Origin of the sequence: Anaerobiospirillum sp. NML120449, assembly GCF_023051105.1 — a bacterium.
Lineage (GTDB): Bacteria > Pseudomonadota > Gammaproteobacteria > Enterobacterales > Succinivibrionaceae > Anaerobiospirillum.
On sequence record NZ_JALKIL010000008.1, the window covers coordinates 1 to 57,671 of the forward strand.

At 51.9% G+C, this 57,671-nt stretch carries 29 protein-coding genes; 20 read left to right on the forward strand and 9 right to left on the reverse strand.

What is annotated here, in order from left to right; all coding sequences use genetic code 11:
- The 7 genes from MXE41_RS03740 to panF form a co-directional block, all read left to right on the forward strand.
- A partial coding sequence (locus MXE41_RS03740; RefSeq protein WP_281503537.1) for a flagellin occupies positions 1 to 346 on the forward strand: 346 nt, incomplete at its 5' end.
- Between the two features lie 819 nt (positions 347 to 1,165).
- Entirely contained in the window at positions 1,166 to 2,068 is a 903-nt protein-coding gene (locus tag MXE41_RS03745; RefSeq protein WP_247099417.1) for a flagellin, read from the forward strand.
- Between the two features lie 30 nt (positions 2,069 to 2,098).
- Positions 2,099 to 3,001: a flagellin gene (locus MXE41_RS03750; RefSeq protein WP_247099418.1), complete on the forward strand. Its 903-nt coding sequence runs from the start codon at positions 2,099 to 2,101 to the stop codon at positions 2,999 to 3,001.
- 533 nt (positions 3,002 to 3,534) lie between these two features.
- Positions 3,535 to 4,449 carry a UTP--glucose-1-phosphate uridylyltransferase GalU gene (galU, locus tag MXE41_RS03755; protein WP_247099419.1) on the forward strand — a complete coding sequence of 305 codons (915 nt, stop codon included), beginning with the start codon at positions 3,535 to 3,537 and terminating at the stop codon, positions 4,447 to 4,449.
- 750 nt (positions 4,450 to 5,199) lie between these two features.
- The gene (locus tag MXE41_RS03760; protein ID WP_247099420.1) at positions 5,200 to 17,841 is read left to right on the forward strand and encodes a UvrD-helicase domain-containing protein; all 12,642 of its coding nucleotides are present in this window, start codon (positions 5,200 to 5,202) and stop codon (positions 17,839 to 17,841) included.
- A 1,503-nt stretch (positions 17,842 to 19,344) separates the two neighbouring features.
- Complete coding sequence (locus MXE41_RS03765) at positions 19,345 to 19,737, forward strand: YhdT family protein (protein WP_247099421.1); 393 nt, start codon at positions 19,345 to 19,347, stop codon at positions 19,735 to 19,737.
- 5 nt (positions 19,738 to 19,742) lie between these two features.
- Entirely contained in the window at positions 19,743 to 21,302 is a 1,560-nt protein-coding gene (gene panF, locus MXE41_RS03770; RefSeq protein ID WP_247099466.1) for a sodium/pantothenate symporter, read from the forward strand.
- 249 nt (positions 21,303 to 21,551) lie between these two features.
- Here the strand turns inward: panF and MXE41_RS03775 are convergent, their stop codons facing one another.
- Both MXE41_RS03775 and ttcA read right to left on the reverse strand, forming a co-directional pair.
- Entirely contained in the window at positions 21,552 to 25,328 is a 3,777-nt protein-coding gene (locus tag MXE41_RS03775; protein ID WP_247099422.1) for an ATP-dependent helicase, read from the reverse strand.
- A 459-nt stretch (positions 25,329 to 25,787) separates the two neighbouring features.
- Positions 25,788 to 26,660 carry a tRNA 2-thiocytidine(32) synthetase TtcA gene (gene ttcA / locus MXE41_RS03780; RefSeq protein WP_247099423.1) on the reverse strand — a complete coding sequence of 291 codons (873 nt, stop codon included), beginning with the start codon at positions 26,658 to 26,660 and terminating at the stop codon, positions 25,788 to 25,790.
- Between the two features lie 760 nt (positions 26,661 to 27,420).
- Here ttcA and MXE41_RS03785 point away from each other — a divergent pair.
- Positions 27,421 to 28,722 carry a hypothetical protein gene (locus MXE41_RS03785; RefSeq protein ID WP_247099424.1) on the forward strand — a complete coding sequence of 434 codons (1,302 nt, stop codon included), beginning with the start codon at positions 27,421 to 27,423 and terminating at the stop codon, positions 28,720 to 28,722.
- A 237-nt stretch (positions 28,723 to 28,959) separates the two neighbouring features.
- On the opposite strand, the gene uspE is transcribed toward MXE41_RS03785, so the two are convergent.
- The 4 genes from uspE to MXE41_RS03805 form a co-directional block, all read right to left on the reverse strand.
- Positions 28,960 to 29,922 carry a universal stress protein UspE gene (gene uspE / locus MXE41_RS03790; protein ID WP_246977895.1) on the reverse strand — a complete coding sequence of 321 codons (963 nt, stop codon included), beginning with the start codon at positions 29,920 to 29,922 and terminating at the stop codon, positions 28,960 to 28,962.
- 882 nt (positions 29,923 to 30,804) lie between these two features.
- On the reverse strand, positions 30,805 to 31,383 hold the full coding sequence (locus MXE41_RS03795; protein ID WP_247099425.1) for a lytic transglycosylase domain-containing protein: 579 nt from the start codon (positions 31,381 to 31,383) through the stop codon (positions 30,805 to 30,807).
- A 249-nt stretch (positions 31,384 to 31,632) separates the two neighbouring features.
- Positions 31,633 to 31,908, reverse strand: coding sequence for a hypothetical protein (locus MXE41_RS03800; RefSeq protein ID WP_247099426.1), 276 nt, complete (start codon positions 31,906 to 31,908; stop codon positions 31,633 to 31,635).
- 114 nt (positions 31,909 to 32,022) lie between these two features.
- Complete coding sequence (locus MXE41_RS03805) at positions 32,023 to 32,886, reverse strand: hypothetical protein (protein WP_247099427.1); 864 nt, start codon at positions 32,884 to 32,886, stop codon at positions 32,023 to 32,025.
- Between the two features lie 765 nt (positions 32,887 to 33,651).
- Between MXE41_RS03805 and MXE41_RS03810 the strand changes: the two genes are divergently transcribed.
- On the forward strand, positions 33,652 to 34,572 hold the full coding sequence (locus tag MXE41_RS03810) for a manganese-dependent inorganic pyrophosphatase (RefSeq protein ID WP_246977899.1): 921 nt from the start codon (positions 33,652 to 33,654) through the stop codon (positions 34,570 to 34,572).
- Between the two features lie 152 nt (positions 34,573 to 34,724).
- Here the strand turns inward: MXE41_RS03810 and MXE41_RS03815 are convergent, their stop codons facing one another.
- Positions 34,725 to 35,225 (reverse strand): hypothetical protein, encoded by a 501-nt coding sequence (locus tag MXE41_RS03815; RefSeq protein ID WP_247099428.1) that lies wholly within the window; start codon positions 35,223 to 35,225, stop codon positions 34,725 to 34,727.
- Here MXE41_RS03815 and rimO point away from each other — a divergent pair.
- Positions 35,187 to 36,584, forward strand: a complete 1,398-nt coding sequence (rimO, locus tag MXE41_RS03820; RefSeq protein WP_246977900.1) for a 30S ribosomal protein S12 methylthiotransferase RimO — start codon at positions 35,187 to 35,189, stop codon at positions 36,582 to 36,584. The genes MXE41_RS03815 and rimO overlap by 39 nt on opposite strands.
- Before the next feature lie 176 nt (positions 36,585 to 36,760).
- Here the strand turns inward: rimO and nth are convergent, their stop codons facing one another.
- Positions 36,761 to 38,005, reverse strand: a complete 1,245-nt coding sequence (gene nth, locus MXE41_RS03825; RefSeq protein ID WP_247099429.1) for an endonuclease III — start codon at positions 38,003 to 38,005, stop codon at positions 36,761 to 36,763.
- A gap of 595 nt (positions 38,006 to 38,600) precedes the next feature.
- Between nth and rsxA the strand changes: the two genes are divergently transcribed.
- The 10 genes from rsxA (at position 38,601) to MXE41_RS03875 (ending at position 56,269) form a co-directional block, all read left to right on the forward strand.
- The gene (gene rsxA / locus MXE41_RS03830; protein WP_246977902.1) at positions 38,601 to 39,188 is read left to right on the forward strand and encodes an electron transport complex subunit RsxA; all 588 of its coding nucleotides are present in this window, start codon (positions 38,601 to 38,603) and stop codon (positions 39,186 to 39,188) included.
- Between the two features lie 736 nt (positions 39,189 to 39,924).
- Entirely contained in the window at positions 39,925 to 40,494 is a 570-nt protein-coding gene (locus MXE41_RS03835; RefSeq protein ID WP_246977903.1) for an RnfABCDGE type electron transport complex subunit B, read from the forward strand.
- A complete protein-coding gene (rsxC, locus tag MXE41_RS03840; RefSeq protein WP_247099430.1) occupies positions 40,494 to 42,770 on the forward strand; it encodes an electron transport complex subunit RsxC in 2,277 nt (758 codons plus the stop codon). The genes MXE41_RS03835 and rsxC overlap by 1 nt, the downstream gene beginning before the upstream one ends.
- A 255-nt stretch (positions 42,771 to 43,025) precedes the next feature.
- Positions 43,026 to 44,552 (forward strand): RnfABCDGE type electron transport complex subunit D, encoded by a 1,527-nt coding sequence (locus MXE41_RS03845; protein WP_247099431.1) that lies wholly within the window; start codon positions 43,026 to 43,028, stop codon positions 44,550 to 44,552.
- A complete protein-coding gene (locus MXE41_RS03850; protein WP_247099432.1) occupies positions 44,552 to 45,178 on the forward strand; it encodes an RnfABCDGE type electron transport complex subunit G in 627 nt (208 codons plus the stop codon). The genes MXE41_RS03845 and MXE41_RS03850 overlap by 1 nt, the downstream gene beginning before the upstream one ends.
- Before the next feature lie 274 nt (positions 45,179 to 45,452).
- A complete protein-coding gene (locus MXE41_RS03855) occupies positions 45,453 to 46,193 on the forward strand; it encodes an electron transport complex subunit E (protein WP_247099433.1) in 741 nt (246 codons plus the stop codon).
- A 736-nt stretch (positions 46,194 to 46,929) separates the two neighbouring features.
- Positions 46,930 to 48,360: an OFA family MFS transporter gene (locus MXE41_RS03860; protein ID WP_247099434.1), complete on the forward strand. Its 1,431-nt coding sequence runs from the start codon at positions 46,930 to 46,932 to the stop codon at positions 48,358 to 48,360.
- A 612-nt stretch (positions 48,361 to 48,972) separates the two neighbouring features.
- Positions 48,973 to 50,628, forward strand: coding sequence for a flagellar hook protein FlgE (locus tag MXE41_RS03865; RefSeq protein WP_247099435.1), 1,656 nt, complete (start codon positions 48,973 to 48,975; stop codon positions 50,626 to 50,628).
- 2,343 nt (positions 50,629 to 52,971) lie between these two features.
- A complete protein-coding gene (locus tag MXE41_RS03870; protein WP_247099436.1) occupies positions 52,972 to 54,633 on the forward strand; it encodes a flagellar hook protein FlgE in 1,662 nt (553 codons plus the stop codon).
- 730 nt (positions 54,634 to 55,363) lie between these two features.
- Positions 55,364 to 56,269, forward strand: coding sequence for a flagellin (locus tag MXE41_RS03875; protein ID WP_247099437.1), 906 nt, complete (start codon positions 55,364 to 55,366; stop codon positions 56,267 to 56,269).
- Positions 56,270 to 57,184: 915 nt separating this feature from the next.
- Here the strand turns inward: MXE41_RS03875 and MXE41_RS03880 are convergent.
- The gene (locus tag MXE41_RS03880) at positions 57,185 to 57,478 is read right to left on the reverse strand and encodes a helix-turn-helix transcriptional regulator (RefSeq protein ID WP_246977912.1); all 294 of its coding nucleotides are present in this window, start codon (positions 57,476 to 57,478) and stop codon (positions 57,185 to 57,187) included.
- Between the last annotated feature and the right edge of the window lie 193 nt (positions 57,479 to 57,671).

Consider the following 57,671-nt stretch of genomic DNA (forward strand, 5'->3'; position numbering starts at 1 on the left):
TGGCGGTGGTGGTGCCGTCGGTGCCGTCTGGGACAAAGCCAAAGGCTTTACCCTCGCCACTGCCGACGACGCCAGCAATCTTATCGCTGCGGTTGATGCCGCTATTGCCAAGGTAGATGGACAGCGCGCAGGACTAGGTGCAATCCAGAACAGATTGGAGAGTTCCATCCGCAACCAGGCTAACGTTTCTGCCAACCAGGCCGATGCCCGCAGCAGAATTCGTGATGCAGACTTCGCCGAAGAGTCCGCAAACCTGTCTCAGCAGTCCATTATTCAGCAGGCTGCTACATCCATGCTTATGCAGGCCAACACCCGCCCACAGCTGGGTCTGTCCCTGCTGGGCTAATTCCTCCATAAGGAATACGGGCACTGACAGATCAGTTGCCTGATAGCAATACGCAAAATTTAAAGGCCTGAGTGCACAACGCGCTCAGGCCTTTTTCATATGTTTGAGCTCAGACTATCAGCCCTTGCACCTTGCACCTTACACCTTGCACCTGTAAATCATGCCAGAAATTGCGCTAATACCACAAAACACGAACCTGTCCGACATGTATACCTGTTTCATATCACGTGTTCGTAACTTAACTGACAAACTAGACAAGAAAAGAAAGAAAGATATTGTGCTTTATAAAACAAGTACGAGCTTAAACTCTCAGTATCTGACCCCCCAATCAACTTCAAATTCCATACCGCACAATTCCAGAATTTACTCTACAAAACATTATAATGCAGTAAAATTTGGACGGCTATGCCTCAGAATTTTGACGCGCCCGTCATAAATTATGAGTCAAATAGCTGGTATACAAGTAAAGCATATTTTCTTTTAGTTCTTATCAAGAAACAGCTTATTTATCTGAATCTGTCTACAGCAAAATACATTTATATGCCTATATTTGCGCGCATGACGCTGTATCTATTAGATACAATAAATCTTTATTTATAACTAACTTCACGTACAAGCGATTTATGATTGTTGAAAAACCATTCAATGGTGCGTTTCCCTAAGCTGACAGACAAACAATATAACTTTCCCATGCTGTGTAAACGCTATCACTGATAACGTACCAACAAGGCCTGCTGCGTACACCGTGCAGACAAATGTCGCCAGCTGCCTTTGAAAGCCTATTTCAGGGATAAATAAGTAAAGAATACGAGGTTCATCATGGCAGTTTATGTCAATACAAATATAAGTTCACTTAACGGTCGCCGCTATCTCAACAACGTCCAGAATCAGCTTACGACCACATACCAGCGCCTCAGTTCAGGCCTGAGAATTAACAGTGCAAAGGATGACGCAGCAGGTCTGCAGATTTCCTCACGCCTGACTACCCAGATTAATGGCCTCAACCAGGGCAACCGCAACAGCTCCGACGGTATCGCTCTTGCCCAGACCATCGAAGGCGGCATGGACGAGATCAGTGGCATGCTGCAGAAGGTACGCACTCTGGCTGTTCAGGCCAAGAACGGTACCAACACTGCTGAAGATCGTAAGGCTCTGAACAAGGAAGCCACCTCCTTAATGACAGAGATCAACCGTATTGCCTCCCAGACAACTTTCGGTGGCAAGACCGTTCTGGACGGCGGCGGTACCGCTAATGACATCTACAGCACCGGCGGTGCCAAGAATACCGGCAAGATGACACTTCAGGTTGGTGCAAATAAGGGCGATACCATTGAGTTCACTGTAAACTCAATGCGTCTTTCTGCCATGGCTGCTATTGCTAATGTTACTTTTGGTGACATCTGGGATGCTAATAAATCTACTGCTCTGTTAAGCGATGCCACTAAGATTGATGGCATCATTGAGGGTATGGATAAGCTGATTGCAGCTGTTGATGGTCAGCGTGCTGGACTTGGCGCTTTACAAAACAGGCTGGAGAGCTCAATTCGCAACCAGGCCAACGTTTCTGCCAACCAGGCTGATGCCCGCTCACGTATTCGTGACGCAGACTTCGCCGAAGAGTCTGCCAACCTGAGCCAGCAGTCCATCATTCAGCAGGCTGCCACCTCCATGCTCATGCAGGCTAACACCCGTCCACAGCTTGGTCTGTCCCTGCTCGGCTAATACAGTCCAGATTGTAATAAGGATTTCAAAATGGCAGTTTATGTTAATACAAATATAAGTTCACTTAACGGTCGCCGCTATCTTAACAACGTTCAGAATCAGCTTACGACCACCTACCAGCGCCTCAGTTCAGGCCTGAGAATTAACAGTGCCAAGGATGACGCTGCAGGTCTGCAGATTTCCTCACGCCTCACTACCCAGATTAATGGTCTGAACCAGGGCAACCGCAACAGCTCCGACGGTATCGCTCTTGCCCAGACCATCGAAGGCGGCATGGACGAGATCAGCGGCATGCTGCAGAAGGTACGTACCCTGGCTGTTCAGGCCAAGAACGGTACCAACACCGATGAGGATCGTAAGGCTCTGAACAAGGAAGCCACCTCTTTAATAACAGAGATCAACCGTATTGCTTCCCAGACTACTTTCGGTGGCAAGACCGTTCTGGACGGCGGCGGCACCGATAAGGACATTTTCAGTGGCGGTGGTGCAGGTAAGCTTGGCACAATGACCTTACAGGTTGGTGCTAACAAGGGTGATACCATTGATTTCAAGGTTAACTCCATGCGCATTTCCGCAATGGCTGAATTAGCTGGTGTGACCTTAGCAAACGTCTGGAACAAAGATAAGTCTATCGCTCTGTTAAGTGATACTACCAAGATTGATGGCATCATCGAGGGCATGGACAAGCTGATTGCTGCTGTTGATGGTCAGCGTGCCGGACTAGGTGCTATACAGAACAGACTGGAGAGCTCAATTCGCAACCAGGCTAATGTTTCTGCCAACCAGGCTGACGCCCGCTCACGTATTCGTGACGCTGACTTCGCCGAAGAGTCTGCTAATCTGTCCCAGCAGAGCATCATTCAGCAGGCTGCCACCTCCATGCTCATGCAGGCTAATACCCGTCCACAGCTGGGTCTGTCCCTGCTCGGCTAACAGCCGCTATGGATATTCAGGTGCTGACCTGTCGGCTGCCTGAAATTTCCATAATTTTGCAAAAGGCCTGGATACCGCGTGTATTCAGGCCTTTTTCATATCAGTAAGTCTGGTGGATGCGCTGCAGATGCAGTTGCCAGTTCTTTATTTATGGCAGTCACAGCCTATCTGTGATAGTATGTATGCGATCGAAAGGGCGTGTTTAACGCCCAGTCACATATTTATCAGTCAGAACCGCGCTCTGCTGAGCCCGAGACTGACGGACGGACATCAGTAAAACACCGTCCGGGCATCTGTTGATGCCGTTCAAGGTTTGTAAGAACACAATCACTACGGTGCCGTACCTTATGGTCCGGTCTTAATCACTTGAGTACAAACGTTAGTCACCTCAGCTGTCAGATGTGCCGGGGTGAATCACAGGAAAAGCGAGGCGCCAAGGTCTCGCTTTTTTCTTATCTGGTCCTAATAAAACCCAGTGCCTGCATATGGCATAATGAATATGCTGAAATTTTTATCATCTGGTGGAGGCTGCTATGCCTGACATGAATTACGGCAATATCAAGTATGCTATTATCCCGGTTGCTGGACTGGGAACCCGACTGCTCCCTGCAACCAAGGCTATCCCAAAGGAAATGATGCCTCTGGTTGATCGCCCTCTGATCCAGTTTGTCGTAAATGAAGCTGTAGCTGCAGGCATAAAGAATATTGTTCTGGTAACTCACTCCTCCAAAAACGCTATCGAAAACCATTTCGATACCTCTTTCGAGCTTGAAGCCACTCTGGAAAAGCGTGTCAAGCGCCAGCTGCTTTCTGAAGTGCAGAATATCATCCCTAAGGATGTAACCATCATGCACGTCCGTCAGGGTGAAGCCAAAGGCCTTGCTCACGCCATCATGTGCGCCTATCCTATCGTCGGCAAAAATCCTTTTGCCGTACTGCTTCCTGATGTCATCATGGATTCAGTAGCCTCTGATCTGCACAAGGACAATCTGGCCGCCATGGTTAAGCGCTTTGAAGAGACAGGCGTTGCACAGATCATGGTCGAGCCGGTACCTCATGCTGATGTCGTATCCTACGGTATTGTCGACCTGGACGGCGCTGAACTGACCTCAGGCAAGGATGTTTCAATCAAGAGCATTATCGAAAAGCCTTCAGTAGATGAGGCTCCAAGCAACTATGCCGTTGCCGGTCGTTATGTACTACCTGCTGAAATCTGGCCACTGTTCCGTCGTACTCCTCTTGGAGCCGGCGGCGAGTTCCAGCTTACTGATACCATTGATCTTCTTATGAATATCGAAAATGTTCATGCTTATGCAGCTGTAGGTCACAGCCATGACTGTGGCAACAAGGAAGGCTACACCAAAACCTTTATCGAGGTTGCCCTGCGCCATCCTGATATCGGACCTAATATCGCCCGCTATATCAAAGAGCTGGCTGCCACTCTCTAAGAGCCGGCCGCAAGTTGTCAAAGCAGGCTGCGCCCGAGCCGCACACCCCCACTGTGTTAATCATGCCTGAGGCATGATGCCCGAATGTACGTAAGATAAAATCAGACTCTTAAGCTAAGCCACCTTCACGGTGGCTTTGGCGTTTGTGCATTGCAAAAATACCTGTCCTGACTGTCAGCTTATGGGGCAGTGGCTGCAGCCATGATACACTCATTCATACCATGAGCCGCGCTGCACTGACAGCACAGAACAGCCCGCTACTGGCAAATCAAGTCCAGTAATTGCTCAGAGCCCTTGCCAGAACTACATAAAGTTATGACCAGTAATAAGCATAATACCCGTCCTGATGTTTCTCATGCTGCAATTAAGGAAAACAATGCAGGCACTTCCATGCACGGTACTGCAAAGCGTAGTGCAAAGCGTAGTGCAGCTGGTCATCAGGACATGCATAAGCAAGAGAGCAATGGTAATGCAGTAAACGCTGCTCCCGCTCCTGTCGCTTTGCCAGCTGACAGGCAGAGCCAGCCTGCTGTGCAAGGTCGCGTCAGTCGCCTCAATGGGCAGTCGCATGGCCATGGCCAGCTGCAGGGCTCCCCTCAGCAGCAGGCGCCTGGATACCCTCAGGTTATGGGACAGTCCCAGCCTTATGGGAAGGCTCCCCCTTATGGGAAGACTCAGACTTTTGGACGAGATCAGGCTCAAACCGGGTCCCATGTTCAGGGACAAGCTCATATGCAAGGACGCCCTCATATGGCACCAGGCAATGGACAGTATCGCTCCAATGAGCCTGTGCCAGCATCATCTGGCACTATGGGTCCATCTGCTCTGTCAGGACATCCTGGCACTATGGGTCCATCTGCTCTGTCAGGACATCCTGGCACTATGGGCCCATCTGCTCTGTCAGGCCCCCATGGCGCCATGCAGCACCAGGCATTCAATCAGAGCGCCCGCCCATACCAGATGAACAGCGCACCTGACTCCATGCACAGCCAGCGCAGCAATGGCTATGGCCCTGGCAATGCTATGGGTCGTAATCAGGCCTCTGCAGCTCAAGGCTATATGCAGCAGCCGCAGCATCCGCAACAACATCCTCAGCATGCCCACTTCAATGCAGGTTATATGCAGGCACCTCAACAGGCCGGCAGTAAAGTGCAGCGCGTACCTGTAATGGCTCCCCAGTATCCACAGCATGCTAACTACCAGTATCCGGGCCAGAGCTCCCCTCATATCAGTCATCAGGACGTACCTCAGGATCAGGTAAATTATCAATCACAGCTTCAGCCTCCGTATGCACATCAGTCCATGCCTCAGCAGGGCAATGGTCAGAATTTCCATGCCCCTGCAACCTCTTCAGCCGCTCAAAATGCCCGTTCCCAGGGATACATACTCCCGCCTCAGGCACAGGCACAGCAATCCTCCCAGCCGACAGGTTCTCAAAATCATGCCAATGATGGCGCTTATGCATATGTAGCAGCTGGTGTTGAACAGGAACCTGACAGCAACGCCCTTATACCTCTTAGACAGACTGTGCAGGTTATAGACAGACTGCTCAAGCTCAGTGCTTCATCGTCAGCTGATGCGCTGCACAGTGCAGATACTTCAACTGAAGAAAGCTCCTCTAATGCTGATTACGAGTCATCAGGCTCATCTTATGATGACGATGCTTCTTCCATGACTGATGCCCAGGCAGGTGAGGATAATGAAGCTGCTTCACATGATGGTAAGGACTATGACTTAACAGGACCTGATAAGGAAGTTGCTCGAAGCGATGCGGAGCACAAAAGTGTTAACAGGAAGCTTCAGGTTCTCAATGAAGTAGCACTGACAGAAATGCAGCAGTGCCTTGATGAACACGAGCTGTTCCTGAGCCGCTTTGATAAGTCCCAGCAGCGCTACCTCATGGAAATTATGTCTGATGAGCAGCGCAACAGCATTCTTGCGCGCAATGACTGCTGTGGCGATCTGTTCATGGCAGCACTGCTCAATAAACTTAAAACCATAGCCAGCCTGACTCCTGAGGGTGTAGCACTGGTACATGTAACTGCTGCTTGCGATGGCCTCTCATATGCTCAGGCCAGGGCAGATGATGCTGGTGAGGGAGATGCAGATACTCGTGTCCTGCAGGTAAAGCTTGCCCACATCAATGGAGTGGAAAGCTCAGCTGATGAAGGCGGTGACAGTCTGTGCAGTAAGCCCTTTGATATTAAGGAGTTTACTGTTGAAACCGGGGCCTCCCTGCCAGCATCAGCTGCTCAGAAAACAACTGTGCTGGTCGGCTGCGACCTGCATGATTATCCTGAGCTGTGGAGCAACCTGAGCGGCGTTGACCTTATTGATCTCAATGAGCTTGAGTATCTTACTGAGCCTCACGGCAGTGCCCTGCATGCCGGAGTTGATGTTCAAAGTATCGCTGCCCTGGTGGGAGCTGCTCTTAATATCATCACAAGGCTGCCTGCCAGCGTTCAGGCAGTCGAACAAAGAGCTGCTTATGACAGGTCCACTGATGATTTCTCCCATGCTTCCACAGGTAAAGATGCAGGCACAGTTACTGACAGCGTGGTCGAGAGTTCTGATGCTGACGTGAGATTGTTTGCTGCACTGCACACCCGTCTTATAACCAGCATGATTTTCCTTGCCGCCTGCCTTTTTACCGGATCGTCTGCAAGCAAAAGCACAGCATCCAGGGCTGGAGCAGGCACAGCTGCATGTGCAGCTAAACATAGTGATACATGTACATATATTACTGAGCATAACAGGACAGTTAAAAAGCTTAACAGTCTGCGTTTTAATGCCATGACTGAGCTTAAAGAGCACCTTCCTGATGAGCTTGGTGAGTTTACTGATCTCATCTGTGATGGCGACAACCATGCCCTTGCAATGATGCTCTGGCAGCTTGGCTCTGCTCTGAGAGGACTTACACCAGATGGCAGCAGTCGTGGCCCTGCCATTGATGAGTGCATAAGCACCCTGATGACAGAGGGGGCTGCTGTACACGACATTCCTGCCGTGTCTGACGGTATTTCTGTGCCTGCTGAAATATCTGTACCTGTCGGCGCTGCTGCTTTTGCTCTTCCTGCAGTGCCTGGGCCTGAGGCCGTTGTTCCTGACAGCCCGGTACTGAGCTCCCTGCTGCAGTCATTCAAGCTGGCAGAACGCTTTAAGGATAATCCTGAGTCGGCTCTTAATGAGCTGTACAGACAGCTCGAGCACACTCTTGTCATCATGCCAGAGAGCCTCTATGGCAGCATGGGACGCATGGTGCTTATTACTCCTGTTACCGGCTGTGTGCCTGAGCCATACCAGGCCTCTTGCCCGGGAGCATGTGAGCATAACATCCATGGCAATGGCGCCGTGGGCACTGCTGATGTCAGCAGCGCTAAAGGTGCTGTGGGAGCATCTGATGTCAGCAGTGGTAATGGGGCTGTATGGCCTGAGTCAGGCTATATCAACAGTGATGCAGTACTTGAGTGGGGTGAGCATAATGCTCTGATTGCCTGGGCTCTTGCTTTATATGCCTGCAGCCGTGTCAGGAATTACTGCGCCCTTATTCCATCCACAGTGCGCAAGATCGCATCGCGCTTATCGCTTCCGGGAAGCGGCATCAACCTGCCTGAGAGCATTTTCACCACAGAGATGTCAGGCCGCAGCGACTTACTGCTGCCATCGGCTGACCCATGGTCAGACGGTGTAACTGTACTGTGCCGTCATGAGGGCATAAAGACAGCATCTGTCGAGCATCTGAGCGAGCTGCGCCTTGACCATGAAACCCTTGCCTCCAGCGATAATCTCATAGTGGTTGAAAGCTCAGCCATGCTGCTCAGCTCTGCCCTTAAGATTACCCCTCTGGCATCGCATGTCGATGTGTCCCTGTTTGCCCGCCTCTCTCTTGAGACCTCACTGCATCCGTCCAATATCAGTGAGCACTTCACTGTACTCAGCCCGGCTCAAAGTCGCGAGCTTGGCAAGTGGTGCGCAATCCATGGCCTGATACCAGCCTCACGCAAGAGCGAACACCTGATCATTACCCGTGATGATGCTCATCATCTGACCATCAGCTCACTGGAGCGCCCTTTCCCTCTGTCTGAGCTAATCATGATTTTTGAGGGCAAAACCCTCAATTTGCGTGTCGATGAGCGCTGCTTTCCCTCCATGCCACAGCTGCATGACACTGCCCTGGCATGCGCCTCAGCGGCCAGCCCTGCTATTACTGATACAGTTGCCAGCCATGCCTCTAACGGTTCTGATACCAGCACAGACAGCATTGCCGTTGATGACGCTGCCGGTGCCCGTGATGATGCTGCAGGTGGCATTGCTGCCCTGGCTGCAGATGCTGGCGCTGCAGGTGGCGTTGCTGCCCTGACTGCAGATGCTGGAGCTGCAAACACAGCTGCGAAGGGCTGTCAGGCAAACACTCTGGTGCTGGTCCGTTCACGCGCAGCCAATGAGGGCACGATAAGCACTGAGAGCATAATGAATATGCTCCCTGATGATCAGTACCTGCTGCGCGATCAGTACAGCCTGAAAATGCTGCCTTACTACTGGGCCTCCCAGGTAAAGCTGGTAAGCCAGCTTTGTGCCCGTCCTGAGCTTAAGGACGCCGGGCGCATTATCTACCTCATTGCCGCTGACAATGACATAAGTCAGGTTCAGGCCATGACTGATGCCCTGTCCCTTAACGTTCAGGTGCGCTCTCTTACCCGTCTTATCAGCAGTGACCATGAGCTGCTGGCTCTTGCCTGGCAATGCCGCAGGGAGCGCTGCGCCATTATTGTCGACAACCTTGGCTCTTACGAAACCCGTACCCTGCTGGGAATCATACGTGAGCACAACTTCCTGTCATCATCAGATGCTGACATTGATTCCATCAGTTCTGCCATTAACCTGCGTGCCGGCTCATCTGCCGCATCCTGTGCTCCTGCCGGCCAGCCATGCTTTAAGGGACATATTCAGGCAAGCCACTTCTTTCCGGGACTTTACAGTCGCGGACTGCACAGCCTCTGTCTAAAGTACGAAGCCCTTACAGGCAATATGGCCAGAACAGCTCCAGACAGCTCACAGCCGGACTGGAAATGCAGTCATGCTGCATCTTTGGCTTTTTATGGCGGTGATGATGATGTGACCGGCATGCTCCTGGAGGGTCTGATGAGTATGTTCCGTCAGGCCTGCCTTGCTCTTGCAGGCGGCGATGGCTCACTTGCCCGTGCTGATTTTTACTGTATCGACCCTGACCTTTGCGCCGGATATGGCGGCCAGAGCTACGGCGGTGATGCCACTGCAGCCAATATCTTCAATACCGTAAGCCAGGCTGCGCGCACAGTCAGCTCAGTATCTGACGTTCCTGCAGTTGTGCCTGCCAGCCTCAGAATGGACCTTGAGTTCTTCGCAAATGATGCTGACAGAGATGCCATGCTGGCCTTAAGTAGCCGCTACTTCAGCAGCGCCGGTTACGAAATCTCCGATGCTCTTGCCACCCTCAGTCAGCTCGAAGCCATGCACGGATTTATTCAGCAGACTGACCATGCTGCAGCTGCCACAGCATCTGCAGCAGCAACATCAGCCTCCTCAGCTGCAGCTGAAGCTGCTCAGGCTGATGAAGCTTCAGCTGGAGCCATGACATCCTCAAGGGCCGGCCGAGCAGGCGCCCATGACGGCTGGGGATATGGTAAGGGCAGTGGTCATGACTATGGCACGGGCTCTGACCATGGCCAGTGGCAGAACCATAGCCAGAACATGAAGGGGCGTGATGGTCATGAGGTGGAGCTGCTGTCAGAGCGCAAATGGAGAAATCTGCTTGATTTGCTCGACAAAGATACGCCTGATGGCAGGCTCGCCATGAACATTGCCATGCGTGAGATTTCCGAGCGCTTTATTGATGGCAATGAGTGGCGTGATTATCAGAAAACCGCCCTGCCTGCCATTATCAGACATGATCATGACTGCCTGATTTCCATTCCTACAGGCGGTGGCAAGTCTGTACTCTTCCAGGGACCATCCCTGTTCAGATCCCGCTACAGCGGGCGTCTGAGCATTGTTATTTCCCCGCTTAAAGCCCTGATTCTCGATCAGGTGCTCTCTTTGCGCGCCCGAGGCTTTGATAATGTCGATTACATATCCTCAGACCGTATGCAGCATGAAAACATTCAGTGCCTGAATGCTCTGCGCAATGGCCGTCTGCAGCTGCTGTATGTAACTCCCGAGCGCTTTCGCAGCCGCAGCTTTTTCCAGGATCTGTATGAGCGTCTGCGCCGCGATGGCGGTGGTGAGTACATGATTTTTGATGAAGCTCACTGTATTTCCCAGTGGGGTAAGTCATTCCGCCCTGATTATATTTTTGCTGCCTGGGTATGCTCTGAGCTGCGCAAGAAATTCCCTGTTACCAGCATTATGTGCTCTGCCACCATGACCAGACAGGTGGTAAAGGATCTCAAGAACTATCTTACTGACCCGGTAATGCTCGGTGTCGGCAATGAAAGCTACAACCCGATACGCGATCATATTGCTCTGCAGATGGAGCATGTAGCTTGTGACGAAGATTCACGCCTCAATGCTGTACTGCAGTTTATCAGCCGCAACAGGATAGACTTCCGTAAAAGTCGCCTTATTATCTTCTGCCGCACCCGTAATCAGTGCCGAAAACTGGCCCTGGAGCTTAACAAAGCTGCCAATGCTCACCGCTTCATGAAGGCCAATTCGATAACAGCTGCCAGGGCCAGTTCCTTAACTGCAGGCCAGGTCGTCCCTGTAACATCAACAGATCATTTAACAGGCATATCAGCTGAAAATCGAGATAAATATGGTGCCGGCACCGCCTTTACCTCTGTCCATAATGTGGAGAAGACTGGCCCTGACGCTGCCAGCACCGATAAGGGAATTATCTCTGCAGATGAGTTTGCTTCCGAAAGTGCCGACAGTATTGTCCACATCGAGCATGACTACAGCAATCCGCTGAGAGAAAGTCAGGACAGCGATGACAGTTATGACCCCATTGCTCAAATGGCAGGTCACGTTGACTTTTTCCATGCCGGTCTTGATACCAAAGAGCGCAAGGACCGCTTTGAGCGCTTCAAAATAAGCAATGAGGATGCTCAGAAACTCGAAGAAGAGAGTCTGGAGGCCACCCGCGAGAAATTCCTTCTCAAGGAGCTGTCGGGCATGGAAAATATCGACAGCAATGATATCAGGCGCATCAGAGAACTGATTTATATCGAGTCACTGCAAGAGCAGCAGAAGGATTCTGTTACCTGCTCCCAGGGACAGATCTATATTCTGTGCGCCACCAATGCCTTTGGCATGGGCATGGATATCCCTAATATTCACTACGTACTGCATCTGTCTCCGCCATCAGTGTTTGAAAACTACCTGCAGGAGGTTGGCCGTGCCGGTCGTGACCTCAGGATGTATAACTCCACCTTCCCTGATGGCCGTAAGCTGCCTGCCTGCTGTTTCTATGACAGTAAGGACTTTGATAATGATGCAGCATACCTGAGCAAGAGTCTTATTGGCTGGAGTGATCTGGTCCACTCCGAGCTGCTGATTCGCTCCTATATCTGTAAATTCATGACCCTCAGGGAGTCCATTACTCAGCCGGTAGCTGTGCCTGCTGATGTTCTGTCACGCTCTCAGACAGAAATACTTCTGCCTCCGCCAACTCATATTGAAAGCGAACGTGATCAGGTAAAAGAGCGCCTTATCCTGTTTTACCTTGAGCATCTTGGCCGTATCAGGGTCCAGTTCCGCACTATGGTGCCTTTTGCTGTCAGGTTTAACAGCAGCGTGGTTCGTGACTTTATCCGCACCTTTAAGGCTCAGTCTCTCAAAAATACTGTTGTCAGCAGGGTGCAGCTGGTCTATGGCACTGCAGGTGACGACGAGCGCAGCTATGTCCTGACATCATCAGGCCGCGTCATTGACGGCCCCGCAGATACACCATCCAGTGCAGACACTGATACAGAGCTCTCCTGCGATACCGATCATGCCCAAAGCAGCGCCGCGTCCCGTGATATCCATGCTGGCCATGACGGCGGCAAGGGCAGTGCTGGCGATGACATGCCTGACTCAAAGGACAGTAGTGCTTTACATAATGTCAAGGACAGCATTGATTCAGTCATGGCTATGGGCAGTGATTTTGCCCTGGGCACTGCTACCTCAGGAGAATCTGCTCCAGATGAAATGCTTCAGCTTGACAGCGGCAATAAGACCTTAACCTACGCCCTTATGATCTGTGAGGATCTGCTTGCAGATGAGCATAATCAGAAGATCAAAAATCTGCAAAAACAGGAATTGCCTTATTTTGCTGCAGCTTCAGCTGACAGAGACAACAGCCCAGATGGTGAGGAGATCACTGCAGCCCGGCTTGTCATGGCCGGTACTCATGCATTTGATTATGAGCACTTTGCCAGATCCAACCGTATCAGCAATAAAGACGTGATCAATGTTCTGCTTGAGCTGACCAGACGCAACATCATCGAAGTCAGCTCCAGCTTCAGAATGGATGGCCCTGTCTCCGTAAATCCTGAAATCAGCTGGTTTTGCCAGATGGAAAGGGATAAGCAAAGAATACCGGAAAGTGCAGTCGAGCTCGTACGCTTTATGCCAACTCTGGGAGTTACCCTTTTAATTGCCCGTGAGCTGCTTGATGAAGCATGGCGCCATGGCCAGTATGTGCATCATAAAATGTTTATGGAGGGCGGAGATGATACCTTTGATCTCACAGCTCAGTACAGCTCACAGCAGGACAGCTCTGCAAGTGGCAGTGAGCATTCGCCTTCAGCAAGCTCTTCTTTGAGTGAGGCAAAGAACACAGGCCCTGCTGGCACTAATGAGTTTACAGATGAAATTTATGAACGCATCAGCAAAGGTGATGAACGTCGTCGCAACCGTAACAGACGAAAATCTGCCATGTTTTTGCGTATCGGCAGACAAAACATTTCGCAAAGGATCAAACAGATTCTCAAAGAGCAGATCAAGCCTTACTGTCATACGGTTGAAATTACTGAAAAAATCAAAGCTCACAGCGTGGAAACTGTCACCACCCGCAAAGTACTGTTTATGCCATGGTATCAGGGCAATCCGCGCCAGAGCAACATGATGGCCAGCGCCTGGCTTGAAAAGGCCACCCCGCTGATCATAGCCGGCATATTCCGTATCTGTTCCTGGATGCCAGGAGCTGTGATGCGCTATGACACAAGACTGTATGGCTCAATCAATGAAGCTCAGAGCTTCAGCCTGAGTGCCGGCCTGCGCTCCTACCATCTTATCCTTGATGTTCTTGAGGAGGATTTGCCACGCCTGCTCGACTTTGCTTACACCGACTTTAACAGCACCTGTGAAATTCAAATGATGCTTAAGCGAAGGGCAGCCACGATCACATCTCTAAACAGCTCCATGAGCTCCATGAGCTTCATGAGCTCCATGGGCACCAGGGGCATTAATATACTGCCTCCTGACTCAGGCGAAGCTGCCTCTGCTCAGGCCCCTTATGATGAGGCTGCCAAACTGTCTGAATCCTTCAGCTGGTTTAACAACTGGTTCAAGGTTATTGATCGCCTCGGACTAATGCACCCTGATGCAAAGGATATAAGCAACAGATATCAGCTGCATAACAGCCGCAGCGATTTTGAAAATCTCTACGGTCAAAGCGATGGCAGGCTCTATGGCTACGGTTACTTCTACTTTGCTCTTGAGCTGCTGCGCACCATGCGCCTGATAACGTATACAGGTCTTCTCAGTCAGGGCTATGAAATCTTTCTGGGCAAAGATGCTCTGCCGCCTCTTGATAATGCCACTGACAGTAATTCAATTTACTATGAGGTACGTAACGGTTTTGAAGAAACTGCACGTATGGCTACTGCGCGCCTTATGATCATGAGGGTTTTCTGCACTGAGGTAAGGCCTGAGGATCGCAGCTCCTTTATTGAGAACTTCTTCCGCATCAGAAATTACAAGGACTATGTAACCCTGCTGTCCAATTTCTCAGGACCAGACTCAACAGTTCTGCAGTATCTCAATGCTCAGGCCCTTAAAAAAGCCGAGAGCATGATGGAGGACAACGAAGAGCAGTGGGAGGTCTATACCAGCAGTCTTGACCGTCACATCAATGTGCTGGCCGGCCCTGGTTCGGGCAAAACTCATGTGCTGACCATGAAGGTGGCACGTCTGGTAGTGATTGATCATATTGACCCGCACAACATCATGGTGCTGGCCTATAACAGAGCTGTGGTCACCGAACTGAAGACGCGCCTGAACAGCCTTTTTGCCAGCCTGGGCATGGGCCGCATTGCTCACCTCATTGCCATTTATACCTTCCATGGTCTGGCCCGCTACTGCCTGCGCGATCGTCTTAATGATGTTGAGGCCAGATGGTGGGAGCAGGTGCTGCTGCACAGCGTAAGAACTGAGCCTCAGCTCTTTACCTCGCTCTTCCCTAAGCTCGAGTTCATCATGATTGATGAGTTCCAGGACATTACCTTTACGCGTCTTGATTTCCTGCTTAATCTCACGCGCAACTACCCACGCCTGCGCTTTTTCACCATTGGCGATATCAATCAGAGTATCTACGGCTTTGATCGCGTCAATGGCGCCCTGCCTCAGGAGTTTCTGAGCATGGCAAGGGCCGGCTCTGATGGCTCCATTGCAGCCCTGCATCTTAATTTAAAGCCGACCTCAGCCTCTGACCATCAGGACAGCAGCGATCAGGATGACGGGGATAAACTCAATGACAGGTTTGCACGGCGCCATGATCACAGATCAGGCCATGAAACCCGCTATGCCGGCAGCGGCCATGGCTTTGACAGCTATGAGGATGCTGTTGACGATGAATATGAGTCCGATGATGAGGAGCTGCAGCCAGACAGCCCTGCTCAGCACAGCCACGCTGCCGCCTCAGCTGGCGGCGTAGCCGCAGCTGCCGCCGCCGCACCATTTTATGCTGCCGCTGCTGCAGCCAGCTACGCAGTACTGGCACCGGGCCAGGCTTTGACCAGATCCGGTGGTGATGCCCACAACAGCACTATGAGCCCGGCAGAGTATGCTCTGGCAGTCAGTCCCGAGCCATATTACAACTGGATGGGCAGCATCTTAAGACCAAAGACCATGACTCTGTCCAGGAACTACCGCTCATTCCAGAAGATTCTGGACCTGGCAGCGCACTTCCTGTCAGACCGTACTTTCCTGCCTGTCAGCTCTCCTGATTTTGAGCAATATGCCCCTGAGACTGACTATGCACGCATCTTTGACTGCCGTGTAAAAGGCAACGCAGATCTCTCCCCAGCCAGCCAGGACAAAGACACGCAGGACACCCCGGCCAGGACCAGGGCTGCTGCAGACGCCGCCGCCGCACCTGACGCCGCCCCAGGCTCTGACTCTGCCGCCGCCCCTGGCTCTGAATCTTCCCAAGGCTCTGCCTGTGAGCATGCCGCGTCAGATGCCGCGTCAGATGCAGCGCAAAATGCCAATGCCCTCCAGGCAGATCAGGTCAGCGGCACTGACAGCAGCTGCCGCTCAGATAACCCGCTGTCGCTGCTGCGCCAGCATCTGCCTGGTATGCTCAGCTTTGCCCTGGATGAAAACCGCAAAATAATGCAGCTGTTTGAACAGGAGATCAATAAGCATAATAACCAGCTGCAAAACAATATGGACAGTGCCCCGGCAAACAGTGCCGACAGCCGTTCAGACAGCAGTTCTGCCCGTAAGGCTCCTGACCATGCAACCAGAAAGGCTAACGCCCCTGGCAATAGCAAGGGCAAGGGCAAGAGCCAGGGCAAGAGCCAGGGCAAGGGCCAGAGCCTTGCTCAGGACAGGTCCCAGGTATCAGCCACGGACAGTGACGATACTGCAACAGACGGCCGCCTGAATCGCACATCTCTTGAAAAGCTTTTTGCCATGGCCGATGGTGACAGCTTTGAAAGATTTGACAGCTCCAGACTCAATACCATAGTCAAGCGACGCAGCATCAGAACTGTTGCCCTGTTCTTCAGAACCAATAATGAGGTTTATCAGGGCCTTGCCATGCTGCGCAATATGATGAAAGAGCATGGCAGCCTGCTGAGCAACTTTAATATCAGAATTCAGGGCTCCTCAGGCTGTCCTCTTGATCGTGAACGTGAGTTCTATGCTCTTATCAGATACTGTGACAGTCACAAAGGCCGCAACCTGATACTGGTTCCTGAACATGAAAACTTTATTGGCAATGAAATCAAAAAGGTGTGTCTTGACCTTATGTACAGCCATCCGATGTGGGATCACACAAGTATCGATATGGCCTGGTGCGTGGTGCTAAGCTACATTGAAATGGCCAGCAGCTCCTATAACAGCGGTTCACCTGCCACCATGGACAGTATGCGTGATTACATAACCGAGGTGCTCCATCAGGATCAGGGCGCGCAGATTTACCGTATCTACGATACCTACCGTGACGAGCGTCTTATCAGGGATGACAGACTGCAGCTGGTGCTGACCACCATGCACAAGGTCAAGGGCCTTGAGTTTGACATGGTGCTGATAAGTCCATCATCAGCATCACTGCCACTGTTTGAGCACAAAACAGTTGATAATCCTCAGGGATTCAAGCGCCGGAACTGGAGCTGCACCGAAGCTGCCCGTACTGCCTCAGCCATCTTTCCGCTCAGTGAAGATGAAAAGGCTGATCTTGCTGAGGAGCGCCGTCTTTATTACGTTGCCTATACCCGTGCCCGCAAATACCTCTATGCCTACAAGGGCGAACGTGAGTATGCCCTTGATGAGCAGCGCCGCTATATTGCCGATAACGGCGGTCAGATGCGCTTTGTCGACAGCGTCCCTGATCTGTCCAACTACCATCTGAGCTTTACGGCCATGAAGGACAATATAGCCATCAACGACTATCTGGACCGCTTTGTCAGCCGTAATGACGAGGTTACAGTGATTGCCCGCTCGGCACGCGATCCTGCAGCCTTCACAGCAGATCAGATCTACGGCCCTGACCAGGACGCCTGGATACCGGGCATGGCCACGACATTCAGTACTTCAGCTGCTCCAGGCTGCAATTTTGATATTGTTCATCGCAGTCCGGCTAATAACAACCTGCCTGTTGTCATTGGACGCCTGTCACGAAACAATCCTGTCGGCATTGCCATGGCCCGCACCCGCACTGTAGAGCTCCACGGTCTGTTTATCAGTAATATCGCCGCCTGGACCTTTGACGAAACAGTTGAGGGCGATTTGCGCCGCGCTGAAAAAAGCATGGCCCGGGGCATGAGAGCTCCCCGCTATCAGGACAGCTGGTGCCAGCAGGCACGCGATGCCGGCTTTATTTATGTAGTCATGCTCGCCGGCATGGGCACAGCCACAGTGCCACCTCAGCCTCAGCATCAGCCTCAGCTTTATCAGCCATCCAGTCTGCAGCACCGGCCATAGGCCACACACAGAGCCTGGCAGCCAGCAACCTGATTAAGGCCATGGCCATGTCATGCCCTGCACGGCCATGCATGACCTGGCCCGGCCTGGCCCGGAAAAGCAAAACTGGCCGGGACGGCATAACAAGTAAGAGCTTTAGCATGCCTGCAGGATTTGCTGACACTATGTTTCTCAATCAGGAATGACCATATGCCAAATAGCTGCAACAGTCATAATCCCGCTGCCTCCATAAGATGGCAGTGGGGCTCACGGCTGCCGTGATATGAACATTTGCAGTAATAATCCAAGTCTGCCACGAGACATCGCTTCGGCTGCCACCATAAGACGGCATTCAGGTTCCCATCAGCCGTGATTAGAAGTGTCAGTATTCGTCCCTGATTTGGACCTCAGGCTGAATATATGCGGGTGTGTTCTCTGAGGAGCTGTCTGCATGTGCAATGTTTGCAGACATTCGGCCTGAGGCGGGTATGCCTTCAGACCAGAATCACTGCACAATCGTCTCATGGGAGCCTGGCATTAAGGGGCGAATCAGGTCAGATCTCTGTCAGCTCCTGGTCGGTTCAAGGTGATATCCTGGTCGGCATCCGGCCAGATCCTGGTCACAGTCCTGTCAGGTACATGTTGAAGACAGTAGCTTTGGCTAACTTTGCATAAGTTTTACTTATGCCAAAGTGTCAAATCAGGCCTTTTTCAATGCTTTTTACCCGTTTGTTTTTCCTTGCGCTCCGACTGGTACTGCCTTTGTGCTCCTGTAGAATGTGGCGGTATAGCTGACCTTGTCTGGTGGGATAAAAGGGCGTGTTTATCATATTTATCGGTAATAAAAGATTGATAAACCCGTGGTACGGATACAGAGCCATGAGCTGGTTATGTCCGGCCCTGGGGGATTTTTTTGGCTGTTATGGTTAAAATACCCTAAATTTTGTCATATTATTAAAGTGATTTTATTAAGTCATTAAATAAACTGGCAATGTTGTAACATGGCCGCTAAAGCGTTTTTGAGCACTTTTGCTGCCATTTTTCGGGCTTTTTTAGCGTTTTTGGTTACTTTTCAGCCCTTTTTTGACGATTTTTGACATTTTTGCTCCCTTTAATAAACAGCAAAAAGTCACAAATAAATATCCCCGGTGCGCGCCGTGCCTTTTGCGTGCGTTTTTGCTCCATGCCCATGCCGGAACTTCCTGACAGTTTTTTCTTTCACCTCAGTCCCGTCTCTTCCCATACCTGCGGGGATTTTACGCTCCACAAGCCGTGTCCGCACTCCTGATATATCCGTCAATATTACCGGAGAACAAAGCGCCTCATTGCCTCATACTGACATACAAGTTATCCATATGAAATTCTTGTGCTCCCCGCTCCCAAAATGGCTTTTATATGCTCTTTATCAGGCATAACATACAGTTTGCGTTATTTTGACTGCAAGGTTGCTACAATGCCCCCGTGCATTTACCTGAGCATTTTCCGCTGCTCCTTACGGGCAGCCGGAGTAATAAGGATCAAATTATGAGCAATTCCCACTCTTCAGATCAGAGCACTGAGGCGCTGCAAGCCCAGGCTGACCTGTCAGCCCAGGCTGCGCCATCAGCACCAGCTGCCGCCTCAGGCTGTGTCGAGCTGACTCATGAGCAGTATGCAGCCCAGTTCCGTCAGCTTGACTCTGAGGCTCTGTATACCTTCCTTGCCGCCGTACTGGTAACAGTATGTTTCTGGCTGGCCATTTTCCTCACTCACGACAGCACAGTATCCATATGGCATATGCCTCTGTGGTTTGTTCTGAGCTGCCTTGGAGGCTATGTCCTTTCTGTAGGCGTAGTCATTGTGCTGGTCAAATTCTTCATGAAGCCATGCGTGCTTAATGTCACTTCCGTCAAAAACAAAACCGACAGGGGAGAGTGAGATCAATGTTTAATATCCTGCCTCTGGTGCCGGTTGGTATCTTCTTTATCGTCCTTCTGTGCGTGGGCTGGGCCGCCTCATGGCGCTCCAACCGTGCCGCAAACTTCAAAAAGGAATACTTCCTTGGCTCCCAGAGCCTGGGTGGCATTGTGCTGGCCATGACCCTGGTAGCCACCTACGGATCAGTATCCTCCTTTGTGTCAGGTCCGGGTATTGCCTGGAATCTTGGTCTGGGCTGGGTGGTTTTTGCCGCTCCGCAGATTATCACTGCCTTTTTAATTCTGGGCGTTCTGGCCAAGAAGCTGACCCTGCTGTCACACCGTACCGACAGCCTGACCGTTATTGACCTTATCTATGAGCGCTTCAGATCCCGCACCGTATCCTTTGTGCTGGCCATTTTGCTCATCATCTTCTTTATCGCCATGATTGTGGGCCAGTTCATTGGTGGTGCCCAGATCTTTGCCGGCCTTACCGGCATCGACTACAAGCTGGGTCTTATCATCTTTGCCCTGGTTACCGTACTGTATTCATCAGGCGGTTTCCGCGCTGTGGCTGTTACTGATGCTATCTGTGCCCTGCTGATGCTAACCGGCATGTTTGTCCTTGGTTATGTCATCATCACCGAAGGCGGCGGCCTTGGTCAGGTAATGAAGACCATTTCCGAGGTCAATATCAACGAGGCTACCGGCATCAGTCGCAATCTTGAGTACAATGCCGGCGGCGCCCTGCCAATTGGCCTGCTGTTCTCCACCTGGATTCTGGTAGGCTTTGCCACCATTGGTCTGCCTCAGTCTCTGGTACGATGCATGAGCTACAGCTCCAGCCAGGAACTGCACAAGTCCATGATTATCGCCACCGTTGTCTGCGGTGCCCTGATGATTGGTATGACCATGCTGGGCGTGCTGGCCCGTGCCGTAGTAACTCAACTGCCAGCCGGCGGTACTGACACAGTTATCCCTTCACTGATTGCCGCCAAAATGCATCCTCTGCTTGCAGGCGTGACTATTCTGGGCCCTCTGGCAGCTACCATGAGTACTGTCAGCTCCCTGCTCATTGCTGCTGCCTCAGCTGTGGTTCGTGATCTCTTCAAGTCCCTGCACCGCCCTGAGGGCAAGGCAAACGAGCCTGAGCTTATCGAGGACTCCGTAAGCAGCTCCATGAGCTATCACGAGAAGCTGATTGTAAAGGGCACTGCCATGATCATGGGCGTCATTGCCATTATCCTGGCCCTGTTCCCTATGGATGTGGTTGCCTGGATTAACCTCTTTGCCTTTGGCGGTCTGGAAAGCGCCTTTGTCTGGCCGGTACTGCTAGGTCTGTTCTCCCGCCGCTTTAATACCTGCGGTCTGCTGGTGAGCATTGCCAGCTCCATCAGTGTCTATGCCATTGGCATGATCTTCAAGATCTCCATGTTCAGTGCCCACGCCATTGTTCCGGCCCTCATTGCCGGCCTCATTGGCGCCATCATCGGCACCTGGATTGGCAACAACATGCTCCGTCAGGGCATGAGCCGCCAGACCCACGACATCTTCTTCCCGCACAAGCCATATCTGTCCCGTGCCTGATAACACAGCACGTGCCGTCTGCCGGCCCGTCCGATGCTCCGTCTGACGACGGCCCTTCCGTCGTCCGGTCCAACACCGGCCAGGCAGCGGCCACCGCAGGCCGTGGCTGAACTCACGGGGCGCATGCCCTCTGGCTCAGTCCCGGTCCCACAGATATGCAGCAACAGCTGCAGGATGCACAAAAAACAGGAGGCGCTTTTCCTTAGCCGGAAAAGCGCCTCCTGTCATTTATGGCCCTGCCAGACCAGATCAGGTCTGATCATTGCCTTTATCGCCATCATTGCCAGGCATCAGATACTTGAGCTCGCGCATGGATCTGCCACGGCCAAAGCCGTAGCCCTTGCCAAAATCAAGGTCAAAATTGTTAACCCCGAATTTGCCCAGTGCCTCATCTCCATCGGCGCCGCCACCGGCCCCACTGTCCCGGCCGGCACCGCCTGCGGCACCAGCATACGGCGCAGCACCGCTTGCGGCATGAGAGAGCGCCTCTACAGGCACAAACTCATCATCATCGCCATCATTGCTGTCGTTGAAGTCCCCGCCTGCAAACCAGTTGTCATCAGGCTCAGACCACGTCCCGGCTCCAGCTGCAGCTGTGGCCGGTGCCGCCGCTGCCGTGTCGGCTGCTGCGCCGGCAGCAGCCCTGCTGCGCTCCAGAGGCGGCAATGCCGGACCACCAAAAGGCGATGAGCTCACTGCTCCTCCATAAGGCGATGCACCGGCATCAGCATTTGAGCTGGTGCCAGAGCCACATTTATCAGTGGCACTGCCGATCTCCAGTTCATCAGGTGAGACCTGACGGGCATAAGGAGAGCCCTTCGGGCTGCCATAAGGCGACATTCCCTGACCACCAAAAGGTGAAGCACCTGCGACAGCGCCATATGGTGAGGCCGCTGCTCTGGCATTGCTGTCAGCGCCCTGAGCGCCCTTACTGCCCTCAAGGAAGTCAGCAAGTGACATCTTGCGGGCATCGGCGGCACCAGCAGCCGGAGCAGCAGCAGGAGCCGATGGTGTCCCAGCGCTGACCTCAGATGCTGGTGTGGCCACAGGCGAGCCTGCACCCCATGGACTTGCTGCGCCTGCGGCAACAGGACCGGAGGTGCTCTGCTGTCTTAAGCGCTTCTCCCACTGATCAATGCTGATGCTGCTATTGTCCTCATCCTCAACATCGCCCTCAGGATAATTGAAATTATGAGGTCGCGAGGCATAAGGCGATGGTGAGGCTGCAGCCGCACCGGCAGCAGATCCTGCTGTGGCTGTTGCTGCTGCAGGCTGGGCGCCCTTACGGGCATCAAGAAAGTCAGCCAGCGACATGCCGCGTGCCTGAGCTGCCGCTGCCGGTGCCGGAGCGGTCGCTGGCCCGGCCGGGGCCGCAGGAGCTGCAGCCGGGGCGGCAGCCTCAGGCGAGGCAGCCTCGGGTGCGGCTGCGGAGGCTGCGTTGAGACGCTCAAATTTGGCGGTAAAGGCCAGGGTGCGCTCGCGACCGAGCTTCTCGTAAAAGACCAGATACTCACCATCGGCCTCACGCACTTCGCGTACCACGCCATGGCCCAGCAGCTTGTGGAAGAAGCGCTCACCTGCGGTCATGTGGTCGCCGCTGCTGTTGCGGGCAGAGGTCTGATCACGATTGATGCAGTCGGCGCTGCTGCCACCAATCTCGATGACATCCTCACGCTTGACCTCGCTTAAAAAGCGCGATGGCTGGCGCTTAATCCTGGCTGACGGATCAGAGCGGTTCTGCAGCTCACCACCGGCCTCAGACAGAAAGAGCTGCTTGCGGGCACGGGTCATGGCCACATACATCAGGCGGCGCTCTTCCTCTACATTGAGCTCATTAATGGCCTTTTTGCTTGGGAAAACAGCTTCATTGACGCTTACGACAAAGACATAGTCAAACTCAAGGCCTTTGGCATTATGCACTGTCATCAGACGTACCGGGGCATCAGGCCTGTTTTCGTCCATACTGGTCATCAGGGTGATATTGGCAATGAAGTCAGCAAGATTGACCTCATCATCCTGATTTTTCTTGAAGTCATTGAGGTAGGTCTTTAATGAGGCAATGTTCTCAAGACGCTCATCCTCACCTGATTGCTTAATCCACTCCTCATAGCCGCTGTTGTTGATAATGATCTCAAAGTCATCTGCCGGAGCACGAAAATCCATGGCATTCATGGCTGTCATGGTGCTGACAAAGCTCTCCATCCCTGTCCTTTTGTAAAGGAAGTCATCATCAGCGCTGTGGGCAAGGGCATGGAACAGTGAGCATCCCTGTGCTCTGGCAAGAGCCTCAAGATGCTCCATACGCTTTTTGCCAAAGCCACGTGGAGGCACATTGACCACACGACGGAAGGCCACGTCATCATCAAGGTTGACGCGCAGTCTGATGTAGGCAATGACATCCCTGATTTCCTTGCGGTCAAAGAAGCGCTGGTCGCCAATGACGTTGTAAGGAATATGGCTGGTTACCAGAGCATTCTCAAGCTGCATGGCTACATAGTGGGCACGGTAGAGAATGGCAATGGATGACTCAGGGAAGAGCTCTCTGATTTCCTTAATGGTACGGCAGACGTATTCTGCCTCAACATAAATTGAGGAGGTATGGGTAATGACCGGCTTCATGCTCAGAGCACGGCCATTTTTATCCGGGGTCTCACTCAGAGCGCCGCGCAGACCTGCTACCGGCCTGTCGCTGACAGACTGATACTCATAGTGATACTGCCCGTCACCTGCCTGCAGAGTAACCGCCTCACTGTAGGAGGGACGTCCCCCGACACTGCCCTGGCCATACGGGCCGGTCGCGCCAGCCTGGCCATAAGGGCTGCCAGGGCTGCCCAGGCTGCCCTGGCTGCCGTCACCCGGGCGCACTGGCTCAAGGCCGATACGCTCGAGCTTTTGCTGGGCACGATAGCCGGTAACACGGGCCAGTCTGTCCTTGCGCTGTCTGAGTGCAGTGCCCTGACTGTAATAGGAGCTGCTGGCGATTTTGGCAGCCACATCAGGGCTCATCCTGTCTTCTTTGCGGATATTAGGGTCGTGGGTAGATGCCATGTCATCAATGGTGATGTCAGTGCGCATGGCTACCAGAGGCAGACGGTCGGGGTCAGGATTGTTGGAAATAACGGAATAGGCCGCCTGCAGGATATGACTTTGCGATCGGTAGTTATAAGTCAGATTGAGCTTGCGTCCCTGCCCGGCATGCAGGTTACAGAAGTTCTTGAAATATTCGACGCGGGCACCACGGAAAGAGTAAATGGTCTGATCAGGATCGCCTACGATAAAGAGATTATTGTTTTTTCCGGCCAGGATCTCTACCAGTTCATACTGATCACTGTCGATATCCTGGAACTCATCGACCATGATGTACTCAAGGCGCTTCTGCCAGCGCTCTTTGACTTCAGGGAAGTGATTGAGAATATGCAGGGTCAGTAAGATAAGATCATCAAAATCAAGCGAATAGGTGGTGCGCTGGGCAAAAAGATAGCGCCAGAAAAGCTTGAGCTCATCTTCGGCAGCTTCCTGGGAGCGCTTCATAAGCTCCATGCTGTCGGGACCAATCAGGGCCGGCACATAGTCACGGTCGCCCTTTTTGGCATCGATAAACTCCCAGGCCTTTTTAAGGCTGAGTTTCTTGCCGTCCACCTCGCATTCCTGGTACAGGGGGCGGAGCAGATCCTTGACGTCAGAGACGTCACTGACAGTAAAGGTCTTAGGCCAGCCTACGGCCATGATTTCCTCACGCAAAAAGAGCGCGCAGAAAGCATGGAAGGTGGTGACAAAAGGATTGCCCACAGCATTGCCACACAGCTGCTGGACACGCTGTTTCATCTCAATGGCGGCCTTGTTGGTAAAGGTCACACACCATACCGAGCGCGGCGAAATACCATACTCATTGATTAGATAGGCATAGCGGTATGTCAGGGTGCGGGTCTTGCCCGTGCCGGCACCGGCATGCAGACAGATATAGCCCTCAGTGGCCTCAACGGCCTCACGCTGTTCATCATTGAGCACATCAAGCCAGTCAGACATTACGCCTCCCTGAAAAATCCACCAGACATCCAGCTCACCAACCCCTGCTACGCCCTGTCCTGCCACGCCCTGCCCTGCGGGCCTGGCATGGCCATGGCCATGGCCGGGCAGGGCAGTGCTGCAGCTCGCCCCGTGTCGGGAGGCGCTTGGCGCTCCGGCCTGCGGCCAGGGTGCAGGCATTTGTTCCTGACCTGCCACTGCAGGTCAGGAACAGCCTGTAAGTGAGCCTGGTAATAATAGCATTAATACAAAAAGAGCCCTAACAGCTTACTGTCAGAGCTCATTGATATGGCTTTTGCTGTGCCTGCCTGTGCAGCCACGCCCAGCCCTGCCCGGCTACGCCCAGCCCCATGGGCCGGACAACTCAAATGCCGCCCAGCATTTTGGCCTTTACGACTGTGCCGCCTGCAGGCCAAAGTGGACAGGCGTCTTAGTCCCCTCCAGGAAAGACTTGCGGTCTTACTTTACGCGTGGGCCGTTGGAAATCTTGCTGAAATCGAAGAGATTACGATCGAGCAGATGAGATGGGACCACATTCTTGAGGGCCTTGAAAATAATGTCAGGACGCTTTGGATAATCCTTTTCCCAGCCGCGAATCATGCGCAGCATGGCAGCACGCTCTTCGTTCTCGCCGTAACCGCACAGGCCCTTTGGCACTATCGGGTAGTCCTTGAGTTTGGCCAGGGTGGTCAGGTCACGCTCGCGGCAGTAGGCAAGAGGTCTGATGACGGTGAGGTCATCAGTGTCATTGCGCAGAATTGGCGGCATGGTCTTCATAATGCCTGAGTAGAACAGGTTTAAGAAGAAAGTAGCCAGGATGTCGTCACGGTGGTGCCCCAGGGCTACCTTGGTGATGTTGAGCTCACGGGCAGCGGTGTACAGAAAGCCACGGCGCATACGGGAGCAGATAGAGCACATGCGCTGATCAGGGCCGATCTTGGACTTGGAAATCTGATAAACAGGACGCTTGAGTACGAAGTAATCAAGGCCTACATTCTTAAGATGTCCCTCTACCATGCCCTCAGGGGTGCCCGGAAAACCAGGATCGATATGCACAGGGATAAGGGTAAAAGGAATAGGAGCTGAACGCTTGATGGAAAGAAGCAGATCCAGCATGGCATAGGAGTCCTTACCGCCGGAAATACAGACCATGACGCGGTCGCCAGACTCAATCATTCCGTAATCACCAATGGCATGACCTACCTTGCGGCGCAGACGCTTGAACAGCTTGTCTGCCTTATACTTGGCTTCCTTGTCTTCGATATTGAAGTAAGGACTTACCTTGCGGCCGTATTCATCAGCTTTGGACGGTAAATCATTGTCATCACGCACTTTATTTGCCCTCCTGAGGCATGCAACAGAGGTCTTTCCATATGCGCTCAGGGCTGGCAGGCCCATGGCACACATAATGTCCAGAAAAATGGGCCCACAGTTTAGCACGAATGCCATATTTTCCCCAATCTGCCAGGATTTATCACCACAGCATCACCACTGCCATCAGCGCCCCTGCAACAACCTCACTCCCACCATCCCCATACAGCCACCAGTGGCCCGGCATGGCATTGCTGGCATGCCATGGCTGTGCCCATGGCATGCCAGCGACCAGACCAGGGCCAGGCCAGGAACCCGGTCCTGGGCTCTGGCCTGGCGCAGGCATGGCACAGGCCGGCTGCGGCTGTTCAGAGCGATGATGTCAGTAATAAGAGCGCTGAAAGTGCATAGGCAGCAGCTTTATGGTTTACAATCAGCAATTTACTGTCAGCGAGCCCTAACGGAGAACAAGCAGCACATGTATATTCATGAAAGTTATAAAATCGATATCCCTGTCGATATTTACAAACCTGTCGTATCTCATGTCAGTGAGCACCGGCTGCATAAATACTTGTATGGTGATGCCAAAGCAAGTGGGATGATGCTGCTTAAATACTATTCATTCAAAAGTCCTGAGGGCGTATATGCCATGACCTCAGACTTTTGCCCAAGGTATATAAACAGTTTTGTAAAGCCCAGCAGCCACTGTGACCTCGTCCTGCCATATCCTGTTTATGATGACACCGGCAAAATAACAGGTGAGACTACAGTTACTCCAACTATGCCATGCCAGTATTTCTCCTGCGGACTGACCGAGATTGAGTGTCGCGATGAGCCACTGCAAATGCTGGTTATCATCGATCTCTTCAGCACTGAGATTGCAGTATGCTGCCTTGGTCGCAATCGCAGTTCTGACCTTATGACTCATGGTTTAAAAATGCTCGCCGACCATATGAAAAGAGCCGCTCCTGCCGGTTCAAAGGCCCTTGTGTACACAGGACGCAACACTGTTTTCAAGGACAAAAAGGTACAGAACGCTCTTGCCAGCCTGCCAGACATCAAAACTTATATTCCTCAAAAGGCCAGCAACGGCGCAACCGCTATGGTTCTGAACTTCTTCAAGCGCTGGAAGGTTTCAGGCATCAAACCACATATTGCCTGTACTCATGTTTGGAATACAGTGGCAAATGAGATCCTGCTTTCCATTCACTACTGGAATAATCACAGTCTGAACATGTCACACAAGAACATAAACCCTGCTGTGACCACAAGACTGTTCAGCTTTGCCGATGCAGTGGATAAAGAAAAGCGCCTGCAGGACCTCATCAGCTCAGAAAAGAAAGCCCTTGAGAGTAAGGAATGTCCGGTAATTGAAGAGGGACGTGACTTCAAAGACGAGCTGGCCTTGCGCCCTTTTGAGTTCCTGCTGGCTAATGCCTTTACTGTGACAGATGAGGAGTCTGGGCGTACCCTTAATGTCTTTGTCATCATCGACGAATACAGCTCCGAGCTGCTGGCACTGGACTGGCAGGAAAAGCTCAATGCAGATCTGATTATCAAAGCTCTCAAACAACTTTATCCTTTTAGAGAGTATCTGCCAGGATGCCGTATTTATACCCATACTGCTCTGCCTGATCCTGAGGATCCTGATGCCCATAATCTGCTTGCTGAGCTTCAGGCCAGCAGTGATCTGCATGAGGTGTTAAGAGATCTGGGAATACGTCTGCGCTGCAGCAGTGACTACCAGGCAAGCGGCGCCCCTAAGGCAAGAGGAATCATGGCCAGGATAAAAAACTATCTTGGTCTGTCACAAAAGCTCGACCAGTATGAGTTTGAACAACTCCTCAAGGTATTGCCAGACTGGAAAGGTATCTACAACGAAGATGGCAAGCCAAGCCCCTCCACTGTGCGTACTTCCTGGTTTAACTCACAAAAAAATCTCCAGGGATCAGCTGATGCCGGCAAGGCGCCGGACGCCTCTGCCGACCCGGCTGCCTCAGCCACTCCGGCAGCCTCATCCGACCTGGCCGCCTCAGCTGCTCCAGCTGTAAAGCCAGCTGCAGTCACGGCTACTGATAAATAAGGCACGCCCCCGGCACCACTGTCTCGACCTTACAGTACACTGCAGGCCTGCTGACACTGTTCCGGGGTGCCAGCAAGCTGTCCGGCACTGGCCGTATTGCAGCCGTCCGGCATCTTTCCGGGCCCAGTATCGACAAAGCCCCTGACTGTAAACACAGTCAGGGGCTTTGCTTTGTAAAGTACCTGGCAATTCCCGGCAGGCGCAACTTCTGGGAATTATTTTACTGGCACATACAGACTAAGGGGCAGAAACTCCCTCAGCAGCTAAAGGCACACGCTCTATAACAGCTTTTGGAGTGATTACTGCTACGTCACAGGCAAGGTTATCCACTACGCGCTCGCAGATATTGCCAGCCAGAGCTACCGCTACACCCTTACGTGCTGAGGTACCGATAAACAGGGCTGTTGGCTTGAGCTCGGCACACAGGGTTGGAATAACATCATCTGGCTGACCTTCACGGATATGGCAGTGCTCAGCCGGAATCTTATGACGGGCAGCAAAGGACAGTACAGCCTTGCAGCCTTCCTTTAAGGCCGCATCACCCAGCAGATCTGGGGTAAATCCTGGCATATTCATAGATGTTGGTGGCATCAGCGGAGGAATGGCGTTGAGGATATGGATCTGGCAGTGCATGATGCGGCACAGCTCCTGAGCCTCACGGAGCAGACGCATGTTAAGCATGCGGGCCTCACTGTCATCAGGATCAGACAAATCAAGGGCAATTGCCACAATGCCGGTTGGATGCCAGATATGATCCTTGGCAATCAGCACTGGTACAGGAGCATGACGCAGCAGCTGCCAGTCAAGCGGAGTGAAGAACACACTGTCAAACATGCCATGAACTTCATGAGCCTTGATGAGCAGGTCCACACCCTCTTCGTGAGCCATGTGGGTAATGTCCTTGCCCGCTGAGCGTGACCAGATAACACGGGTATGAATGTCATAGCCCATGGCGTGGATAGACAGGTAGGCCTTGAGCCACTTTTCACTGCGGGCAATAACTGAAGCCTTGATATCTTCCTTAGGCTCAACGGAAAGCATGGAAGTAAGATCACGGGTAAGCTCGGTAACAGGCATTACGGCGATGATCTCAAGAGTGGATCTGCCTCCGGCATGAGCTATGGCCATGGCACGCTCCAGAGCAACCTGGCGCATCTGTTTTGGCTCAATGACCACCATTATTTTCTTAAATTTTCTCACTTAAGAACTCCGTTTGTGCTTATATCCAGGCAAACCATTCAGTATCATTTCTGCCCACAGGCAAAACTCGCAGCAAGTTAAGCTGTCAGAAATAAAGGTCAGGGAAAACATTTCCCATCCCGATCTGAGGTCAGGCCGGAAATCCTCTGCAAGTCCTGCCACGGTCATCACCACCTGATGCCCAAATCCGACAGGGTCATCACTGCCTGATACCCGAATCCGATGCCGGTCATCACTGCCTGATGCCCAAATCCGATGCCGGTCATCACTGCCTGACGCCAGAACCAAATGCACAGATACCATGCCAGAAACTGACATTTTGCCAGAGGCTGACATACTGTTAAGACATGACTTTCAGGGACTGAAAAGTACTAATCGCGGCCGTTATCTTAACACGACCACTGCAAAAGCACATGCAAGGCATATCAGCCCGTGGCGCAAAGCAAGTAAATAACCGCTTTGCCTGGCTGACATTTCTTTCAATCTATTTTAGTACATACCAGGCCGGACGTATCTTATTTTTTCCCCGATACGGTCATTGCTCCAAAAAGTACCATTTTCCTGCCCGTTAAGTCCTGGCACAGGGAACTTTTCTCCAATAAGCCCAGGCATACGCACCACCGGCCCTGACAGGCCCCAGAACATCAGGCAACAGTCAGACTCCAGCCCGCACTGCTGACAACCCCATGCTTACAGCCTCCATCCCGAAGCCTCAAGCCCGGAGCATGAAGCCCTTATCCTCCAGTATGAACATGCGCCTTCAGGCATGCGGCAAAGACGCCAGTGAGCCCGGGTGCCTCTGGCCATTAGGCCATGGGCGCCTGGCAGTCTGCCAGCAGCTGGAGACAACAAGGCCGGCAAAAAGCCGGCCCCTGTGACGCACTAATGCTCGTCCCTGTCTTCAATACAGTAGTTGTAGGTTGATGTGACCAGTGTCTGCCATGCGCGGCGAATGCGCTCTACATAGCGGTCATGAACCTTCTGATTTACGCTGTAATGGAAGTGGTAATTGCCTACTCCGGTCCAGATGTTGCCATCAGCCTTTTCAATCTCACGGCGAATCAGATAGCCCATGGCCCAGATGTTATGGCAAGGCTTGGATTTGATATCGCTTTTGGTGAGCTTGAACTGACGCAGTTCACCAAGACGCACGTCATTAATCTGGCTTGGACCACAGTCCTGAGTGCCGTTTCTGTTAGTGCCGCACTTGCCATTTATAGGACCGCGCTCCACGTACAGGATGGAGTACAGCAGCTCTTCAGGCAGCTCAAACTGATAGGCTGTCCAGGCAATGCAGCTTTTGAGCGAAGCATACTGCTTCATAGGAGGCTCAAGATAAGCCACCTCACGCCAGTGACCGGTAACCTCGCAGGACAAGGAGGCGCCAAAGGCAGAGGTCGACAGGAAGATCACAGCTGCGCCAAGCATACCCCTGACAGCCATAATACTCATCTTTCTCATGGAAATAACTGTCTTAATTGAAGTTGAGATCATAGCCCCTCGAGCTCAGTAAATGTAAAGACTGGAAGTACTGTTCACAACACAGTTGCCTGCACTCAGCCCCTGACAGGCTTCATGTGCACAATGGGATATGGTTTGCCCTTGCTGTCATATTCACTGCGTCCGGCAACTGAACTTCCATATGCTCGTAAAAGCCTGAAGCCTGAAGGTTTTGCATGTTGACAACCACAATGCAGTCCCCAGGCTCATTTATGGCATACATGATAAACTCTTTGCCGACACCGCTTCATCTGAAGTTGTCATGACAAAAAGCATCTCGATACTGCCGGCAGCAATGCCTGTGAAACCGGCTATACGGCCATGGCGCTTAACGACGTACAGGTCAACGTAGCCAAAGTACATGCACAGATTGCTTTTGTAGAACTCATAGTCCTTCTGACCTGGAAAGTCATGAGTACTGAGCACAGCACTCTCCCACACGCAAGTAAGCTCGTCGTAGCCAGCATTACCTGCTTTTCGGATCATTCCATTACCTGCCAGGTAATAGTGCCATATATCATGAATACAGAGCCCTGCAGCAGCTGGAATCGGGCACAGCATATGGTACAGGCAGCCAGCCCTTAGCACTGTCCATTATGTTTACTGCTGCTTTTTGATTTGCTCTTCAATCAGGCGCATGCCGGCGTCGCGCTCATCTTTGTTCAGCGGCATGGAGGCGGTGACAGCTTCGAGCATATCCACCTCAAGCCTGTCCTGACTTACCTTGTCATAGTTGATGGCACGGGCAGCAGGATTTGGCTTGCCAAAGCGGTATGGCTCAGGCTGAATGAAGGTATTGCCGTCCACGTAGTAATTTACAGTCATGGAGGTAATCAGAGTACGTACCGAGCTCTGCTGATTGATGACAGTAAGCGGCTTTAAGGTAAACAGGAAGCTCTGATTGATGCCCTTCAGACGTACCTGCAACAGGGTAGCTGAAGCTCCCTGGAACTGGCGCACCATCAGCTCGGACGGAGCAGCTGTAGTCTCGGCAATAAATCCCTGGTTCTCAACGCGGGAGGACACAATGTCCATAGGGTAGCCGTTGAGATCATAGAAACGGATGATGGATACGCCATGGCGCGGTACTGCCACTTCATACTGAGCCTGATAGGTAGCGCTCATGCGCATGACCTTGGACTCGGCGTCACCAGGAACTGTTGGAACCTCAACAGAGTTCTGAGGGTCATTGCGGCCCTCGATGTAAATCTTTTCGCTCTTCTGCTCCTTGGTTCTGAAGTCCTTTAAGGTATCAGAAAGCTCAGGAGGAGCCTGAGGGGCAATAACATCAGCATGAGCTGTGCCCAGCAGCCATGAGCCGCCCTGAGAGCTCATACCCGGGGCATGACTTGTCAGGACCTGTGAATAATCAGAGGTCCAGTTAACGGTGCGCGGAAGATCCAGAGTGGAGAGTACTGCCACTGCGCACATGGTCAGTCCCATACTTTTTAAATTTAACATCATGACCTGAGTATACCATTACCCGCCATCTTTGACTCTGACCAGGCTCACAGCGCACAGCATTACCTCACGCTTCACCCCGCATCAGCCCAGGCTGCCCCTGCAGCCGGGCAGCCGTGCTCCTGTACCACTGTCCCGTGCGTCCTGCCAGCCGCCTGGGCTGGATGCATACCAGGCCCGTGCAATGCCCGCATGCCTGGCCTGCTCCCTGCAATGCCCGCATGCCAGGCCTGCTCCCTGCAATTTATGCCTGCCAGAGATGCTCCCTGCAAAGCCAACCAGATGGATCTGTGGTACGCAGTGGCACTGGATGGCTGTGCGGCTTAGCCAATGGTGAGGCGGCTAAGCGACCAGTCTGTGAGTGATGGGCACGATCTGGCAATTGCGGAGAGTTGAATTACTGGACGGGAGGCCCTGCCTGGGCATGATGATCCTGGGGCTGGCTTTGGAGCCATAAAGATGATTCCTGTGGGCCTGGCTGAATATTTTTTGCATGGACGTGCCGCGTTCTGAGCAGCTGTTAAAATTTGGCCTTTTCAGAACTGGCCATACCCATATGTGCTAGAATAAATGTTTCAGCAAGGCATTTATATCGGCCTTTCGGGCTGGGTTATTGCCTCTGGGATAACAGCTGCCCGGGGTATCAGATGCTGCATCGTTGGGATCTGCTGCGGAGTACAGCCTCTGACAGACGGAAGATGCTGCTGATTCCAGGAGCTGTGAGCTTCTGACAACCAGAGTTTATTTGATCTTTTCACGAGGAAAAGTATGACCGCTTTAGTACTGGGCCACAAGAACCCTGACACTGATTCTATCGTTTCTGCCTTATCAGCTACCAACTTATACCGTGGTCGCGGCATCGACGTTAAGCCTGTTGCTCAGGGCACTCCTGCTCCTGAGACCGCTTTCGTTTTAGAGAAGTTTGGTCTTACTGCTCCTGAGGTATGCCACTCCGTAGCCGGTCAGGAAGTTTACCTGGTTGACTACTCCGATCTGGCTCAGGCTCCGGATGACTTTGCCAAGTGCAAGCTCCTTGGCATTATCGATCACCACAAGCTCGGTGACGTTACCTCTGACACCCCTGTTGAGGTTTACTTAAAGCCAGTAGGCTGCTCCAACACCGTTATCAAGGAGCTCCACGACTACTACAAGGTTGAGATCAATCCATCCCTGGCCGGCGCCATGTTATGCGCCATCCTCTCTGACACCGTTCTGTTCAAGAGCCCAACCTGCACCGAGGCTGACAAGCAGGCCGCCTACGACCTTGCAAAGATTGCCGGCGTTGAGGATCTGCAGGCTCTGGGCATGGAAATGTTCAAGGCCAAGAGCAACCTGTCCGGCGCCTCTGCCCGTGACTTAATCTTCCGTGACTTCAAGGACTTTGACATGTCCGGCAACAAGGTTGGCATTGGTCAGCTCGAGCTGGTTTCCCTGTCCTTAATCACCCCTGAGTTAAAGGCCCAGTTACAGGACGAGCTCAACAAGGTTAAGGCCGAAGGCCGTCACTCCGCCTTACTGGTTATTACCGACATCATGGAAGAGGGCTCCGAGCTGCTCATGTGCTCTGACAATGGCGAGTTAATCACAAAAGCCCTGAACACCACCGTCAGCGACAAGATGTGGATGCCAGGCGTTATGAGCCGTAAGAAGCAGGTTGTTCCTAACCTCGAGCAGGCTTTCAAGGCTTAATTGCTTTCCCTGAGCCATCTGCACATGCTCGATGGTTACCTCAGGCAGCCGCCAGCAACCTGGCTTACAGGCACAGCTTTATGAGGCGGCTGCTGTATGAGAACATACAGAGGCACTGGTGACCACCAGTGCCTTGTTTTTGTCCGCCTTGCTCACCAGAGCAAGACTGCCCACTGCCCTGCAAAAGATGGCTGCGGCCTGCCCTGCATAAGCAAGGCTGCTGGCTTGTCCTGCAAAAGATGGCTGCTGGCCTGCCCTGCATAAGCAAGGCTGCTGGCTTGCCCTGCAAGAGCCTGGACACTGGCCTGCCCTGCCAAAACACGGCTGCCTGACTTCTGGCCTGCCCGGCATAAGCAGACTTGCCTGAGTTGAGCTGATTTAGCTGTATGTGCCGGGCGAGTCCTGTGGACAGGGCTCATGCTGGTGATTGCGATGAAAAAGATGGGCTTTGACTGGTTTTGGCCTGTTTTGTCCTGATTTTTCACAGTTTTAGCCCGCTTTTGCCCACTATTGGGCAGCTTTTGGGCCGTTTTGGCCTTGTTCCAGTTTCTTTTGCCTGTTTTCCCGTTTTCCTGTTTTTGCCCCTGTAATGCTACTTCCTCTGAGGATCTGTAATGGCTGTAAATAATCAGACTAAACCAAAGCTCGACCATGTGCCACGCATTGGCGTGGTTTCTCTGGGCTGTCCAAAGAACCTGGTTGACTCCCAGCGTTTGATTTCCGTTTTACTGGCCAAGGGTTATCGTCTGGAGAATGACTTCAATGAGGCCGACCTGGTCATCATTAACACCTGCGGCTTTATTGAGCCTGCTGTTGAGGAGTCATTTGAGGCTATTTACGATGCCCGTCAGCAGTGCCAGCAGGTACTGGTCATGGGCTGCCTTGGTGCCCAGAAAGAAAAGGTTCTCGAAGAGTATCCTGATGTAGCCGATGTAATTGGCCCGGGCCGCCGAGCTGCCGTACTTCGTGCCGTAGAGCGCCTCGTAGGTGAGCCGCCTGCCATTGCCCGTCAGTCAGTTCCAGCCTCAGGCGTGCTGCTTACCCCTAAGCATTACAGCTACCTTAAGATTTCTGAGGGCTGCCGTCATCACTGCGCTTTCTGTATCATCCCTGATCTGCGCGGCACCCTGCGCTCCCGTCCAATTGACAATATCATTGCCGAAGCCAATGATCTGAGCTCCCGTGGCGTCAGGGAAATCATGATTATTTCCCAGGATACCTCCGACTACGGTGGCGACCTGCGCGACGGCACCAATCTGCTCAAGCTGTGCGATGCCCTGGGAACTGTAAGCCCACGTCCATGGTTCCGCATGCATTATGTCTATCCGGGCAAGATTGTGGATGACCTCATTCCTTACATGAGAGATGGCATTATCCTGCCTTATCTTGACATGCCGCTGCAGCATGCCAGTGCTCCTGTACTCAAGAAGATGAAGCGTCCTGGCAATATTGAGCGCACCTATGAGCGTATCTGCCAGTGGCGTGAAATCTGCCCGGATCTCACTATCCGCTCCAACATCATTACCGGCTTCCCAGGTGAGACTGAGCAGGACTTTGAAAACCTGCTCGACTTCATCAAAAAAGCCCGCCTTGACCGCGTAGGCACCTTCCCATACTCAGATGTCGAGGGTGCACAGGCCAATGATTACGAGGGCTCCCTGCCAGTAGAGGTTCGTCAGGAGCGTGCCCGCATTGTCATGGAAACTCAGGCTGAAGTTTCCCGTGCCAAGCTTGCCGGGCGTGTGGGCAAGAGCTTTGAGATGCTGGTTGATGCCATTACCGATGAGGGCACTGTCATTGGCCGCACCAAATACGAGGCTCCGGACATTGACGGTATTGTCACCATTGAGGAGCTGCCAGGTGGTGCCCGCGTTAACGAAGGTGACTTACTGCGCGTAAAGATTACCGACAGTGACGAGCATGACCTGTGGGCTGAGTTTGAGGAGAACATAACTCCTAATACCCACATCCCATTCCGTCTGGTCACCCCAAAGAACCCTGTGCTGCCATAAGCACAGCAGGCAGGTGGCCCGGCCATACAACTGCCCACAGCCGCACCTGGGCAGCTGCCAGGCTGCGCCGTGTGCTGCACAGCCCTGCCCATAATGGCCAAAAGCCCCGACTGTCTGTCAGACAGCCGGGGCTTTTTCATGCCGGGTTAAATGGCAGTGAGCACCTGTCAGAGATATCAGTGCTCATAATTGTGCTTGCAGTACTTTGCAATCACGCACTTTTCGCAGTGGCCCTCGAAGTTACGGGCAGTACAGTTGTAGCGGCCATGGAGCAGCAGATAGTGATGGGCTTCCTTTAAGAATGGTTCAGCTACCAGCGGAGCAATGCGCTCCTCTACCTGACCTGGGCACTTGCCAATGCACAGACCTGTTCTTGTTGCCACGCGGAACACGTGAGTATCAACGGCAATAAAAGGCTGACCAAAGGCTACGTTGAGAACGACACGGGCAGTTTTGGAGCCCACACCAGGCAGAGCAGTCAGCTCATCAAAGTTGTCAGGAACCTGTCCGTCGTACTTGTCGACCAGAACGGCAGAGAGCTGGGCCAGGAATTTGGCCTTGTTCTTCCAAAGTCCAATGCTCTGAATAAAAGGAGCAATGCCGTCAGCACCGAGGGCCGCCATTGAGCGGGCATCAGGAGCTTTGGCAAACAGAGCAGGAGTTGCCTTGTTCACCGAGGCATCAGTGGCCTGAGCAGAGAGCACCACGGCGCACAGCAGCTCAAAAGTATTGGAAAACTCAAGCTCGCTCTTTGGATTAGGATTCTGCTTTTGCAGCAGGCTCATCATCTCATAGCGCTCTTTTTCATTGAGCAGAGTGATTTCCTTAAACTGCTCCTCAATCCCCTTGCTTGGCTCAGCAAAAACCTGAGCCACCTTAGCCCGGCTCTTGCCCCCGGCCTTTGCCTTTGGCTCAGCAACTGGCTTGTCTGCCTTGGAGGTCTTTGCAGCCTTTGCCTTAGCCTTTTGCTCTGCTGCAGGCTTTTCTGCCTTGGCAGACCTGGTTGCCTTTGCGGCTTTGGCATTTGGTTCGGCAGCTGCCTTGTCTGCCTTGGAGGCCTTTGCAGCCTTGGCCTTTGGTTCGGCAGCTGCCTTGTCTGCCTTGGAGGCCTTTGCGGCCTTGGCCTTTGGTTCGGCAGCTGGCTTGTCTGCCTTGGAGGTCTTTGCAGCCTTAGCCTTTGGTTCGGCAGCTGGCTTGTCTGCCTTGGAGGTCTTTGCAGCCTTAGCCTTTGGCTCAGCAGCAGGCTTTTCTGCCTTGGAGGTCTTTGCAGCCTTAGCCTTTGGCTCAGCAGCGGGCTTTTCTGCCTTGGATGCCTTGGTTGCCTTTGCGGCTTTGGCCTTTGGCTCAGCGGCTGGTCTGTCGGTTTTGGCTGATTTGGCGGTCTTTTTCAGGGTCTTTTCCTGTTCACTTGCGGTGCTCATGGTGGTCCCTCGATTTGTGGTACCGGTCTCAGGCATGGGCCTGATGCTCTCTTTTTGTGTGTATGCTGACAATTATGGGCTATCTGCAGACCTTATCAAGTCAGGTCCCTATCATGTGCGTGATTTTATCGATGGGCATCAGGACTGATGGCCAAAAAGCCTGTAAATCACAGGCTGTGGACAAATTATTTACAACAGTCTCTGGAGATGTGAGTAAGCCTTTGCTTACGCTGCGCGACAAGTGATGCATCAAATGGCTTATTTATGCTGATTTCAGGCAGTGTTATCACTTGCGCAAAATATGCAATTGATTCTTGTCTGTTAGCCAAATTAAGCACTATGAAGTACAATGACCGCGCCTGTGTCGTGTATACATCGCAAAAGGCAGAGCTGCACAGCCCTTCGGGGAAGCTTGACCAGGTGCAGTTTCTGTCTTTTGCGATGCATGCATACCCCGGGACTTATACCCTCAGGTTTATCCTGATATTTATCCTTACTCCAGCCGGTTCAAATCCTTTTCCTGACTGCCGGGCTCTGATCCCGTTAAATCATCAGCCCCCTGCAGACATTAAAAGGTGCATAGAAAGTGGGTACGATGATAGACGCTTTAATACTCTTCTTCAGCGCCGCCATAGTTAATAACTTTGTGCTGGTCCGCTTCCTTGGTATCTGTCCTTTTATCGGCGTATCAAGCCAGCTCTCTGCCGCCCTGGGCATGGGTGGAGCCACAACATTTGTGCTGGTGCTCTCAGCCCTTATCTGTACCCTTGCCAACAATTATGTTCTGGGACCTCTGGGCCTTACCTCACTTGATCTCATAGTAGACATCATAATTATTGCCGTAGCCGTTCAGTCTGTGGAAATCATTATCCGCAAGACCTCCTATAACCTTTATCAGGCTCTGGGCATCTACCTCCCACTTATCACCAGCAACTGCATTGTGCTTGGTCTGGTGCTGCTCAACAGCTCCCTGAATCACTCCCTGTTAAGCGCCATGGTCTACGCTCTGGGTGCCGGTGCCGGCTTTACTCTGGTACTGACTCTCTTTGCCGCCATGCGTGAGCGTCTGGTTTTAAACGACGTACCAGCTCCTTTCCAGGGAACAGCCATTGCCCTTATCAGTGCCGGACTGATGTCCCTTGCATTCATGGGCTTTGCCGGATTTACCGGCAGCTCGGTCTGACGACATGCCTGGCAACAGCCCAGGCCTCAGCCCTGGCCACGGGCACGGCATCAGGCCCGGAATCAGGCAGGGTATCAGGCTGTAAGTCAGCCTGAGCATGGCACTGACAGCTGTTCTTAACAGACACGCATATCAGGCCATCTTCACATGGAAAAACCCCTTTTCTGAATACTTTCTCCTGCTCTAAGGAGATCCGTACTGGGCCGTCCGGTCCTGGCGCTGTGAAAGCTCATCAGTGATGCTTTTACGGCTCATTGCCCGGATGCTGCCAGGCTGATAGTTGCAGCCGTCAAGTGCGCCCCTGTACAAGGTACGCAGTATGCGCCTGAGGTGCATTGAGGCTGAGCCGGCGCTCAGTTTATGGACCATAAATTAATCGCATGCCATCCCACACATGCAGTGAATACAGGATGGCAGCGCTGCAGGCTGACAGATCTGACCTCAGGTCAGCTCTGCCAGACAGAGCAAGGATGCTCTGTATGCCCTGTTCAGGCACCTGCATATGTCAGTTACATGCCGCGCTGCCGGGCAATGCCTGCACTGCCCGGCAGTACAGACCCTTGCTGTGGCCAGTGGTACAGCAGGAGGCAGCAGGCTTTCAGCCACATGCTTAAGCTCATGAGGGCGCGGGACGCGGCGTAAACAGTTACTGTGCCGTGTTTTGCGGTTCTGTGATGTGCTGTTATGTGCGGTGCTGCGCTTTTTGTGACTGACGGAGCTTTAGAGGCTATCGGTTATGGATATTGGAAATAACGCAATCAGTTTTCTGCTCTATGGAGCTGCAGCTCTGTTCGCCCTTGGCGTGATTCTGTCCCTGCTGGCCCGTGCCGGCAAGAATGATGGAGATGACAAGGCCGATCAGCTGGAAAAAGCCCTGCCAGGCGCCCAGTGTGCCCAGTGTGGCTATCCTGGCTGTCGTGCCTATGCCGAGGCCATGGCCAATGGTACTGCTGCATGTAACAAATGTACCCCGGGCGGTCAGGACACTATCGATACCCTGGCTTCCATTCTGGGGGTGAGCGTACCTGCTGATGAAAGCGAGGATGCTATCTTTGCTCCGCGCACTGTAGCCATTATTCATGAAAGTCTGTGCACCGGCTGCACCAAGTGCACCCGTCACTGCCCTGTTGACGCTATCCGTGGTGAGCGCCGTGTAGTTCATACCGTTATGGAAAATGAGTGCATAGGCTGCAATGAGTGCGTCAACAAATGCCCTGAAAAGTGTATTGAAATGGTCCGTCTTGAGCCTACCATTGCCAACTTTAACTGGGAACTGCACCCTATCCGTTTCAAGGGGACCAACTGATGCCATTCTCCAAGCAGTTAGAAAAAATCATGCAGGGCAAGATCTGGCGCTTCTTTGGCGGCATCAAAACCGTTGAGCGCAAGGGCACCACTAACAGTGCCATTGAAGAGCTGGCTATTCCATCTCTGATTACCCTGCCTCTTGACCGACACCTGGGTGAGGGCGGTCATCTGCTGGTTCATACCGGCGACCGCGTCAAGGCCGGTCAGCGTCTGACTACTCCTGGCGGCAACCGTAACGTTCCTCTGCATGCATCAACCTCAGGTGAGGTTATCAGCATTGGCATGCAGGTACTTCCTCATCCGTCAGGCTTTCTGGGCCGCTGCATCACCATCAAGCCAGATGGCCTTGATGAAAAAGTGCCTGACGAGCCAATGACTGACTGGAAAGAGCGTACTCCTAAAGAGCTGCTCGACCGCATCCGTCTGTTTGGTGTAGAAGGCCTGGGCGGTGCCCAGTTCCAGACAGCCGCAAAAATCGGTGCTGCCGTTGAGGAAGCCCGTGGCGACTGCAATATTTTCATTGTCAACGGTGCCGAATGTGAGCCCGTTGCCACCTGTGATGACCGTCTGATGCAGGAGCGCGCCGCTGAAATTGCCCAGGGTATTGAAGTGGTACGCCACATTCTCAAGCCAAAGGTCATCATTGTTGCCATTGAGAACAATAAGCCTAATGCCATCAAGGCCATGAAGGCAGCCGTTGCCTCAGATGTTCAGGTAAGAGAGATTCCATCCCTCTATCCGTCAGGTGCGGCCCGTAACCTCATCAAAATCTGCACCGGCATTGAAATTCCTTACAGTGAGCACACCTCTGAGTGCGGAATTGTAGTGGACAATGTCGAAACCGTTTTTGCCATCAAGCAGGCAGTTATTGACGGTATCCCGCTTATCAAACGTGTGATTACCGTAGACGGCCAGACACTGGGCCGCAGCGGCAATGCTCTGGTGCGCCTTGGCACCTCAGTACGCTTTGTGCTCAACTCCTACAAGCTCAATCCTGAGCGCCGTCAGCGTGTCATTCTGGGCGGCCCTTTCATGGGCTTTACCCTGCCCAGCATTGATGTGCCTATTACCAAGAGCGCTACCTGCGTTTACGTACCGTCCTACAAGGAGCTCGATGAGCAGCCTGAGTCCATGAACTGCATTCGCTGCGGCCGCTGTGCCCGCGTCTGCCCAAGCCGACTCGTGCCTTATCAGCTCTATGCTCTGTCACGTGCTGGCATGCACAAAAAGACCAGCTCCTGCGGCATGATGGACTGTACAGAATGTGGCTGCTGCTCTTACGTATGCCCATCCCGTATTACTCTGACAGCCCAGTTCCGCAAGGAAAAGGCTATTTTGCGCCTGCTTGATGACAATCAGAAGCGCAATCAGCGTGCTCAGGAGCGTATTGCTGCCCGCAATGAGCGCCTTGCAAAGGAAGAGGAAACACGACGTAAGCGCCGTGAGGCCGCTTTGGCCCGTGCTGCCCGTGAAAAGGAAGCTGAGGCTGACATGACTCCGGAGCAGATTGCTCAGAAGCGTGCTGAGGCAGTAGCTGCAGCACGTGAGCGTGCCGCTGCCCGCCGTGCTGCCGCAGTCGGCAATACTGCCGTAGGAGGAGCCGCTGGAGCTGCCGCCCGTGAAAAAGCCGCACAGCCATCAGGCAATGATATGCTGGTGCGTCCGCAGGGCGATTCCTCTGCCACCATGGGTTCTATTACCGCCATCAAGGCCATTAGCAGCATATCTTCAGCAGGCGCAGCCAGCACCGATGGCGACGCTGCGGACAGTACCGCAGGCAACTTAGCTGCCAGCACCGCCCAGGAGCGTGCCAGCCGCATGATGCAGCAGCGTCCTGACGGCATGCTGGTAGCAGCCATGATGGCTCAGGGCGGCACTACAGCCATGCGTCAGCGTGCTGAAGAAAATGGCATTGCTGACAGCTCACGCGCAGCTGGCAAACCAGTTGCCGCCTCAGATGATGCTAATGCTGAGCAGCGCGAAAAGCTGCCTTACTCTCTGCGCAAGGGTGCCCGTCAGAAGCATGCCCCTGATATCCATATGTGGCCTGCCATAACTGAGCGTGAGCCATGCATGGACAAGGTGGAAAATCCTCCGGCTGAGGGTGTCTACATTCCAGAGAGCCGCCCTAAGACCAAGATGTATCTGCAGGCTCCTGAGGAGAAAAAGAAAGAAAACCTCAAGCTGCCAGGCGCACTGCGCCGTGCCGATCTGCCACCTGCTGGTGAGGAAAACCAGACCGACAATTCTGACAGTGCAGGTACCACCAGCTAATCAGAGCCTCAAGATCATCAAGCCCTGAGCTCTAACCCCACGGATTGACGGCCAAAGCTTGCAGCTCCCGGTTTGAATGGTCAGGCCTGAGCACCAAAGCTTGCAGCTCCAGGCCTGAGTGGTCAGGCCTGAGCCCCAAAGCTTGCAGGCAACAGCTTGAATGCCACAGCTCATCAGCTCCCCTGCTTACCAGGATGCTGCAGCGTACAGCAGTTGATAAACTGCTGTACGGATCCAGCCAATCAGGAAATTTAAATGCAAATCTCTGTACAGAGTGCCAAACAGAATCTGGGCATCGAACCAGCACCTCATCTGCACAGCCCGATGAGCACAGAAAAGATCATGGTCATTGTGCTGCTCTCACTGATTCCAGCACTGGGCGTCATGACCTTTTTCTTTGGTTCCGGCACCATCATCCAGTTCTTTATATCCGCAGCTACCGCCCTGTTATGTCAGGTGCTGGCGGCTGTCTTACGCTCACGCTCGATAAAGCGCAGCCTTAAGGATCCATCAGGTCTGGTAACAGCCATTTTGCTGGCTCTGACCCTGCCACAGCTGCTGCCATGGTATTACACAGTGATGGCTACAGCCTTTGCCATGCTGCTGGTACGTGAGTGCTTTGGCGGACTGGGACAGAATCTGTTCAATCCGGCCATGTCAGGCTTTATCTTCCTGATCATCTCCTCACCTGGTGTTTTCTACACTACCTGGGTAACCCCTACTCCATATGCCATTACCGTGGCCACTCCAGATCGTGCCTGGGATGTCATCATGAATGGCGCCGATCCTCAGATACTGGTCCGTGAAATCAAGGAGCTCAACCGCTCCAACGAAATTGAGGCCGCTCATAACGAACTCATGAAGGCCCAGGAACTGGCTCGCGCTCATGACGCCTCCGCTGACGCTGCAGGCGCCGCCCCTGCTGCTGAGGCTGCCGCTGACGCTGCAGCTGACGACGCAGCGGCTGCCGCAGATCCGGCAGGTGCTGAGGGTACCGCCGTTTCCGAAAAAGCCGCAGCTACTGCAGATGCCATGGCAGGTGAGGCTGATGCCGCCGCCGCTCAGGCCACAGGAGAAGATGCAGCGGAGCTGGACGCAGCTGCTGCTGACACTGCTGCCGGGGTCGATGGTTCTCAGGAGGCCGCCTCTGCAGAGGCTGAGCTTGCTGAAGCAGCAGCTCGTGATCGTGCTGAGGACCATGCTTCCTTTGAAGACATGATGGCTACTGCAACCTTAAGCAAGGACCATCTGACCACTGACGCCCTGACCGGAGCTACCTATCTTGAGAGCATCAAGACAGCCCGCAAGGCAGGTGACGTCAAGGAGCAGCCACCTGTTGATCTCTACAGCCCAAGCTTTGTTGCCTATGCCTGGCTGGCCGGCGCTTATGTTCTGGGCGGCATGGTTCTGATTTTCACCAAGGTGATCCGCTTCCAGCCTCCTCTTGCTTTCATTATTGCCATTGGCGCAATGAGCTATATCTGGAATTACTATGACCCTCAGCTATGTATCAGCATGGCTGAACATCTGATCATGGGCGGTACCATGCTCGGCGCCTTCTACATCATTACCGATCCGGTAACTACCTGCGGTACTTTCAAAGGCCGTATTCTGCTGTCAGTTATCATCGGTATGCTCATTGTTCTGATTCGCGTCCATGGCAGCTACTCAGATTCTGTAGCTTTTGCTGTCATGCTGGGCAACTGTCTGGCTCCTCTTATGGATGTCATGACCCGCCGCCGTCCATTTGGTGTTGGCTACCGTCCAGGAGGTCTTAACTGATGTTTGACAACAAGCCTGGCGTACGCGCCCTGTTCTCAGGCGTAATCCTTTCAGCCATTGCCGCCCTGTGTACCGCAGGTGTGCTCTATGCCGAGCAGGATACATCTCCACATATTCAGGCCAACCGTGACCGTAATGAGCAGATGCTTATCGACAGTCTGCTGCCGGATGTGAAAAAGCAGGCTCAAGGCAAGGTAACCTACCATTGCAAGCTCATTTCAGACCGCCGCATTGGCAAGAATATGAAGGCCTACATTGCCCGTGATGAAAGCGGCAAGACACTTGGTTATATCTCCAGTTTCTCCACCAACCGTGGCTACTCCGTACCACTCATCCTCATTGGCGGCATGGACAGCAATGGACGTATTACCAGGATTGATATCCAGCTCAGCCGTGAGACTCCAGGTATTGGTGACAAGGTTGAGCGCCGCCGTGGCAACTACCTTGATCAGTTTGACGGTCTTGCCGTTGAAGACCGCCGCTGGGACGTCAAGAAGTTTGGCGGTGACTTTGACTACATAACCGGCGCCACAGTAACCTCACGAGCCCTGGTACTGGCCTCCAAAGACTTCATTGAGGTCCTCAAGGCCACCGATTTTGCCTCACTGCGCGACTGCCCGAAATAACTGCATAACAATGCCCCGCCCGGCCTGCCCTTGCGTTGCAAGGCCTGCCTGGCCGCAGGACGACAATAACCGGCCTGTCCATGAAATGCACGCCAGCAAGGCCATGCGCGCCAGCAAGGCCATGCACATCACGCCTGGCCAGCCCCTGCAGCCTGGCAATTCCCGGCCGTGCCGGGACACACCAGGCAGGCACTGCACCTCTGGCAGGGTCCGCACCATAGTCCGGCAGGAAAGACTCTGAGAAAGTCAGCTCTGATGCTGACAGGAAAGAATTATGGAAGAACAGGAAAAGATTGAAGTACACAGCTGCAGCGGCAGTTGCTCTGTACCATCAAAGCAGAGCAGCCTCTGGGAGATTTTCATCAAGGGCATCTGGAAAGACAATCCAGGTCTTTGCCAGTTGCTGGGCATGTGTCCTCTGCTTGCTGTGACCACCTCAGCTGCCAATGCTCTGGGCCTCGGCATTGCCACCATTGTGGTTATGGTCATGAGCTCCATGGTGATTTCCCTGATCCGCAAGATTATTGTTCCTGAGGTACGTATCCCTATTTATGTGGTAATCATTGCCTCTCTGGTAACAGTAGTGCGCTTTGAAATCGAGGCCTATTTCCCTGAGCTGTATCAGCAGCTGGGCATTTATCTGGCCCTGATTGTTACCAACTGCATTATCATGGGCCGTGCTGAGGCCTTTGCCGGCAAGAACAATCTGCTGCGCTCTACTGTGGATGCCATTGCCTGCGGTATTGGCTTTGCTCTGGTGCTCTTTGCCCTTGGCTCCATTCGTGAAATCATAGGTAACGGCACCCTCTTCGTAGGCTCAGCCGATATTCTCGGTCAGTGGGCTACCAGCCTTGAGATGCACTTCTTCGACTCTGACATGTCAGTGCTGATTGCCATCCTGCCACCAGGCGGCTTCTTCGTACTGGCGTTCCTCATTGCCGGCAAGAACGCTCTGGACAATTTCTCCCGCAACCGAGCCGACCGCCGCAACCGCATCAAGGTCATCAACGTCTAACCAGCGTCCGCCCCATACTGGACAATACCCACAAGTCCAGCACGCTAACGGACCATACACAACATCAGGCCGCCCTGCAGTTTCTGCCAGGCGGCCTGATTTGTAATTGCCATCCGCAACCAGCGCATCCGTCCCATCCCCAAAGTCCTGCCACATCGGCTGACCGCACCAGATTTGCCCATCCCACCAGCACACTGCCCAGAAGCATTCTGCCAGCAGCATTGTGCCCAGCAGCTGGCACGACCAGGCCATCAATTCCCACCCCTCCCAGCCTGTCGAACTTATACGACCTGTATTACAAGACAGCCCTGTAATTTTTTCAAAGCCCGTCCATCGCTCAAGTACGTCTTTATGGCCGTTCTGCTAAACGGCAAAAAAATGTTAACCAGATCACATTTTACTCAAGATTTGCATATGATAGGATTTATCATTAAATAGGCGTACAATGTGCGCCAATTTAAAAATGGCCCTTAAATAAGCCATTTATAAAGCCTTATGACAGTAATTGCCATGCGGCTGCACCTGTTGCTTAATGAGACATTTATGATCATCAGGCATATTAGCCCATATACTGAAGTAATGCCTGTCAGGCCTTTCAGAATTTCCCGCTGCGCTGACGTGTCTTTGCGCAGCTGAACAGTCTTTCCTTTCACTGCTCCGGCTCCAGTCTCCGGACAGTCCTGTGATGTGCCACATACGCGCACAGGGCTCTGCTCCTTACTTAGAGATCTTACTTATGGTTCAGATTAAGACCCTTATCGGTTCCCTCCTGGTGCTGCTGGCACTGGGTTCGGTTTACGCCTGGTCCTTATTCAACCTGCCACTTAGTGACAAGTTTGAACTGGACATCGGTGCCATAGCCTTTACCTTCGGTATCATGACCCTCTTCCTTGCCATTGGCAGCTCCAGCTCCGGCTTCCTCAAGCTGCGTATTGGCATGCAGAACGTAGTTGCCCTGAGCGCAGTATGCTGCGGTCTGGGTCTGATGATTGCTGCTTTTGCCCCTAATCTGTGGGTACTGTACTTAAGTGGCGGTGTGCTGCTGGGCTTTGGTGATGGCATTGGCTATATGCTGGTTCTGACCAACTGCGTAAAGTTCTTCCCTAAGCATAAGGGCCTTATTTCTGCCTTATGTATCGGTGCCTACGGTCTTGGTTCTCTGGTCTACAAGAGTGTATTCAGCTACCAGCTGTCCAACCATGACCTGACCACTGCCCTGCTTACCTGGGGTGTTTCTGCTACCGTTATCGTAACCTTCGGCTCTGTACTCATTTATGACGCCATGAAGCAGGCCTCTGTAGTAAGCAGCAACAAGTCTACCCGTGAGTATGATCTGCAGAGCGCTATTCGTACCCTTCCATACTGGCTGCTTTCCATAATGTTCTTTATTGACTGCATGGTTGGCCTGTACATCATCGGTGTAGCCTCCAACCTTGGTACTGCCCTGCTCGACATGTCCCTGACCGAGGCTGCCACTGCCGTCAGCGTGGTTGCCATTGCCAACATTGCCGGTCGTCTTATCATGGGTATGCTCTCAGACAAGATGCCACGTATTCGACTGATTACTTTCGATCAGTGCCTGTCTCTGATTGCCATTCTGATGTTTGTGGCCATTCCACTGACCCCTACACTGTTCTTTGCCGCTGTAGCTCTGGTAGCTTTCTCCTTTGGTGGCACTCTGACCATCTACCCATCCATCATTTCCGACTTCTTTGGCATCCGTAACCTTGCCAAGAACTATGGTCTTCTCTATCTGGGCTTTGGTCTGGGCTCCCTCTTTGGTTATGCAGCTGCCTATATATTCGGCTCATACAACCTGACCTTCCTGATGATGAGCATTATGATTGTAGTTGCCATCGTGGCCTCATTAATGGTCAAGCTGCCAGCTGAGCTCACCGAAAGCCACAAGGAACTGGTACGCACCAATAAGATCCGTACTCCAGAAGAGCAGGCTGCCGCCGCTACTGCTGCATGGCAGAAGGCCTCCTCCATGTTTGCAAGTCCAGCCCAGCCAGCCGCCGCTGCCGCCGCTCCAGCAGCTGCCGCCGCTCCAGCAGCTGCCACACCAGCTGCCGCTACCAGCACCGAGGGCGCCGCACCGGCCAACGACGCTGCAGCTGGTGCTGCAACTGATGCCGTCAAGAGTGAGGCTCAGCTCAAGGTCTAATGCTGCAAGGCTCTCAATCAGACCTTTTCCCATAAACTTATGCCAGCATAAGTAACAGCTACCGGAGTTTATGTCCGGACAGAAAAAAGGCAGTCCCCAGTGGACTGCCTTTTTTCATGTATGCCAGATCAGTGTCTTTGCGCTGAAATTGTGAGCTCAGTCATGTAATCCTCTTTGCCGCAAATCCCAGTAAAATCGTGCTTATCATTCCCATATTTATGCCACAGCGGCAATAAGTGGCAAGTTACAACGACAGATATACAAATGTGTATAGTGTCGCGGCAAAGTATAGACCATAGTTTATCTATAATTTTGCCATGACTGGCTTATATTTAAGGATGACGGTCTATTAAGACGAAAAGCCCGTGCGTACGGCCCTTGCGCATCATTTATACAAAGCGAATGTATGATTTTATGTATGAAAAAACGTTGCAACAAGGTCATGTTGAAACAGTAAAAACCGCTTATTTGTGGGCGGCAAGCATTGCCGCATTTTCCTGGCACACAGATTGCCTTTATATTCCGTGTAACAGCTATGAAAAGTCCAATTGAGGAACTGGATTTTTCAATCACATATAGCTGATTAATCCATATATATCGGGGTATTAGAAGATGTTTGGCATTTCCGTAAGTGGTATCAAGAATTCGCAGAAGCATATCGATGTAACATCGAATAACATTGCGAACTCCAATTCATTCGGCTTCAAGAAGTCTCGTGCTGAGTTTGCTGACGTATACGCAAACAGCATTTTCGCCAATGGCAAGACTGCCAGCGGCATGGGTGTAGTAAACACCACCGTAGCTCAGCAGTTCGTACAGGGCAACCTCTCTGGCGACACTGGCAATCCTCTGGATATGGCTATTCAGGGCAATGGTTTCTTCGTTCTGTCCTCTCCAGGCAACGCAGGCCACACTTTCACCCGTAACGGCGCTTTCCAGACTGACAACGAGGGTTACATCGTAACCGCTACTGGTGACTATCTGATGGGCTGGGACGTTAACGCCGAAGGTGGCGCTGCCTCCCTGGACCTCAACAGCACCCACAAGATCCAGCTTCCATCCGACACTGGCGCCCCTAATGCCTCCAGCAGCGTTGGCATCACCGTAAACCTGCCAGCCGACAAGCCAGGCGTCAAGTTCGAAGACATGACTGTAGATCCTTGGGGCAAGACTCAGAACCCTGATGATCTGAAGGCTGATAAGCTTCAGTATGGCATCATGCGTAAGCCGGACGGCACTATTGACACTGCCCAGCCTCCAGCAGCTGACTCTTTTAAGCAGTATATCCACAACTTTGATCCAAAGGATTCTAAGACCTATCACGCTTCTACATCCCAGACTATTCATGACTCTCTGGGTCGTGCTCACACTCTGACCTACTACATGATCAAGATGGGTCCTGAGAATGCAACCGATGGTGTCAACAACACCAACTGGATGGTATTACCATTTGTTGATGGCAAGCCAGTCGACGTGGCATCTCAGAATGGTGAGAACCCAGTTGCTTTAACTGTTCCAGGTACCAGCACTTCATCTGTAGCCGGTTCTAATTTCTTTGGCTTCCAGATGACTTTTGAGCCAAATGGTGAGCTCAAGGGCATGGTACCAGGCAAGATTGATCTGGTAAATCCTGCAGGCGGCAACCTGACAAACAGCTTACGACAGACACTGTTCGGTAAGCCAGGTGATCAGGCAGGCGGATCAATGGGCGGCAACACATACTTTGATCAGACTTTCGAAACTGATCCAGCCGGCGGTAAGAAACCACACTACACTGGTGACGGTTCTCTGCACTCCTCAATCGGTCCAGGTGTAGATCCAGAGCAGGTTGTTAACATCAAGTTCGGTGCTACCCAGTACGGTTCCACCAACTTCCAGGTTACTGGTGCCCCAACCAATGACGGCTACTCCACCGGTATTCTCACCGGCATGGCAGTAGACGAGAACGGTATTATTCAGTGCGAATACTCCAACGGCCAGCGTGAAGCCATTGGTAAGGTAGCACTTGCAGACTTTGCAAACGCTCAGGGCCTCACCAAGATCGGTGACACCCAGTGGAAGCAGTCCAACAGCTCCGGCGAAGCCCGAGCCATGGAAGCTAACAACGGCTCTGCCGGTTCCATTAAGGGTTCCAACCTTGAGCTTTCCAACGTAGATTTAACTGCCGAGCTCGTAGAGCTGATCACTGCCCAGCGTAACTACCAGGCAAATGCTCAGTCTCTGCAGACCAACAGCACTGTAATGGACAGTATCCTCAACATCCGTTAACAGTAGTAGTTAAAACATCGATTAAAAATACTCCATTAAGGCCGGGCGCAAGTCCGGCTTTTTTGGGATTTGTACAGTCGATATCTCTCTCAGAACACCTGCGCAAGCCCAGGAATTCTGCTCTCTCTTGTCTCATCAGACTCTCCTGTCTCTTTCCCTTCTTTCAGGTTCCCCGCCATTCTCAAGGCATTTGACCTGATCACCCCTCAAACAAATTCCCTTTCTCTGCTCATCCCCTTACCTTACCTTTCCATTCATTTACCTGTCTGTACGTCTCCTCTCAACGCTAATTTTTCCAGTACTATCCCTTGCCATTGATTCTGCAATCGTCTGAATCCGTCATTCCACACTGTTTATCTGCTGCAGAGCTGTACAGCTTGCGACTCTCTTCACTTCACCTCATTTACTTCCCTTGACATGTTATCTGCACAAGAGCATCAGCAGCCATGCTTTAACTCATCACCATACCTGTGCTTACCGCATAAATAAGCCTCAAGCCCCTCATTACCTTACTTGCCATACAGCCCGTGGCCCCAGCATTGGCATAATCCCCAGAATTGTATCCGCTTTAATGCTCACAAATGCCCATAGCAGCACATACTTCCCATTGTTATGTGCTCTTCAGCTGATACTCAGTCTCAGCCTGCACATATGATCCTGTCTCCCAGCACAGAGATACTTTAAAAAGTATTAATGACATCATGTTTGACCTGGCATGTCCCAGCGCAAACTTAATGATTTACCCAGGAAACTAATCCCTTACCAGGCAGAGATTATTCCCGGCGATACAGGTACTGAAAGTGACTGCTTATTATCGACTGGGGCGTACCAGAAGCCACTCACTATTTTGCCTTGATTACGTGTGTACACTTAAAACCCAGATGCCTTTTACCAGCTTAAAGCTCAATGCTTTAAATAGACCTGCAGCACGGACCCATGCAATGCAGACGCAGTCACACCTGTCAGATAATACTTTATAAAGTATTTAGTAGATTAAACGTCAAACAGGGATTTATGGGCATTATCAGTTCTATGTCCACAGGGTTATGGCTGTACAAAATCGCAGCATTCTTATTTTGAATGTCTCGCTTCATATGCTCAGTTGCTGTTTCAGAAACTATCATCTTTTAGTTTTCCATTTTCAGGCAATGAGCTTTACAAAATCAGGTTTAGCAGCATATGTCACATAGCATCATACAGGCAAAGCCTCACTGCAATGTCAGCATATAAGTATTAGCTCTCACTACTGCAAGAAACTAAAACTTTAAGTTCATGCATGATTGCAGCTACCTTATTTACAACCGGTGCCTTACCCATGGCTAACCATGGCTACAAGTCCCTTCCTCTTTAACCCTGGCTGCACTTCTCACGATCCTTTCTATGAACTCATCCCTCTGCAATTAGCAACTGCTTACAGCATCTTCAGATGCTGTAGTGACTCTGGATGCTACTGCATAGACTGTAGTTATGGGCTTCGAACACAATGCTCCCTGCCTGACAGTGACAGTCCATGTACATAGCGTTATTGGCCGTCGGTTGTCAGCTTATATATATATGATGGCCCCTCATCCCTCATGGTTTATATGAGCTGCTGGCTAAGACAGCGGCAGACCTTGTTGGGGAGGTCCAGGTGTGCTTTGTAAGCTGATATATAAGTATGGCGTTTTGTAGAGCTTTGCCGGGATGGTTTTATATTTACATCTCTGGCAAGTGCTGTGGCAAGGTGAGGCGGTAAATGCCTCTGGCTTTGCCATGCGGCAGTAATGGCTCTGCCAAGGTTGCCGGTGGCCATCATTGCAGCTCATTATTGCCCTGAGCATGCCATATTGCGTCCCTTACAGTCTTTTGGGCCATCCTGATCCTTAGTGGCAATTGCCAGGTGCCAGAAAAATACACTTGTGTGCATTTTCGGACATAGGATGCCCGCCACGGCACTTTGATGTCTTAAACCAGGTTAACTGTTGCCAGAATTTCAAATATAAAAACAGGCACGCTTGCTGCAATAGTATGTACAGGTGACATGAACGGTTTTATAAAGCATGTCATCTCATAAGGATAAAGCCTTTTATATAAGCAAAACGCGCTTAAATAAAGGTTCCAGACAGAATACAAAACGCTTTTGTATATTAAAAAGCGCGTAATATTCACCTTCTGACTGGACCTGGCACAATCCTGGCAATACCAGGTATAACCAGGACAATTTACTGAATTATCGATGCCCAAAACCTGGCACTCATATTGCTAAAGTGTTAGTACAGCCATAAGAAACATACTAATAAAAATTAAAAAGCATATTGTTTCTAGTTCTATATAAACGGCTGTTTTATTATCGGAGTATTTATAATGTTTGGCATTTCAGTTAGCGGTATTAAGAATTCGCAAAAGCATATTGATGTTACTTCCAATAACATCGCAAACTCAAATTCCTTTGGTTTCAAGAAGTCTCGTGCAGAGTTTGCAGACATATACTCAAACAGCATCTTCACCAATAACAAGACTTCCACTGGTATGGGTTCTGTAAACACCACTGTTGCTCAGCAGTTCGTACAGGGCAACCTGTCCGGCGACACTGGAAACCCGCTTGATATGGCCATTCAGGGCAGCGGCTTCTTTGTGCTGTCCACCCCGGGAAGTAATACTCCATCTTTTACTCGTAACGGCGCCTTCCAGACAGACAATGAAGGCTACATCGTTACCGCTACCGGTGACTATCTGATGGGCTGGGACGTCAATGCAGACGGTTCCTCTTCATCCCTCGATCTCAACGGTACCCACAAGCTTCAGCTGCCATCTGACACCGGCGCTCCACAGATGTCTACCAACATCGGCATCAGCGTCAACCTCCCAGCTGACAAGGATCCTGTAAAGTTCACAGACCAGGCTAAAGACCCTTGGGGCAAGATTGGTAATGCCGCCGATCTCACAGCTGACAAGATTAAGTACGGTATTACCCGTAACCCGGACGGCACTCCAGGTACTGCAGGTGATCCAGGTACTTTTAAGCAGTACATTGTGGACTTCGATCCAAAGAATTCCAGCACCTATCACGCCTCTACATCTCAGACTATTCACGACTCACTCGGTCGTGCTCATACCCTGACTTACTACATGGTAAAGATGGGTCCAGAGGCTGAAGGCTCCAATAATACAGTTTGGAACGTGTTTCCATTCGTTGACGGTCAGCCTGTAGATATTGCTGCAAAGGACGGTCAGAATCCAGTAGTCATGACTGTTCCTGAAGGTAAATCATCTGTAGCCGGTTCAAACTTCTTCGGCTTCCAGATGGTATTCGAGCCTAATGGCGAATTAAAGCAGCAGGTGCCAGGCAAATTAGAGCTGGTAAACCCTGCTGATCCAGCAGCCGCACTCAGCAGCCTCCGTCAGAGCCTGTTTGGTGCTCCAGGCATGAATGTTCCTGGTGCAGGCGGTACCCCTGACTTCGGTGCACTTGGTGTTAACGTATACGACCGCACCTTTGAGGCAGATGCCAACGGCAATCCATCCCATTACAAGGGCAATGGCTCCCTGCACAGCGCTATTGGCCAGGGCACTGACCCACAGCAGTATATCAACATCAACTTTGGTGGCACCCAGTACGGTTCAACCAACTTCCAGGTAACCGGCGCACCAACCAATAACGGCTATTCAACCGGCGTTCTCACCAGCATGTCCGTAGATGAAAACGGCATCATTCAGTGTGAGTACTCAAACGGCCAGCGTGAAGCCATTGGCAAGGTAGCACTGGCAGACTTCCAGAACGCCCAGGGCCTGCGCAAGATTGGCGATACCCAGTGGCAGCAGACAAGTTTCTCAGGCGATGCTATCGCCATGGAGGCCAACACCGGTTCTGCCGGCTCTATTAAGGGCTCCAACCTCGAACTTTCTAACGTTGACCTGACTTCCGAGCTTGTTGAGCTGATTACAGCTCAGCGTAATTACCAGGCCAACGCCCAGTCTCTTCAGACTAACAGCACTGTAATGGACGCAATCCTCAACGTTCGTTAACAGAAGCCTGAAAGACGATACTACCGATTAAATACTCCAACCACGTCGGGTTCAATGCGAACCCGGCGTTCTTATTTTGTAGAGTATCTAAAATCGCTTTCTATTGAGTTCTGTAAATCTTCTTTAGAAGATACGGCTTACAGTCAGCCTTGCTTTCTTCTCCTTCTTCACTTCTCCTCCTCCGTGCCTTTTCTTTCCTCCTTTCCTTTCCCGTACATTCCATTTTCATCCATTCCCCTTTTTACATCCGTTCACTTCAATTTCACTTTTCCTGCGTTCACAATTCAATTCGCGCTCTCTGCCTACTGCTCCAAGGTGCTAATTGCTTGCGTCAGCTCTCGCTTTCCCCTTATGCAAAGCAGATCATTATGAGCGTAAATTTCCTGTAGTGATTTCTGTGTTTATGTCTTTGCGCTAACAGGAATTACACATCTATCATCGACGAAAACGGACAAAAACACTTGTATGTAAGTATGCTGAAAAGCCTGTCAGTACTTGCCTGGCCGCCATTTTGTTGTGCCATTTACATCCATTAACGTTGTATCAAGCTGATGGTATATAAAAGATGCTTTTCACGTTATTTCAAGGCCTTTGGGTAACATACCCTTCGCAGGTTGCCTCTTTGATAATGACGTTAAAAAACTGCCTCCCAAGGCCGGTAAAGGTTCGATAGAGAAAGAAGTATCAGTACTGTCCCACGAGAGGACAAAGTACACATAAAGGTGCAATCATGGCCGTCTATGTAAATACCAATGTTAGCTCTCTTAATGGACAGAGATATCTCAATAACGTCCAGAGTCAGCTCAATACAACCTATAACCGTCTGAGCTCCGGTCTGAGAATCAATTCTGCAAAAGACGATGCTGCTGGACTTCAGATTAGCTCAAGGTTAACTACCCAGATTAATGGCCTTAATCAGGGCAACAGAAATGCTTCTGATGGTATTGCCCTCGTGCAGACCATTGAAGGCTCTCTGGATGAAATGACCAACATGCTGCAGAAGGTACGTACTCTTGCAGTTCAGGCAGCTAACGGTACTAATACCGCAGAAGACCGCACTGCCCTTAAGGTAGAGGCAAGTAACACCATTACCGAGTATCAGCGTTTTGTAGCCCTGACCAAATTCGGCGGCAAGCTGATCCTCAACGGTAATCAGCCTGGCAACATTTACGGTAATGCCCAGGGTGGAGCCGATGGTAAGCTTACCCTCCAGGTAGGCGCCAATAAGGGCGACACTATCGACATTACTGTTAAAAACTTCGCTCTTTCCGTAGTTGCCCAGAATCATGCAGACTTCCTTAAGATCAATGCAGGTAAGACAGCAGGCGTAACATGGGTACTTCTTGATGATCATGAGTCATCAAGTAAGGTAATCAGCGGTATCGACGGCATTCTTAATGTTGTAAATGCCGCACGTGCTGACCTTGGTGCTGTGATGAACCGCCTTGAGTCATCAATCCGTAACCAGTCCAATGTTGCCGCTAACCAGTCCGATGCCCGCAGCAGAATTCGTGATGCAGATTTTGCCGAAGAGTCAGCAAATCTGTCTCAGCAGTCCATTATCCAGCAGGCCGCAACCTCCATGCTGATGCAGGCTAACACCCGTCCTCAGCTGGGTCTCTCCCTCCTGAGTTAACTGGTCAAAGATTTCTTACTATCTAATATCAAGCCTCGACCTCTCCAGTCGAGGCTTTTTCTTTTGTGCAAAGCCTATCCCGATAAATCCTCACTCTAAACACAATCACGCTCCCTGGCCCCGTATTCTGGTCACAGTATCTGATTTGCTATACTTTCAGTGCTGTAGCCAAGTCTGGTACGGCAAGGTGTGCATGGACGCATGCAGGGGAGGATATCGCTGCCAGGTAACAGGTGGCAAATTGTGCCCCTGGCATGGACAACAAATATATGGCGGCCCATCCTTCTCTACTGTCCTGCCCAAATATAGTTTCCATGAAGGACGTAGGATTCTGGTACTGGGCCTTGTACGCAATTCTGTGATCATAAGGCAACATATCGAGTCTTATGCTTTGAACTTTTGATGGTGTGCCTTACGCGTTTATCTGGTTGTTGAGTTTGCGTACTGCTTTGATTCAGACATGATGTGGTGCCCAGTAGTGCTGAGGCGAGGAGAGTTCGTAACAGGTGCCGCTGGAATAGTGAGAGTTTTTACTGTAGCAGGGAGGCTGGTACTGAAAATCAGAACTTAATGGTTTTGTAAAGCAAGGTGAGATTTGAAGAGTTTCGGAAATTTGAGGAAGCCACGAGTTTGAGGGGTTTGAAGAAGTTGGGAGTTTGGTGGGGTTGAGGGGTTTGAAGAAGTTGGGAGTTTGATGGGGTTGGGGAGGTTGTGAATTTGAGGAGTTTGGAGTTGGGAGTTTGGTGTTTGAAGCTCGGTGAGAGCTTTTGGGGAGGGGATTATTTTGCTGGAGGGTAATACTGAACCCAACACTACGACCCATCACTTACCTACCACGTAAGGAGAACGATCACGGTTATCACAACCCTAGTGCCTGGATGAAGTATTAAATAACTGATAGTTCAGCGTTTAACACTAATTTTGAGCATCACCAAAGTCAGGTACAAAACGTAACTCTACCTTGTGACCCAAGCAAGCTGCAACTTTCTGAATGGTTGCGATGGACGGGTTAATGATGCCATTTTCAATCTTGGAAAGATTGGACTGGTTAACGCCGCTCATCTTGGACAGCTCACGCTGACTGATCTTCATGGACTTGCGGGTCTCATGAATGAACTTCATCAGCTGATCTTCTGGGCTGCCTGGCTTGGTCTCGAAATCGACATCGTTGATGCCAGTGTTGCGCTGAATATTAGTGCTGTTGAACATCGACAACTCTCCGGATGGATGAACAAAGAGCACATGACCTTTATTTAAGACTGCATATCTCCTTTATTTCCATGCCTCATGACTTATTACTACTTGCTTTACTTCTGGTACCTTTGCCGGCATCGGCCAGCCTCAGAACCCCGCGTCTAAACGCTTAACCTGAAAACCTAACTTTCCAGGCTGTTCAAGTAGA

Excerpts from the sequence above, each read along its gene's own strand:
- MXE41_RS03745 (WP_247099417.1), top strand. The coding sequence starts at position 1,166 with ATGGCAGTTTATGTCAATACAAATATAAGTTCACTTAACGGTCGCCGC.
- MXE41_RS03750 (WP_247099418.1), top strand. The coding sequence starts at position 2,099 with ATGGCAGTTTATGTTAATACAAATATAAGTTCACTTAACGGTCGCCGC.
- galU (WP_247099419.1), top strand. The coding sequence starts at position 3,535 with ATGCCTGACATGAATTACGGCAATATCAAGTATGCTATTATCCCGGTT.
- MXE41_RS03760 (WP_247099420.1), top strand. The coding sequence starts at position 5,200 with ATGGCACCAGGCAATGGACAGTATCGCTCCAATGAGCCTGTGCCAGCA.
- MXE41_RS03765 (WP_247099421.1), top strand. The coding sequence starts at position 19,345 with ATGAGCAATTCCCACTCTTCAGATCAGAGCACTGAGGCGCTGCAAGCC.
- panF (WP_247099466.1), top strand. The coding sequence starts at position 19,743 with ATGTTTAATATCCTGCCTCTGGTGCCGGTTGGTATCTTCTTTATCGTC.
- MXE41_RS03775 (WP_247099422.1), bottom strand. The coding sequence starts at position 25,328 with ATGTCTGACTGGCTTGATGTGCTCAATGATGAACAGCGTGAGGCCGTT.
- MXE41_RS03785 (WP_247099424.1), top strand. The coding sequence starts at position 27,421 with ATGCCATGCCAGTATTTCTCCTGCGGACTGACCGAGATTGAGTGTCGC.
- MXE41_RS03795 (WP_247099425.1), bottom strand. The coding sequence starts at position 31,383 with ATGAGAAAGATGAGTATTATGGCTGTCAGGGGTATGCTTGGCGCAGCT.
- MXE41_RS03800 (WP_247099426.1), bottom strand. The coding sequence starts at position 31,908 with ATGATCCGAAAAGCAGGTAATGCTGGCTACGACGAGCTTACTTGCGTG.
- MXE41_RS03805 (WP_247099427.1), bottom strand. The coding sequence starts at position 32,886 with ATGATGTTAAATTTAAAAAGTATGGGACTGACCATGTGCGCAGTGGCA.
- MXE41_RS03810 (WP_246977899.1), top strand. The coding sequence starts at position 33,652 with ATGACCGCTTTAGTACTGGGCCACAAGAACCCTGACACTGATTCTATC.
- rimO (WP_246977900.1), top strand. The coding sequence starts at position 35,187 with ATGGCTGTAAATAATCAGACTAAACCAAAGCTCGACCATGTGCCACGC.
- MXE41_RS03815 (WP_247099428.1), bottom strand. The coding sequence starts at position 35,225 with ATGGTCGAGCTTTGGTTTAGTCTGATTATTTACAGCCATTACAGATCC.
- nth (WP_247099429.1), bottom strand. The coding sequence starts at position 38,005 with ATGAGCACCGCAAGTGAACAGGAAAAGACCCTGAAAAAGACCGCCAAA.
- rsxA (WP_246977902.1), top strand. The coding sequence starts at position 38,601 with ATGATAGACGCTTTAATACTCTTCTTCAGCGCCGCCATAGTTAATAAC.
- MXE41_RS03835 (WP_246977903.1), top strand. The coding sequence starts at position 39,925 with ATGGATATTGGAAATAACGCAATCAGTTTTCTGCTCTATGGAGCTGCA.
- rsxC (WP_247099430.1), top strand. The coding sequence starts at position 40,494 with ATGCCATTCTCCAAGCAGTTAGAAAAAATCATGCAGGGCAAGATCTGG.
- MXE41_RS03845 (WP_247099431.1), top strand. The coding sequence starts at position 43,026 with ATGCAAATCTCTGTACAGAGTGCCAAACAGAATCTGGGCATCGAACCA.
- MXE41_RS03850 (WP_247099432.1), top strand. The coding sequence starts at position 44,552 with ATGTTTGACAACAAGCCTGGCGTACGCGCCCTGTTCTCAGGCGTAATC.
- MXE41_RS03855 (WP_247099433.1), top strand. The coding sequence starts at position 45,453 with ATGGAAGAACAGGAAAAGATTGAAGTACACAGCTGCAGCGGCAGTTGC.
- MXE41_RS03860 (WP_247099434.1), top strand. The coding sequence starts at position 46,930 with ATGGTTCAGATTAAGACCCTTATCGGTTCCCTCCTGGTGCTGCTGGCA.
- MXE41_RS03865 (WP_247099435.1), top strand. The coding sequence starts at position 48,973 with ATGTTTGGCATTTCCGTAAGTGGTATCAAGAATTCGCAGAAGCATATC.
- MXE41_RS03870 (WP_247099436.1), top strand. The coding sequence starts at position 52,972 with ATGTTTGGCATTTCAGTTAGCGGTATTAAGAATTCGCAAAAGCATATT.
- MXE41_RS03875 (WP_247099437.1), top strand. The coding sequence starts at position 55,364 with ATGGCCGTCTATGTAAATACCAATGTTAGCTCTCTTAATGGACAGAGA.
- MXE41_RS03880 (WP_246977912.1), bottom strand. The coding sequence starts at position 57,478 with ATGTTCAACAGCACTAATATTCAGCGCAACACTGGCATCAACGATGTC.